Genomic DNA, 54,881 nt, shown 5'->3' with positions numbered 1-54,881 from the left:
TCCATGCCGACGAGGAACTCCACGGTCCCGGCGCCGACGTAGCCGGCCTCCTTCAGGATCGCCTTGGAGGACGAGTACAGCTCGTCCATCTGCGCCTGCGACAGGAACGGGGCGGGGGCTTCCTCGACCAGCTTCTGGTGGCGGCGCTGTAGCGAGCAGTCACGGGTGGAGACGACGACCACGTTGCCGTGCTGGTCGGCCAGGCACTGGGTCTCCACGTGGCGGGGCTTGTCGAGGTAGCGCTCGACGAAGCACTCGCCGCGGCCGAACGCGGCCACCGCCTCACGGACGGCGGACTCGTACAGCTCGGGGACCTCGTCCAGGGTGCGGGCGACCTTCAGGCCGCGTCCGCCGCCGCCGAAGGCCGCCTTGATCGCGATCGGCAGGCCGTGCTCCTCGGCGAACGCGACGACCTCGTCCGCGCCGGAGACCGGGTCGGGGGTGCCCGCGACCAGCGGGGCGCCCGCGCGCTGCGCGATGTGCCGGGCCGCGACCTTGTCGCCCAGGTCACGGATGGCGTGCGGGGGCGGTCCGATCCAGATCAGATCCGCGTCCAGGACCGCCTGGGCGAACTCGGCGTTCTCGGAAAGGAATCCGTAGCCGGGGTGGATGGCGTCCGCGCCCGACTCCCGCGCGGCCTTGAGGACCTTGTCGATGTCCAGATAGCTGGTGCCGGGGGTGTCACCACCCAGGGCGAACGCCTCATCAGCGGCACGGACGTGCAGAGCGTCCCGGTCCGGGTCCGCGTAGACGGCCACGCTCGCGATCCCCGCGTCCCGGCAGGCCCGGGCCACACGGACAGCGATTTCGCCACGATTGGCGATGAGCACCTTGCGCACGATTGAGGCTCCCTCCTTGAAACAAGCCGATTTTAGGGACTGCCGACACGGCACTTCGACCCGTCCCCAATGGTGAGCTTGCCCACACGGAGCGTGATTCGAGGCTCGCCCGACCCGCGAAAGCCCTTGTAGTACCGCGCTACGCAGGACTCATGGGGGAAACCCTAGCTCTCCCATGTGGTCAAGGTCTCTGTAAGGGCGTGCTGCGGGCCACTCCGTTTCTTTGTGGAGTCCCTACTAATGGCCCAATGATTCTTTGCTCGCGGCAGACCCCTTGTCGCGAGGTTTACCCGTTAGTAGCGTTCTGGTGTCTCGAACGTACTTGGGGTAACAGCTGTCCCGTGCGGCAGCGGTCGAAAGTGGGTGGGGACCGGTGTCAGTACGCAGGCCGGTGGCGTGGACCGTGACGATCGTGCTCTTCCTGGAGGCGGTCGGCGTCGCGGCGCTGAACTGGTTCCTGGGGATCGTGGTCGACCGGCAGGACATGTCCCTGGCCGGTCTCGATCCGGACGCGATGTCCGTGTCGTCGAAGATCGGCGGAGTGGTCTTCGGGCTCTACTTCGCACTGTGCGGGCTGGTCGCCCTGCTGGTGGCGCTCCGCGACCGCGCGCCGGCCGGGCTCGGCAGGGTCCTGCTGATCAGCGCGGCCGTGGTGCACGGGCTGCTCGGGGCCTTCACCTGGGGACTGGTGGGCCCCGGCGCCTTCGTCTTCATGATCGTCGTACTCGGTCTCATCGTGCTGCTGCTGATGACCTACGACGCCCACGAGCGGCCCGCGCCCGCGGCGCGCCCCGAGGACGGCGCGGGCGACGACGGTACGCCGGTCAGCCCGCCGCCGGCGCCCACAACTCCGTGATGCCGGTGCCCAGCTCGGCGAGCAGCCGCCGCAGCAGGGGCAGGCTGAGGCCGATCACGTTGCCGTGGTCCCCGTCGATGCCGTCGATGAACGGGGCCGAGCGGCCGTCCAGGGTGAACGCCCCGGCGACGTACAGCGGCTCTCCGGAGGCCACGTAGGCCGCGATCTCCTCGTCGGTCGGCTCGCCGAAGCGGACGACGGTGGATGCGGTGGCCGAGACGTGGCGGCCGGACGCGGTGTCCCAGACGCAGTGGCCGGTCTGAAGGGTGCCCGCCCGGCCGCGCATCGCCTTCCAGCGGGCGGTCGCCTCCTCGGCGTCCGCCGGCTTGCCGAGGGCTTGGCCGTCCAGGTCGAGCACCGAGTCGCAGCCGATCACCAGGGCACCGTGCACCTCGGGCTTGGCGGCCACGACGGAGGCCTTGGCCTCGGCCAGGGCGAGGGCCAGTTCGGCGGGGGTGGGAGCGGTGACGGCGTCCTCGTCGACCCCGCTCACGAGCACCTCGGGGGCCAGGCCGGCCTGGCGGAGCAGACCCAGCCGGGCCGGGGACTGGGAGGCGAGGACGAGTCGCCTGCGGCGCTGAGCAGTCATGCGGTCAGGTTAGCCACAAGGGTGGGGCCGGTTCATCCCAGCCCGAGCACGATCATCGCCAGCACCATGGCCATGGCCAGGAGAACGCTCAGCCGTCGCAGCATGTGCTGCATGGCGCGGAGTTCTTCGGGCGGCTCGTTCTTGGGGTCGGACCACAGCATGGCACCAGCGTGCGGCTTCGGGAGGGGGCGGCGCTTGAGTACGGGTACCTAGATCGGGGCGCGGGGTTCCGCTGCCGTGCGCGGTTCCTCGCGCCCCTGGGCGTTGGCCCTCAGGCCGGCCAGTAGGTGCGGCCCCATGTCGCCGGGCCCGGCTGGGGCAGCCGGTGGGCGGCGATGCGGGCGGGGTCGGACCACGCGTCCCTGCTGCGTGGCGTGCCCGTGGGCTCGGATTCCGCCGCCGCCGCGCGGGCCCTGACCACCGTCAGGGCCGCGGCCAGTTCCTCCGGGGTCGGGTTGCCCCGTACGACCTTGATCACAGCGGCTCCTTAGAGGGGGATGTTGCCGTGCTTCTTCGGGGGGAGGGATTCGCGCTTGGTGCGCAGTTGGCGCAGGCCGCGGACGATGTGGCGGCGGGTGTCGGACGGCATGATCACCGCGTCGACGTAGCCGCGTTCGGCCGCCGTGTAGGGGTTGAGGAGGGCGTCCTCGTACTCCTGGATCAGGCGGGCGCGGGTGGCCTCGGCGTCGTCACCGGCCTCGGCGATCGTGCGGCGGTGCAGGATGTTGACCGCGCCCTGGGCGCCCATGACGGCGATCTGGGCGGTCGGCCAGGCCAGGTTGAGGTCGGCGCCCAGGTGCTTGGAGCCCATGACGTCGTAGGCGCCGCCGAAGGCCTTGCGGGTGATGACCGTGATGAGGGGGACGGTGGCCTCGGCGTAGGCGTAGATCAGCTTGGCGCCGCGGCGGATGATGCCGTCGTGCTCCTGGTCGACGCCGGGCAGGAAGCCGGGGACGTCCACGAAGGTGATCACGGGGACGTTGAAGGCGTCGCAGGTGCGGACGAAGCGGGCCGCCTTCTCGGACGCGGTGATGTCCAGGCAGCCGGCGAACTGCATCGGCTGGTTGGCGACGATGCCGACCGGGCGGCCCTCGACCCGGCCGAAGCCGGTCAGGATGTTCGGCGCGAACAGGGCCTGGGTCTCGAAGAACTCCGCGTCGTCGAGGACGTGCTCGATGACCGTGTGCATGTCGTACGGCTGGTTCGCCGAGTCCGGGACGATCACGTCCAGCTCTGCGTCCTCGTCCGTGACCGCGAGGTCGGCCTCCTCCGGGAAGGCGGGCGGCTCGGAGAGGTTGTTGGACGGCAGGTACGACAGCAGCTGCTTGACGTACTCGATGGCGTCCTTCTCGTCGCCCGCCATGTGGTGCGCCACGCCCGAGGTGGAGTTGTGGGTGCGGGCGCCGCCCAGCTCCTCGAAGCCGACGTCCTCGCCGGTGACGGTCTTGATGACGTCGGGTCCGGTGATGAACATGTGCGAGGTCTGGTCGACCATGACCGTGAAGTCGGTGATCGCCGGGGAGTAGACCGCGCCGCCGGCACAGGGGCCCACGACCAGGCTGATCTGCGGGATGACGCCGGAGGCGTGGGTGTTGCGACGGAAGATCTCACCGTAGGCGCCGAGGGAGGCGACGCCCTCCTGGATGCGGGCGCCGCCGGAGTCGTTGATGCCGATGACCGGGCAGCCGGTCTTCAGCGCGAAGTCCATGACCTTGACGATCTTCTGGCCGTAGACCTCGCCCAGGGCGCCGCCGAAGACGGTGAAGTCCTGGGAGAACACGGCGACGGGGCGGCCGTCGACGGTGCCGTAGCCGGTGACGACGCCGTCGCCGTAGGGGCGGTTGGCGTCCAGGCCGAAGTTGGTGGAGCGGTGCCGGGCGAACTCGTCCAGCTCGACGAAGGAGCCCTCGTCGAGCAGGAGCTCGATACGCTCACGGGCCGTCAGCTTGCCCTTGGCGTGCTGCTTCTCCACGGCACGTGAGGAACCGGCGTGCGTCGCCTCCTCGATACGGCGTGTCAGATCCGCGAGCTTGCCCGCGGTCGTGTGGATGTCGGGCTGCTGCTCTTCCGGCTCGGACATCGGGATGCGGCTCCCTGCCTGCTCAAAAGGGGGGACGGTTACTCGTTCGTAGAGTAGTAGGGGGTCTTCCGTTCGGCAGTGCGGTCTTTCCCACACCTAGGGTGGGTTGCATGACGCCGCGCGATGCCTCTGGCTCCCCGAACAACCGCTGGTCCGACCTGGACCGGCCGCCCCTCAACGCCACGGCGCTGCGCCGGGCGCTGGTGCGGCAGGGAGGGCTGTGGCGGCAGGTGGACGTGGTGCAGCGGACCGGCTCCACCAACTCCGACCTCGTGGCCCGCGCCGCCGCCGAGGAGCTGGGGGAGGGGGCCGTCCTGGTCGCCGAGGAGCAGACCGCCGCCCGGGGCCGCCTGGACCGGCAGTGGACGGCACCGCCCCGCTCCGGGCTCTTCTTCTCCGTGCTGCTGCGCCCCACCGAGGTGCCGGTGGCCCGCTGGGGCTGGCTGCCGCTGCTGACCGGCGTGGCGGTGGCGACCGGGCTCTCCCGCGTGGCGGGCGTCGACACGGCGCTGAAGTGGCCCAACGACCTGCTGGTGACCGTCGGCGACGAGGAGCGCAAGGCCGGCGGCATCCTCGCCGAGCGGGCCGGCGACGGGGTCGTCGTCGGCGTCGGCGTCAACGTCACTCTCCGGGCCGACGAGCTGCCGGTCCCGCAGGCCGGCTCACTGACGCTGGCCGGCGCCGCGAACACCGACCGGGACCCGCTGCTGCGGGGCGTCCTGCGGTCGCTGGAGGACTGGTACGGGCGGTGGCGGTCGTCGGAGGGCGACCCGGTGGCCTGCGGACTCCAGGAGACGTACGCGGCGGGCTGCGCGACGCTCGGACGCGTGGTCCGGGCCGAGCTGCCGGGTGACCGGTCACTGGTCGGGGAGGCGGTGGCCGTGGACGGCGACGGCCGGCTGGTACTGGCCACGGGCGCGGGGGTGCAGGAGCCGGTGGGGGCGGGGGACATCGTGCATCTGCGGTTGGCGTGAGCGGGGCGTGCATGGCCGGTGCGGGTTCGGGCCTTCGCCGCGCGGGAGCGTGGTGGCTGCGGGGCGAGGGCCGGGGGCGTGGGAGCCCGTGACGGCGGGGGACCGCGTGCGGCCGCGGGTGGCGCGGGTGCGGTTCGGGGCGCAGGCTCGGGCGGGCAGGGTTCGGTGCGGGCTCCGCCCGTGGTGGTACGGAGAGAGAGCGGCGGGGCGTGCGCCGCGTGGGAGAGCGGTGGCGTCCGTGCGGGATGCGGGGCGGGCTCGGAGTGCGGCCGCACGGCAGTGAGCTGGGGCACACCTGACGTAAAGTTGTGGCCGGTCGATATCTGACCGCGGCAGATCGGAAGGGCAGCAGGCTTGAGCGTCGACGACACGGGCTCCGGCGCGGACGGGGACGGCCGGGTGGACCCCGAGCCCGCCCCGGACTCCGCCGACTCCGGCGAGGACCCGCTCGCGCTGCGCCTCGAAGGGCTCATCCTGGGCGCCGAGCGCCGCTACACCCCCTTCCAGGCCGCCCGTAGCGCGGGCGTCTCCATGGAGCTGGCGTCCCGTTTCTGGCGGGCCATGGGCTTCGCGGACATAGGCCAGGCCAGGGCGCTCACCGAGGCCGACGTCCTCGCCCTGCGGCGGCTGGCCGGTCTGGTGGAGGCGGGCCTGCTCAGCGAGGCGATGGCCGTGCAGGTGGCCCGGTCCACCGGGCAGACCACCGCCCGGTTGGCCGAGTGGCAGATCGACTCCTTCCTGGAGGGCCTGACCGAGCCCCCCGAGCCCGGGATGACGCGCACCGAGGTGACGTACCCGATCGTCGAGCTGCTCCTGCCCGAGCTTCAGGAGTTCCTCGTCTACGTCTGGCGCCGCCAGCTCGCCGCGTCGGCGGGCCGGGTCGTGCAGGCCGCCGACGACGAGGAGATGGTGGACCGGCGGCTCGCGGTCGGCTTCGCCGACCTGGTCGGCTTCACCCGGCTGACCCGCCGGATGGAGGAGGAGGAACTCGGCGAGCTGGTCGAGGCCTTCGAGACCACCGCGGCCGACCTGGTCGCCGCGCGCGGCGGGCGGCTGATCAAGACCCTCGGCGACGAGGTGCTCTACGCCGCCGACGACGCCGGAACGGCCGCCGAGATCGCGCTGCTCCTCGTCGAGACGATGGCGAACGACGAGACCATGCCGGAACTGCGCGTCGGCATCGCCTTCGGCACGGTCACCACCCGGATGGGCGATGTCTTCGGTTCGACCGTGAACCTGGCCTCCCGGCTGACCTCGATAGCTCCCCGTGACGCCGTCCTCGTCGACGCCGCGCTCGCGGAGGAGCTGATCCGCACGCAGGACGCGCCGGCCTCGGAGGCGGTCGCGGCCGAGGAGGCCGCCGCCGCGGAGAAGGCGGGCGAGGAGCCGCCGTCGTACCGCTTCGCGCTCCAGCCGATGTGGCAGCGTCCGGTGCGCGGTCTCGGCGTGGTCGAGCCCTGGCTGCTCACCCGCCGGGGCGACGACGGCGACGAGGGTTAGGGCCGGACGGGCCCTGCGGGCCGAGGGGACGTCCCGGCGGCCGTCAGTCGCCGCCGCGCAGGTCCACGCAGAGGCCGATGACCGGCACGCACAGCCCTGGATCGTGGGGTTCCGGGCCGGGTGCCGGGGGTGTGCCGCGGCTCGGTGGCGGCGTCGGTGCGGGGCGCGGGGCGTCGGAGTGCGGGGGCCGAGGGGCGTGGGTGGAGCCCGGCGGCCGTGGCGTCTGCGGCGCGGCCGTGGCGCCGGCGTCGGCGCGGTCTTCGGGCGGGTTCGGAGCGTCGGGGACGGTCGTCGTACCGGAGGACGAGGACGAGGATGAGGTCGCGGGGTGCGGCGTGGACGGGGCCGGTATCGGTCCGCCCGCCGGGGAGCCGCTCAGGCCGCCCATGGCGGACGTCGCCGAGGGGCTCACGTCGGACGGACCGGCGGTGCGCGCGGCGCCGGGCGTCGTCCCCGCCCGGTCCGTCGCGGTCTCCCCGCCCCCGCCCGGGCCCACGCGCGGCGCGGCCTCGGCGCCGTAGCCACCCGCGTCGCCGCCCGGCCCGGGCAGCAGGCGTACGAGGCTCAGGGCGCCGGCCGCGAACGCCAGGCCGCCCGCGGCCAGCAGCACCTTGCGGGGCCGTGGCCGGCGGTGTCGGCCCCGGCGGCCCCAGGGGTGCGCCCGTCCTGTCGGTGTGCCGGTCGTCGTCATGATCCCTCCCCGGTGCCACGGACCCCCGCCGCGCCGTGGCGGGGCGACGCTACGGGGTACCGGCGGTCCCGGTACGACGGTCGGCCGGATGTCACTCGAACGGGTGGACGGCGTGACGTGGGGGCGGGGCGGGTCCGGCCTTCCGTCGCGCGGGCATGCCTGCGATGATCGGACGGTCGGCTGTTAACACGCGTTAACCGGAGGGTGTCATGAGCGAGGAGCGGTTCGGAGATTTCGTCCTGGTGCGGCGGCACGGGGACGGGCATGTCGCGGAACTCGCGCTCGACCGGCCGAAGGCCATGAACGCCGTCTCGACCGCGATGGCCCGCTCCGTCGCCGAGGCGTGCGCGGCGCTCGCCGAGGACCCCGGCGTGCGGGCGGTGGTGCTGACCTCGACCCACGAGCGGGCGTTCTGCGTCGGCGCCGACCTGAAGGAGCGCAACTCCTTCTCCGACGCCGACCTGCTGCGCCAGCGCCCGGTGACGCGGGGCGCGTACACCTCGGTGCTGGAGCTGCCGGTGCCGACGATCGCGGCCGTGCACGGCTTCGCGCTGGGCGGCGGCTTCGAGCTGGCGCTCTCCTGCGACGTGATCGTGGCCGACCCCACGGCGGTCGTGGGACTGCCCGAGGTGTCCGTCGGGGTGATCCCGGGCGGCGGCGGTACCCAGCTGCTGCCGCGCCGGGTGGGGGCGGCACGCGCCGCCGAGCTGGTGTTCACGGCGCGGCGGGTGGAGGCCGCGGAGGCGCGCGAGCTGGGGCTGGTGGACCAGCTGGTGGACGAGGGGCGGGACCGGGAGGAGGCGCTGGAGCTGGCGTCCCGGATGGCCGCGAACTCGCCCGTGGGTCTGCGGGCGGCCAAGCGGGCGCTGCGGCTCGGACACGGACTGGACCTGCGGGCGGGGCTCGAGGTCGAGGACGCGGCGTGGCGCGCGGTGGCGTTCTCGGGTGACCGCGCGGAGGGAGTGGCGGCGTTCAACGAGAAGCGGGCGCCGCGGTGGCCGGGGGAGTAGCGGGCGGGTCGCGTACGCCCCGTTCGCCCTGCTTAAGTCACATTTCGGGCTGAATCTCCTTAGCCTGGAGTGATGGGCGAGGACAGACGGCTGGCGGCGGTGGTGGCACTGGCGCAGGGCATGGCCGCCGCGCACAGCTCGCGCGAGGCGTGGCGGGCGGCGGCGGCCGGTGCGTGTCTGGCGCTGGGCGGCAGCTTCGCCGCGCTGTCCGTGTGGGAGCGGGAGCTGGGGCGGCTGCGGGTCCTGGTGAACGTGGGCAGGCGGGCCGAGGACGAGGAGGAGTTCCCGGAGGACGAGTCCTACCCGGTGCACCAGTTCGCGGAGATCACCGAATTCCTGCACGAGCGCTGGGCCGGCGGCGGTGAGCCCGACGCCTGGGTGGAGACGGCCGAGGGGCCCGCCGCCGGGCGGCCGGGGTACGTCCATCAGCGCGTCGCCGCGCTGCGCCGCCGGGGGCGCGGCTGCTGCGTCGTCGCCCCGATCGTGCTGCACGGCCGCGCCTGGGGCGAGCTGTACGTGGCCCGCCCCGTGGGGGACCCGGTCTTCGCCCGGCCCGACGCCGACTTCGCCACCGTGCTGGCCTCGGTCGTGGCGGCCGGGATCGCGCAGGCCGAGCGCCTCGAGGAGGTCCGGCGCCTCGCGTACACCGACGCGCTCACCGGGCTGGCCAACCGCCGCGCCGTGGACGCGGCGCTGGACGAGGCCGTCGAGCGGCACCGCAGGGACGACGTGGTCGTCAGCCTCGTCGTCTGCGACCTGAACGGCCTCAAGCGGGTGAACGACACGCACGGGCACGCCGTCGGCGACCGGCTCCTGGAGCGGTTCGGGTCGGTGCTGTCGCTGTGCGGGGCGATGCTGCCGGGGGCGCTGGCCGCGCGGCTGGGCGGGGACGAGTTCTGCCTGCTCGCGGTCGGGCCGTCCGCCGACGAGGTGGTCAAGGCCGCCGAGGAGCTGTGCCGCCGGGCGGCCGAGCTGGAGCTGGGCGACGGCGTGGCCTGCGGGGTCGCGTCCACGGAGGACGAGGTCGGGCCGGTGCGCTCCGCCCGCCGGCTGTTCCGGCTCGCCGACGCCGCCCAGTACCGCGCCAAGGCCGAGCGGTCGGCGGGGCCGGTCGTCGCGGGCCGCGAGGGACCGGACGACCCCGTCGTACGGCTCGCCGACGAGCCGTCCCGGGAGGAGGGCGGGGAGCGCCGGCGCTTCCGGGGGCGGCACTCGCCGTAGGGCCGGGTCCGGCGGGGGGAGTCGGTAAGGGGTGCGGCCGGTAAGGGGTGAAACCGCTGCCCGATGGTGACGCATCCCCTCGTGACATCAAGGAATTCACTGCGTACGCTCCTGAATATGGATATGCACACTGTGGTGGTGGGGACGTCCGGGGTGACCGCGTCCGACGTTCTCGCCGTGGCGCGCGCCGGCGCCCGGGTCGAGCTCTCCGACGAGGCGGTGGCCGCCCTGGCCGCGGCCCGCGACATCGTCGACGCGCTGGCCGCCAAGCCGGAACCCGTCTACGGGGTGAGCACCGGCTTCGGCGCCCTGGCGACCCGGCACATCAGCCCGGAACTGCGGGCGCAGCTCCAGCGCAACATCGTCCGCTCGCACGCCGCCGGGATGGGCCCGTGGGTGGAGCGCGAGGTGGTCCGCGCGCTGATGTTCCTGCGGCTGAAGACCGTCTGCTCCGGCCGGACCGGCGTCCGCCCCGAGGTGGCGCGGACCATGGCAGACGTGCTGAACGCCGGGATCACCCCGGTCGTGCACGAGTACGGCTCCCTGGGCTGCTCCGGCGACCTCGCCCCGCTGTCGCACTGCGCGCTGACCCTGATGGGCGAGGGGGACGCCGAGGGCCCCGACGGCACCGTGCGCCCGGCCGGTGAGCTGCTCGCCGAGCACGGGATCACGCCGGTCGAGCTGCGCGAGAAGGAGGGCCTCGCCCTCCTCAACGGCACCGACGGCATGCTCGGCATGCTGGTCATGGCCCTCGCCGACCTCGACACCCTCTACAAGTCCGCCGACGTCACCGCCGCGCTGACCATGGAGGCCCTGCTCGGCACCGACAAGGTGCTCGCCCCCGAACTGCACGCCATCCGCCCGCACCCCGGGCAGGCCGCCAGCGCCGCCAACATGCTCGCCGTGCTCGACGGCTCCGGCCTGACCGGCCACCACCAGGACGACGCCCCCCGCGTCCAGGACGCCTACTCGGTGCGGTGCGCCCCGCAGGTCGCCGGCGCCGGACGAGACACCATGACCCACGCGGCGCTGGTCGCCGAGCGCGAGCTGGCGGCCGCCGTGGACAACCCCGTGGTGCTGCCCGACGGACGGGTGGAGTCCAACGGCAACTTCCACGGCGCCCCGGTCGCCTACGTCCTGGACTTCCTCGCCGTGGCCGTCGCCGACCTCGGGTCCATCGCCGAGCGGCGCACCGACCGGCTGCTCGACAAGAACCGCAGCCACGGCCTGCCGCCCTTCCTCGCCGACGACGCGGGCGTCGACTCCGGGCTGATGATCGCCCAGTACACGCAGGCGGCCCTGGTCGGCGAGTTGAAGCGGCTCGCCGTACCGGCCTCGGCGGACTCGATCCCGTCATCCGCGATGCAGGAGGACCACGTCTCCATGGGCTGGTCGGCGGCGCGCAAGCTGCGCACGGCCGTCGACAACCTGGCCCGCGTGATCGCCGTCGAGCTGTACGCCGCCACCCGCGCGATCCAGCTCCGCGAGGGCCTCACCCCGGCCCCGGCCTCGCGGGCCGTCATCGACGCCGTACGGGCCGCGGGCGTGCAGGGTCCGGGACCCGACCGGTACTTGTCACCGGACCTGGCCGCGGCGGACGCCTTCGTGCGGGCCGGGCACCTGGTCGCGGCGGCGGAGACGGTCACCGGACCGCTGCGCTGACGCCGACGCGCGAGGGGCCCCGTCCGCGGACGGGGCCCCTCGCGCGTGCCCGGCGGCGCCGGAACCTCTCAGAACTCGAGGCGTTCCCGGCGTACCGAGTACCCGACGAAGCCGGCGCCGAGCCCGAGGCACAGGGCGCCGCCGATGACGTACGGCGTGCTGTCGAAGCTGCCGGTGTCGGCCAGGCGGGTGGTGCCCCCGTCGGTGGCCGTGGTGGCCGCCGTGTCCGTGGACGCGGCTCTGGCCTGTGCGGTGACCTGCGGAGACGGGGTCGCGGCCGCGGACTCGAACGCGGGTGTCTCGGGTGTCGCGTTCGCCGACGGGACGAACCACAGGGCGCACAGGAGGCCCCCCGCGGCGGCGGCGGTCAGCAACGGACGGCGAGCGGATGACACGGAATATCGATCCCCTTGTGGCGCTGGCGAATTGGCCGTGTGGGCAGATGTTAGTGAAAGGCGCGGGTCACAGGAAAGTCACGGGAGCGGTCGGCCTTACGCTCCGGACATGACCACTCCAGAGACATCCCGGTTCGTCCGTATTCGCGTCGAGCTTGTCGTCGAGATCGACGACGAGGAGGCCCTCACCGGGGCCGCGCTGCAGAGCCTCGCCGACGACGCGGACCTGCCGGACGCGGAACGCGCCCAGTCCGAGCGTGCTGTGACGGAGGACACCGCCGAGGCCCTGGCCCATCTCGTCGACCCGTTCGACCTGGTCGGCGGGGTGCCGGGGGTCGAGCTCCAGCAGGCCTCCTGGAGCAGTGAGCAGATCGACTACGACCCCGACTCGCCCGAGTGGGACCTGCACGAGGATGATGACGACGAGAACGACCCGGAGGACGACGAACTGAGGGTCGGCTGACGCCGCGTGGGGAAATTCGTGACCCCGGGTGGCAACCACCACCCGGGGTTTCGTCGTCTCACGGTGCGCACTGACCGACCCCGTACCCCCGCCCTGGTGGGTAAACGTGGCGTGACCCACACCCGCGAGCGATGTGGAACGGGACGAACCGGTCGTAGCGTTGAAAGTTATTGACGGGGTATCTCGGGGTTTCGGGAATCGGCAACGATGGAGAAGCGTGTGATGACGGACGGTAAGCGGCGCAAGGGCCTGGCGGCCGCGTCCGCACTGCTCGGCGGTGTGCTGGTGCTCTCTGCATGTTCCAGCGGCGACGCCGACACCTCCGGTGGGGACGGGAAGACCTCGCAGGCCGAGGTGGACGAGGCGGCGGCCAAGAAGACGTCCGAGGCCCAGATCAAGATCACGCCGAAGGGCGGCTCGGACAGCGCCTCCATCAACAACGGCACCGGCGTCACCGTGAGCAAGGGCACGCTCACGGAGGTGAAGATGACCGCCTCCGACGGCACCGCCGTCGAGGGTGAGATATCCGCCGACAAGACCAGCTGGAAGCCCAGCGGTCAGCTGGAGCGGGCCACCAAGTACCAGATCACGGCGACCGCCGAGGACTCCGACGGCCGCGCCGCCCACGAGAACGCGTCGTTCACCACGGTCTCCCCGGAGAACAGCTTCATCGGCACCTTCACGCCGGACGACGGCAAGACCGTCGGCGTCGGGATGCCCGTGTCGATCAACTTCGACAAGGAGATCACCGACAAGGCCGCCGTCCAGAAGGGCATCACGGTCAACAGCAGCAGCGGCCAGGAGGTCGCCTGCCACTGGTTCAGCACCCAGCGCATGGACTGCCGTCCGGAGAAGTACTGGACGGAGAACTCGACCGTCACCCTCAAGCTGGCGCTCGACGGGGTCGAGGGCGCCGACGGCGTCTACGGCGTGCAGCAGAAGACGGTCACCTTCAAGATCGGCCGCAACCAGGTCTCGTACGTCGACGCCAAGACCAAGCAGATGAAGGTCACGCAGGACGGCAAGACGGTCAAGACCATCCCGATCTCCGCCGGTTCGCCCGACAACAAGACCTACGAGGGCCAGATGGTGATCTCCGAGAAGTTCAAGGAGACCCGGATGGACGGCTCGACCGTCGGCTTCACCGACGATGACGGCAAGGGCGAGTACGACATCAAGGACGTGCCCCACGCCATGCGGCTGAGCACCTCCGGCACCTTCATCCACGGCAACTACTGGGGCAAGGGCATCTTCGGCCAGGCCAACACCAGCCACGGCTGCGTGGGCCTGGAGGACGCCAAGGGCGCCAACGACCCCAACACGCCGGGCTCGTGGTTCTTCAACAACTCGATCATCGGTGACGTGGTCGTCGTCCAGAACACCGGCGACAAGACCGTCGCCCCGGACAACGGCCTCAACGGCTGGAACATGGACTGGGCCCAGTGGAAGGCCGGTTCGGCGGTCTGACCCCGGGCCGGTTGGGCCGGACCCCGTCCGACGCGGCGCGGTCCACCACCACTTCACCCAGGCGCCCGCCGCCCCCTCACCGGGGGTGGCGGGCGCCTGGCGTCTCCCCGGGTTCTCATCCTCCTCTTACGCGGGCCTTATCCCTTCATCACGGGCCGTCCCTACCTTTCGGCCATGTTCTTCACCTACCTGAGGCGCGAGCTGCGCCGCCGCAGAAAGGCGGCCCTCGTCGTCGCCTCCGGCCTGGCCCTGGGCATCGCGCTGGTCATCGTCGTCGACTCCGTCTCCTCCGGCATGGGCCGGGCCCAGGACAAGGTCCTGCAATCCCTGTACGGACTGGGCACGGACATGACGGTCACCAAGGCCGCGGAGCCCTCCTCCGGAGCCGGGGCCGGAGCCGAACGCCCCCGCTTCCGCTTCGACGCCCAGGAGGACGGCTCCGAGGAGGAGCAGAGCACCGACCGTGTCATGGTGCAGGGCTTCCAGACGCTGGCCGACTCGACCGTCGGCAAGGTCGCGGGCCAGAGCGGCGTCGCCGACGCGGTGGGCGGGCTGAGCCTCCAAGTCGTGAAGGTCAGCGGAGAGTTCACCCGCGGTCAGTTCCAGCAGGAGGGTGGCTCCGGCGGCCAGGGCGAGGGCCAGGGGCAGGGCGGCGGTCCGGGCGGTGGGCAGTCACCGCAGGGCCGCGTCCAGGGCGGCGGCGCCGACTTCGACGTCAACAGCTACTCCGTCTACGGCACCGACGTCACGCGGCCCGCCCTCGGCCCGCTGACCTCCTCCACCATCACCAGCGGCCGCGCCTTCAAGGAGTCGGAGACCGACGCCGCGGTCGCCGTCGCCGACTCCGCCTACGCCAAGGAGAAGAAGCTCAAGACCGGCAGCACGGTCACCGTGAAGGGCGTGAAGTTCGAGGTCGTCGGCATCGCCACCGCCGACAGCGGTGACGCGGCGGCCAACCTCTACGTACCGCTCCAGCGGGCGCAGACCCTGGGCGACGCCAAGGACAAGGTCACCACGATCTACGTCCAGGCGACCGACTCGCAGAAGATCGACGGCGTCAAGTCCGCCATCCAGAAGAACATCCCGGACACCACCGTCACCACCTCCGCCGACCTCGCCGACACCGTCTCCGGCTCCCTGTCCACGGCCTCCTCCCTCGCCGCCGGCGTCGGCAAGTGGCTGTCGATCGTGGTGCTGGTCGCCGCCTTCCTCGTCGCCGGCCTGCTCACCTCCTCGGCGGTCTCCCGCCGGGTGCGCGAGTTCGGCACGCTCAAGGCACTGGGGTGGCGCTCGGGCCGGGTCACCCGGCAGGTGGTCGGCGAGGCCGTCGTCAACGGCCTGGTCGGCGGCGTCCTCGGCATCGCGCTGGGCGTCGCGGGCGCGTACGCGGTGACGGCCGTCAGCCCGACGCTCCAGGCCCAGCTCGGCGGCGGCACGGGCGGCGGCGGGGGCGCGGGCGGTCCCGGCGGCTTCGGCGGCGGCATGGGCGGCCCCGCCCGGCAGACCGCGGCGAAGACCCTGGACATCGCGCTCACCGCACCCGTCAGCGTCACCACCATCGCCCTCGCGGTCGCCCTCGCCGTGGCGGGCGGCCTGGTCGCCGGTGGCTTCGGCGGCTGGCGCGCCTCCCGGCTGCGCCCCGCGGACGCGCTGCGCCGCGTCGAGTAGCTCCACCTTCCCCGTACTCCAGGAGTCCCACCATGTACGAACTCACCGGCGTCACCAAGCGCTACACCCGCGGCAAGGCCGCCGTGACCGCCCTCGACGGCGTCGACCTGACCATCGCCGACGGCGACCGCCTGGTCATCCAGGGCCCCACCGGCGGCGGCAAGTCCACCCTGCTCCAGATGCTGGGCGCCCTCGACCGGCCCAGCTCGGGCCGGATCGTCCTCGACGGCACCGACCTCGCCACCCTCCCCGAGGCCAGGCTGACCCGGGTGCGCAGCGAGAGCATCGGCTTCGTCTTCCAGTCGTTCAACCTGATCCCGACCCTCACCGCGCAGGAGAACGTCGAGACCGCGCTGGTCCCGCTCGGAGTCAAGGCCAAGGAGCGGCGCGAGCAGGCCGCCGAGGCGCTGGCCTCCGTCGGCCTCGGCGAGCGGCTCGCCCACCTCCCCGGCGAGATGTCCGGCGGCCAGCAGCAGCGCGTCGCCATCGCCCGCGCACTGGTGAAGCAGCCGAAGGTGCTGCTCGCCGACGAACCCACCGGCAACCTCGACGAGTCGACGCGCGACGAGATCATGGACGTACTCGACCGCATGTGGAAGGAGCTGGGCCTGACCTTCGTGATGGTCACCCACGACTCGGCGATCGCGAAGAAGGCCCCGCGGGTGGCGACGATCCGCAAGGGCCGGATCACCGTGCGGGAGAACGCCTCGGCGTGACGGGAGGGGCGTACGGCGGGCGGTTCGGCGCGGTGGTCACGTCCGGACCGACGCCGCCGCGTCCGTCCCCCAGCTGGCCAGCAGCCGCAGCGCGTCCGCCGAGGGTGAGCCCGGTTCGGCGTGGTACGTGACGAAGGCCTGCTCGTCGTCGTCGACCAGGCGGAAGGTCTCGAAGGACAGGGTGAGGTCACCGACCAGCGGGTGCCGCATCCGCTTGACGCCGTAGCTCTTCTCCTTGACGTCGTGCGTGGCCCACAGACGGCGGAACTCCTCGCTCTTCACGGAGAGTTCCCCGACGAGCGCGGACAGCCGCGGGTCGTCCGGGTGCCGGCCCGCGTCCATGCGCAGGAAGCTGACCATGTCGTACGCCTTCTGGTCCCAGTCCACGAACAGCTCGCGGTACTCGGGGTTCAGGAAGACCAGCCGCGCCCAGTTCCGCTCCTGGGCCGGCAGCTTGCCCCAGTCGCCGAAGAGGGCGGCGGCCATCCGGTTCCAGGCGAGGATCTCGGAGCGGCGGCCCGACACGTACGCCGGTACCGCCTCGATCGACTCGAGGAGCTGGAGCAGCGCCACCCGCACCGGGGCCTGCTGCGCACGCGCCGCCGTCGACGCCCGCCTGCGCTGCTGCTTCGGCTTCGCGAGGTGCGTCAGGTGGGCCTGCTCGGCATCGGTCAGCCGCAGCGCCCGGGCGATCGAGTCCAGGACCTCCGACGACACGTTCTGGCCGTTGCCCTGCTCGAGACGGGTGTAGTACGCCACCGACACCCCGGCCAGCTGCGCCAGCTCCTCCCGCCGCAGGCCGGGGACCCGGCGGTGCCGCCCGAACGACTCCAGGCCCACGTCCTCCGGCTTCAGCCGGGCCCGCCGGGTGCGCAGGAACTCGCTCAGTTCGGCTCGCCGGTCAAGCTGTCCATCCATGGTCTCCAGTATCGCCCGACGTATTCCCGGTCGTACGTCCATGAGCCTGTCCCCGTCAGTGGTACGCACGCTGGACGTACGCAAAAGCGTGGTCTGGGTGACTTCGAGGGCCGCAGGCAGGGTGGAGGCATCACCAGACGAAGACGAGAGAATCCCGGAGAACCCGGCATGACCACTGTCGCCGCCTACGCAGCACCCGCCGCCAAGGCTCCGCTGGAGCGCACCACCATTGAGCGGCGCGAGGTGCGGGAACACGACGTCCTGATCGACATCAAGTTCGCCGGCATCTGTCACTCCGACATCCACCAGGTCCAGGAGGGCTGGGGCGAGGCCATCTTCCCGATGGTCCCCGGCCACGAGATCGCGGGCGTCGTCTCCGAGGTCGGCCCCGGCGTCACCAAGTTCGCCGTCGGCGACCGGGTGGGCGTCGGCTGCATGGTCGACTCCTGCCGCGAGTGCGAGAACTGCAAGGCCGGCCGCGAGCAGTACTGCACGGGCGGCAACGTGATGACGTACAACGGCGTCGGCAAGGACGGCGAGGTCACCTACGGCGGCTACTCGCAGAAGGTCGTCGTCGACGAGAACTTCGTCCTCGGCATCCCCGAGGGCATCTCCCTGGACGAGGCCGCGCCCCTGCTGTGCGCCGGCATCACCACGTACTCGCCGCTCAGGCGCTGGAACGCGGGCCCCGGCAAGAAGGTCGCCGTCGTCGGCCTGGGCGGTCTCGGCCACATGGCCGTCAAGCTCGCGCACGCCATGGGCGCCGAGGTGACCGTGCTGTCGCAGTCGCTGCGCAAGAAGGACGACGGCCTGAAGCTGGGCGCCGACCACTACTACGCCACCAGCGACCCGGCCACCTTCGAGGAACTGGCGGGCAGCTTCGACCTGATCGTCTCCACGGTCTCCGCCCCGCTCGACCTCGGCGCCTACCTGGGCCTGCTGAAGACGGAGGGCACGCTGGCCAACGTCGGCGCGCCCGAGGAGCCGGTCTCCCTCAACCTGTTCGCGCTGCTCGGCGGCGGCAAGTCCCTCTCCGGGTCCATGATCGGCGGCATCGCCGAGACGCAGGAGATGCTGGACTTCTGCGCGGCGCACGGCATCGGCGCGGAGATCGAGCTGATCGCCGCGTCCGAGGTCAACGAGGCGTACGAGCGGGTGCAGTCGAGTGACGTGCGGTACCGGTTCGTGATCGACACGGCGACCATCTGACCGGTCAGCCGATGCATTGACAGGGCCGGGGAAGATTTCTTCCCCGGCCCTGTCACATCTCCGTCCCGCCCCGGGTCATAGCGCCACGACACCCAAGGCAGACCCCGGGAGCAGAAATGACGTACCCCTCAGCCCCTTCCCCCTCCACCCCCGCGAACCCCACCACCCCCATCCTGGTCACAGGCGGTACCGGCACCCTCGGCGGGCACGTCGTCCCGCTGCTGCGGGCGGCCGGGCACCAGGTGCGGATTTTCACCCGACGACCCCCCTCCGCCGCGGACGACGGCGTCGAGTACGTCACCGGCGACCTCCTGACCGGTGAGGGCGTCGACGCCGCGGTCGGCGGTGTGCACACCGTCCTGCACCTGGCGGGCGGCCCGAAGGGCGACGACGAGGCGACCCGCACCCTGGTGCGCGCCGCCGCGCGGGCCGGCGTACGGCACCTCGTGTACATCTCGGTCGTGGGCGCCGACGCCGTGCCGCTGGCCTGGCTGCGCACCAAGCTGGAGTCGGAGCGGGCGATCGCCGAGTCGGGCATCGGCTGGACGGTGCTGCGGGCGGCCCAGTTCCACGAGCTGACCCTGACGATGATCGAGAAGATGGTCCGGCTGCCGGTCCTCCCGGCCCCGGGCGGAATGCGCCTCCAGCCCGTCGCCGCCCGCGAGGTCGCCGAACGCCTGGCGGAACTGACCCTGGCGGAGCCGTCCGGCCGGGTCCCCGACATGACCGGCCCCGAGGTCCACGACCTGGCCGCGCTGGCGGGTGTCTACCGCGAGGTCCACGGCCGCCGTCGGCGCCCGAGGCTGCCGGTGCGCATTCCCGGCAAGGCGGGGCGCGCGTACCGCTCCGGCGCCAACCTCACCTTGGCGGGGGCCTTGGTAGGCAAGCTGACCTGGGCGGAGTTCCTGGCGGAACGGGCGGAACCGGCGGGCCGCGGCCGGTGACGTCTCCCCGGCGCCGCTCGCCCCGCCGGTCAGCGGCGCCGCAGCGAGGGATCGAGGAGTGCGGGCGTGGCGTCGAACTTCTCGTGCGCCGCCAGGTCCGTGCCGGGGGCGACGATCTCGTCGATCGCGTCGAGAACGTCGCCGGAGAGCACGGTGTCCGCGGCGGCGAGCTGCGCGCGCAGGTGGTCCAGGGTCCGGGGACCGACGAGCGCGGCGGTGACGGCCGGATGGGCGGTCACGAAACCGAGCGCGAGCTGGATCATGGTGAGTCCGGCCTCGTCGGCGACCGCGGCCAGCTTCTCGACGGCGTCGATGCGGGCCCGGTTGGCGGGCAGCGAGGTGTCGAACCGCTCCGGCAGGACCGACGAACGGTGCGTGGTGATCTCCTGTCCCGCCCGGACCGCCCCCGACAGCCACCCCGAGGCCAGCGGGCTCCACACCAGCACGCCGAGCCCGTACCGTTCGGTCACGGGCAGCACGTGGCTCTCGGCCCCGCGCTGGAGGACGGAGTAGCTGGGCTGCTCGGTGACGTAGCGGCCCAGGTGGTGCTCGCGGGCGGCCCACTGCGCCTCGACGATGCGGTGCGCGGGGAAGGTCGAGGAGCCGAAGTAGCGGATCTTCCCCGCGCGCTGGAGGTCGGTGAGGGCGGACAGCGTCTCCTCGTCGCTGGTGTCCGGGTCCCAGCGGTGGATCTGGTAGAGGTCGACGTGGTCGACGCCGAGCCGGCGCAGGCTGTTGTCCAGCTCGGTGACCAGCCAGCGGCGCGAGGCGCCCCTGTGGTTGGGTTCGTCGCTCATCGGCATGTACGCCTTCGTGGCCAGCACGATGTCCTCGCGGCGGCCCGCGATGGCCTTGCCGACCATCTCCTCGGACTCGCCGCGGCCGTACCAGTCGGCGGTGTCGATGAGGTTGATCCCGGCCTCCAGGGCGGCGTCGACGAGCGCGGTGGCCTCCTCCTGGGTGGTGCGTCCGATGGCGCCGAAGTTCATGGCGCCGAGCGCGAGCGAACTGACCTGCACACCGGTGCGGCCCAAGGTGCGGTACTGCATGACGAATTCCTCCGGACGGGGGGATCGGGGCATGACTTGGTAGCGGGTCCGCTGCTCTGGCATCATGAGAGCCAAGTGGAACCCTGTCCCGTTTAACGATACGGAACGGTGTCCCGTTTAGCAACGCCGTTCGGCGTCGGCGGAGGGAATGGCACGGTGAAGGACGGCCAAGAGGTCACGAGGGACGGCTCGGACGCCGCGGGGCACGCGGCCCGACCCAAGCGCGCGGACGCCCGGCGCAACGAGAAAACGCTGCTCGACGCGGCCGCCGCGGTGTTCGTGAGGTCGGGCGTGGAGGCCCCCGTCCGCGACATCGCGGCCGAGGCCGGCGTCGGAACGGCCACGATCTACCGCCACTTCCCGACCCGGGCCGACCTCATCATCGGCGTCTACCGGCACCAGGTGGAGGCGTGTGCCGAGGCGGGCCCCGCCCTGCTGGCGAGCGCCCCGACCCCGTACGTCGCGCTCGCGCGCTGGATCGACCTCTTCGTCGACTTCCTGGTCACCAAGCACGGCCTGGCCGGGGTCCTCCAGTCCGACAACACGGGCTTCGAGGCCCTGCACACGTACTTCCTCGACCGCCTGGTCCCGGTGTGCACCGACCTCCTGGCCGCCGCGACCACCGCCGGGGAGATCCACTCCGACGTACGCGCCATCGCCCTCATGCGAGGCGTCGGCAACCTCTGCATCGGCGCGGAGAACGACCCGCGCTACGACGCGCGGCAGCTGGTGGGGCTGCTGATCGGGGGGTTGCGGGGGCGGGACTGAGACGGGGGCTTCGCACACCGATTGCGTGGCAGCCCGTCGACGCAGCGGCGCCGCCAGGGTGTAGCTCCCGCCGCGGGGCCGGGCGGTCCCGACGGACGCCGGGCCCTCCACAGCTCGTCGAGTGTGCCGGTGGGCGGCGTCGTCACGGCCGGAAGCCGCCCAGCGCATCGGCCGCGGCGGGGTACGGACGCTCCTCGGGCAGCAGACGTCGCGCCGTGTCGAGGTCGCCGTCCCGCACGTGCGCGTGGACCTCGTGGGCGAGTGGCGTCACGTCGCGAATGGCGACCGTCCACTCGTCGGCGTAACGACGCGCGGCCTCGCCGGACAGGCCGAGTTGCAGGGAGCGGTACGGCAGCGCCTCCAGACGCAGGTCGCGCTCGGGGTCCCACTGGATGCGGGTGGGGGAACGCTTCAACCGGCGCTGCCAGTCGGCCCGGTCGGCGTGCACCCCGGGTACGTAACTCGACAGGCACGCGTTGCGCAGCGCCCACTCGAATCCCTCGCGGCCGATCTCGACGGCCAGCACCGTCTCCTGCCCCGACTTCGTGGCCCACCCGCAGCGGTACATCATCCACAGGAACGACGGCTTGATCCACGTCAAGCCGCCTTCACAGTCCTTTCTGCAACCGGCGCACACAGGGCGTCCAGCGATGGGGAAGCGACCGTTTAGATCCTGCGTCCTGGCATCGTCCTGGTTACCCTCCAGTCACCTTGACCTGCGGGGATGGGCCGACGGTGCTTCCTTTGGCAAGTGGATATGCGAGACGGTGATTGCTGGCTACAGTCGTCTAGTTACAACTGGTTGTGGGGACAACCAAAGTGCCTTGGGGAGGGCCTGCAGCACATGAGTCGTCGCTCTACTGGTTTTGTCGGCGTCTGGGCTGAAATGCAACGGCAGCAGCAGCGTCAGCTGGAAGCCGAAGCCAGACGGCGGAGACAGCAAGAACAGCAAGCGCGGGCCTACCACCGGCGAGCTGCCCAGAGCCACCGTGAGTACCGGCAGGCAGAAGCTCTACGGCGTACGGAGGAGCTGGATGCACAGGTTGCATCGTTGCAGGGTCTTCTTGCCACGGGTTGCCAGGCTCCGCCCTTCAGGGCTGCCTCTCTCATGCGAACCGAAGAGGTCCAGCCCTTCGCTCCAGGGCCACTGGCACAGCCAGTGCCCATGCCGGATTTCAATCACTACCAAACGCAGAGCGGCTGGACTGCGAGTAGCCGGGCACGGGCACAGGCCGAAGCTCGCGCACGCTTCGAGCGGGACTGGCAGGCCGCCCAAGCCGCGGAGGCTCACCGACAGCAGCAGTTGTCGTCGTATCAGCGGGAGTACCAGCAGTGGGCCGATACTCAGCTGGCTGATGTACGGCGACACAACGCCGGCGTCGTTGCGATAGCTGACGGCGTAGGGCGTCAAGATCCTGATTCCGTGGTCGAGTACTTCTCAGCTGCTCTCTACGCCTCGACGGCATGGCCGGAGGGTTTCCCGCGCCAGGTCGCAGCAGCCTACGACCCGGCAGCCCGACAGTTGGTACTCGATTGGGAGCTGCCCGCCTACAGCATCGTGCCGGAGGTCAAGGCCGTTCGGTACATGTCCGGGGTCGACCAGGACAAGGAGACTCCCCGCCCAGTAGGCCAGCGCCGTGCTCTGTACAGGGAGGTTCTCGCGCAGTGCATGCTCCTCGTTCTGCACGAGCTGTTCGCCGCAGATGAGCTGGGTGCGCTTGAGTCAGTGACCTTGAACGGATTCGTCGATGGGCATGACCCTACGACGGGCCGACCGGGCCATATATTCCTCGCGACCGTCATGGCCTCACGCTCTTCGTTCCGTGACTTGCACCTGGCGCAGGTAGACGCAAGTAGTTGCCTGGCTGATGCACTGCGTGGGCAGGTCTCGGCTCGACCGGAACAACTCACACCAGTACGGCCGAGTAGGCGGCCGCAGGATGCCGGGAACCGTGTTGTCGCTCACGGCAGCGACGAGGAACCGGACTTGTTTGCCATGGACCCGATCGCCTTCGAGGATCTCGTTGCCGATCTCTTCCGGGCCATGGGGATGCAAGCGGTGACCACCCAGCGTTCCAACGACGGTGGTGTGGACGTCGACGCACTGGATCCGACACCCATCCGAGGCGGCAAGATCGTCGTGCAGGTGAAGCGTTATCGCAACACGGTGCCGCCCACCGCTGTGCGCGACTTGTACGGAACCGTGCAGGATGCCGGCGCCAACAAGGGTGTCCTCGTGACGACTTCAGGGTTCGGCCCCGGCTCACATACCTTCGCCAACGGCAAGCCGCTGGAACTCATCTCAGGCCCCGAACTCGTCGACCTGCTGCATCGTCATGGGCTGCGTGGGCGGCTTGGTGACGGTGGTCGTCCAATCCCGGCACAGCCGACGCCCTCGGTGCCGGACACTCGGCTGCCAGAGGATTACAACGTTTTGGGCATGTCGTGGACCGGAAGCGTTGCCTTGGACGTGTGCGCTCTCGTCTGCCGTGGCAACCGGGTCCTCAGTGACGATCACTTCGTCTTCTTCAACAACCCGCAGACGCCAGACGGATCAGTGCGTGCTCTCCCCGCCACTGCACCTGACAAGGCCGCGATCTGTGTCTCCTTCGACGGGTTGCCCGATGAGGCCGACCGGTTCGTGCTCGTGGCGGCCATCGACCCAGAGGTCAACCCGGACGCCGACCTCTACGGTTTCACGGACGCCTGCATCCGCCTGCTCGACCCGGGGCTGGCTGAGCTCGGACGACTTGAAGTCTCCGACGGCCGACCGCGCGAAGCCGCCTTGGTACTCGGCTCCTTCCGCCGAAGGTCGAACGGAGACTGGGACTTCGTCCTGGGCGGCAAGGGCTACACGGGCGGCCTGGAGGAACTCGTTCAGGATTTCGGCATTGAGGTGGAGTAGCCCACTCCGCATCCCGCTGCTGCGCTGATTGAGAGCTGTGAACGCGGCTTGATGACCCACGTCAAGCCGCCTTCGCAAATCTCTTGGACCCTGCTGGCAGGAGGCTCCTGGCATGAGTGAAGCCAGCACCGGACCGTAGAAGAAGATGTCCCCATGGTTGATCACGCTCGCGGTATATCGCCCATGTCACTCGTGGACGAGGAGCAGGCATACACGCTCTGCGGTGACACGGCGGCCACGGAGAGCTATACCTTCGGGAGCGCCACTGTTGGCATCGGCGACGCCGGGACACTGATCATTGTGGCAGCTGGGGATGCCCTCGACAGAAGCTGCGTCTGGAACGCTGATGAGGTCCGCCTTCTCGGCCCTGCTCCGACTCCGGTGGGGCAACGGCTCCTGGAAGAGCCCTGGGAGCGAGGCTCAGCTGAAGCACAGTTGCCTCTTCACCTGGCGGTGCGCAACTCGGAGGGTCTCGTCTATCTCGGCACCGGATCCGTGACTCAGGCCGGAACGGTCGTTCGACCGGGTAGCGGCGTACACGTACTCTCCGACTGCTCACTTCGGCTTCATTCGCCCCTGACCAAGCTCGACTTGGCCCTCGTGCGTCCCGATCTCCCTTCATCGGGCCTTCCGAGCCTTGAGTGGCTCCGGCATGTGGACGGTCAGCGAGCCAGTGCGCTCGAACAGTTCGTCACCGGCTGGTACCTCGTTGAGTCCGAGACGGACGAGACACCGTCGGATTCGGAGCCTCCCTCGGATCTGCCCGACGGTTTGAGGAGGTTCTACCGGCTGGCACAGCACCGCCCACGCTGCCTGGGAGCGCAGAACCGACTCTTTCCCCCTTCCAAGCTTCATACCGACGCCACCGGGGAGATGCTCGTCTTCGGCGAAGAGAGTCAGGGAGGCTTCTTCTGGTCGCTGCTGTGGACGCTCGACGGCCTCGAAGCGGATCCGACCGTCTGGTTCAGCGAGGACGACGAACCGGCGATCGCCGAGCAGGAACCACTCAGTGGCTTCCTCATCCAGTTCGCGCTCTTCGAGGCATCCATGGGCGCCGACTACGTGGCGCTGTCCTCTCGGCTCACCGCCGAGCAGGTCGACCGGCTCGTCGAGGCACTCCTTCTTGTGCCGTTGCGCCCGTTCTGGCCTGCGGCTCCCACACGCTTCTACGTGGCTCCGGGCCTCGTACTGCATGTCACAGACGAAGGAATCGGCGACGGGTTCAGCGCCCGGGCCGGCGCCACCCACCGCAGCGCTCTCGCCCCCTTGGCCGACCTGGTCGAGTGGGACCGGTTCGACGGCTGAAATCGCGAGACACACGGGCTTCGCCGACAGACTCGACCGGCAGCCAGCCACTGCTCCCAGTGTCGGTTCACCCATGGCACATCAACCTTGACGCCGTGGGTGACGACGAAGCTCCGGGCCCGCTTCGTCAGGCCATCAGGTGCACGATCGCAACAGGACTCCACCCGGCTGACGCTACCGCTACGCGGTGCCGACCGGCTCAGTCCTGTTGAGCGGTCACCCGAGTCCACAGTGAGAGGTCACTGCTCGTCGCGACGGCGATCGTCCGCCCGGAAGGCGAGAAACCGACCGCCCGGATCTCGGAGTACGAGGCGTGGAAGATGTGCCACCACCGCTCCCCGTGCGAACCGGCGTGGGGCAGGCCCCCGTCGCGGGACAGCAGAACCCGGTCGTTGGGCCAAGCTGGGGTGACGACCTCCAAGGTCCAACCGTCCTCGGTGGTGCGGTGAAGTCCTCCGCCGAAGAGCCCGGCGATGTGTACGCGGCTGCCGGCGATCGGGCCCAGTCCGGGGCAGGTCAGGTCGGCGACACCGTCGGGGGTGCTGCCCTCTGGGGCGGGGTCGCGGTCCCTTGCGATCTTCTCGCCGGTGACGGCGTCGAAGAGACCGTGACCGTCGTGAGAGACGACCATGACCAGGTCTCGATCGCTTGCGGGGTGCGATGCGAAGCCGATGCCGAGCAGTCCGCCGACAGGGACGCCGTACGCGTACTCGAAGACGGGGCGCCATGGCGCGGGCGGGGGAGCGACTGGGGCGGCGAGCAATCGGTCGCGCAGCGCCCGCTGATAGGCGGAGAGCACCGGCTCACTGACGGCTTGCCCGGCTGGAGGCGCCTCCTTGTTCTGATTCGTCACGTCTTCATGATCTCGTGCCAAGCAGCTACCTCGCCAAGCAGGTCGGTTGAGAAGATCACGGCATGACAGCCTCTGGCGAACACCCTCCTGAGAGCTGGGCCTTCCTCGGTGTCGGAGACCCGTTCCAGGTCCTCCACGACGAGCAGCGCGGCCTCCTGGTGGTGGCAGGCACGCCGGCACACGGCAGAGCAACGCTGGTCGCGGTCTACGACAGCCGCTCCTTCACCCGGCGCGCGCTCGTTCGCTCACGCTTCCCCGTGCACGCACTGGCCTTCCACCCTCGGCGCCCACTGCTCGCAGTAGGTACTGTCGAGTCCCAGCTGATGCTTGACGATTCGGCGTCAGGTGATGCTTGACGTCTGGCCTAGACATCGTGGCTTACTGGCTGCCATGACGGACCGTTTCCCCGAGATCACCTCCGTGGAGGAGTTCATCCGGCTGCGGGAGAGCGAGGAGCCGGCGGAGTACAACCGCTCGGCGTGGGCAGCCATGCCGCTGTCAGTCTGGTGGGACCTGGTGCGCAACCGTCCCGACATGCGTGTCTGGGCTGCCCATAACAGGACGGCGCCGTCGGAGATCCTGGCCGAGCTGATCAAGGATCCGGATTGGCGGGTCCGAGACCGGGTGGCCAGCAAACGCAACTGCCCGCCTGAGCTGCTGGAACGGCTGGTCGACGATCCGCATGACGCCGTGCGGAGGCTCGTAGCAAACCATCCGCACTCGCCGTGGCCGGCGGTTGCGGGCTTGGTTGATGACCCGTGGCCGGTCATTGCGCAGGAAGCCCGCGCCCGACTGGCCAACTGGCCGTCCAAGCAGCCGTCGGGTGATGCTTGACGTCTTCCCTAGACGATCTTCCGGCGGTTGTGTTCGCCGGACTTGCGGACCACCACCTCCTTCCTGGTGACACGCGGGACGGTGGTGATCAGATCCTGGCCGTGGAAGACCCGGATCGATGTCTCGTCCAAGTGGACGGTGACGACCTGGTGGGCATAGCCGCGGCCGAGCTGGACGCGCTGTCCGGCGACCATGAAGCCGCCGACGCTGCTGACCGTCCGCTCGGCGATTTGCTGGCCGGGCGGAGGCAGCAGCGGTGGCGGCCCGGCCGGACGGCCCCCTTGCAGGCGACCGCAGGCCGAGGGCGGCAGCGGGCTGGGCAGCGTGGCCTGCAGGACACGCTGCTCGTCCAGGACCTGCAAAACCTTCCCGTCGAGCCGGAGGGTGACCCGCTGTCCCGCGAACGGCCAGCCGACCAGGACCTTGTCACCGCCCAGCCCGACATAGCCGACCGCGTTCACGGTCCGGTCCACCTCCACCACCCCCTTCGCATCCTGCACCGGTCCGGGATCGTCCGCCCAGGGCCCGGCGGGTCGGGCGTCCCCGCCTGCCAGCAGGGCCTTGAGGTCCCGGCCGGACAGCTTCGAGGGCAGCGTCTTGTGCCGGCCGCCGCCGATCAGGACGTGCAGCCGGTTCACGTCGACCCGCAGGGTCACCGTGATGCCGGCCAGGGCCGGGCCGAACCAGATCTGCTGCCCTCGCAGGCTCAGGTTCCCCGAGGCGGGCACCACCCGCTCCACCTCGATCGCACCGATCTCCCCCTCCGCCATCGGCCAGGCCGCCGCGACAGGCTCGGGTGGAGGCTCCGGGACATCAGGTGGGGGGACGGGGTCGAGGCGGGCGGGCAGGACCACCGGCAGGGCGTCCTGCTCGGACCGCGGGCGAGGAACGAAGCGGCTGGCCGGAACGGCCATGTCCAGGGCTTGGTGCGGCCGCATCCGGTTGTGGTCCTCCAGCCAGGCATCCACCACCGCCTGCGCGGTAGCCAGGTCGACGAACGGATCACGCCGGTCGAGGAGTTCGCGCCGCAGAGTCTGGTGGAAGCGTTCGATCTTCCCCGTGGTCGTCGGGGACTGCGGCTTCGTCAGCCGGTGAGCGATGCCGTTCTCCCGGCAGATCCGGTCGAACATCGTCTCTCCGGGTTTGCCGGGACTGAAGCGGGCGGTGAACTGCTTGCCGTTGTCCGTCAGCACCTCGCCGGGCACTCCGAACCGCACCAGTGCCTCGCCGAAGGCCAGACACACCGCTCGGGCCGTGGCCCGCTGCACCACTTTCGCGATCACCATGAACCGGGAGTGATCGTCGATCCCGGTGACCATCTTGCACTCGCTGCCGTCCGCCAGCAGGATGCCGCCGACGATGTCCATCTGCCACAGGTCCATCGCCGCCGACCGCTCCCACCTGCGGTAATCCGACCGGCGACGCTTACGCACCCCGGGCTCAATGAGTCCGTTGCGGACCAGGACCCGGTAGACGGTCGCCCGGGACGGCAACGGCGTGGTGCCCCTGCGTCCCAGCTCGTGCACCAGCCTGCGCGGACCCCAGCCCGGATGCCGGCGCCGCAATTCACACACCAGAGCCTCCACCTCCGGCGCTGTCCGGTGCGGACACGAGTCCGGCCGGTGCGACCGGTCCGTCAGACCCGGCAAACCCGACTGCTTGTACTTGCGCACCCAGGAGTGCACCGACTGCCTCGACACCCCATACCGGGCGGCGACTTGAGTGACCGGGACCCCCGCCGCGACCTCCATCACCGCGTGATACCGCTGCTCGACCACGCTCAACTCCACCAGCACGGCCCCGGCCCTCCCTGCACGCGGATACGACGCGCACAGCCAAGCCGAGGCAAGCGGTGTCAAGCATCAGGTGACGCCACAGCGTCAAGCATCAACCGAGACAAGACAGCTCGCAGTAGGTACCGGTAAGTACGACGGTGGCTACTTCTTCGAGGGAGAGTTGCTACTTCTGCACCTGAAATCGGGCGCAGTGGCTTCTCTCATCGAGAACGAGTTCGGCCGTCAAGTTCTGGGACTGGAGCTGCTCGACGAGCGGACGCTGCGTGTCCTCATGGCACCGCCGGACGACTGGCAGGACGCAGCTGCCCACGAGTACGGGCACGTAGCCGCTGTGGACCGCGCTGACTGGGCCGCGGTCCCCGCCCGTTCACTCAGTGGTCGGGAACTGGCGGGCCCAAGGGTCCACGCACCCCGTCCCACGCCTCACGAGGCAGCGCAGCGAGCGCTCGCCACGCTGCGCTCTCTCTGGCAAGCCCAACGAGAGGACTCCTCGCGTGGCGTAGGACGCCCCCTACGGGGCTTGTGAACGCGGCTTGATGAGCCATGTCAAGCCGCGTTCACAGACCTCTATCACTGCTGATCGCCACGCATCCTTCCTTGATGCAGGCCCCACTCATCTGCGGGTGACAGCGCACTGGGTAACCGGCCTCCTCCGGGAACGGCTGAGTCAGCTGGTGGTGTGCTCCGGGTCTGCTGCTTGGACTTCGGCGAACGTGCCGTAGTCAGTGGAGCGGTTGAGCAGGGTGAAGTCCATGTCGCCAGCGGTGAACCGGCTGGTGTAGTAATGCCCAGTTGCTGTCCGGGGGTTAAGGCCCGCGACGGAGATCCGGCAGGCTCCTTCGTGTCGAGGGCTGCGGTGCTGGTGCTCCGCGCGGGGCGTGTTGTCGTAGAGGAACCCGATCTCTGCGGTACCGGAGTTCTCGGGGGAGTCAATGGTGGCGTTACTCGACCGGGATGTGCTCTCCTTAGTGCGGAGCGTGGCGTACAGGCTCCAGAAGGTCTGCTCGACCGTCATGTAGGTGATGATTGGACCCCGGTCTCCCCCCTCGGGTATTCGGCTGGCCGGACTTGGGGAGAGCATCACGCGCCAGGTGCCGGCAACCCATGGGCGACCGGTGAAACGGTGAATGACGGGCCAGCGCCAGGCCCACTTGTCGAAGACGATGACGCCGTACCCGACAGCGGCCGGAATGTAGGCGAACAGGTACCGGAACTGCGACGGGTACAGGCCCAGCAGGATCAGGATGACCGTGTACAGGGTGGCCGCGATGGTGGCACCGGTGCGTATGGTGGTGGCGGTACTCATCGTCAGTCCTCGTAGCCGAGGTAGTGCCAGGCGCCTTCGATCAGTTCTCGTGCGTCCTTCTCGCTCCACTTCTGACCTTCGCCGAACAACTTCTTCATCCCGTTCGGCTCCCACATACGCTGAGGACCGAAGAAGGACGTGATCTGCCGATAGACCTCCTGCAAGCTCGCGCGGACCGCGTCATCGAAGTCGCCGGCAAGGAGGACGTGGTCCGGCACGTTGTAGATCAGGCACTCGGAAAAGTACGACGGCAAGGCCTTGATCACGCCCTCGGCAGCGAGGTCGTTCTCCACGTTCTTCAGGACCCGCACCACGAACTTGTACCGCAGGTTGGTGTTGGTGTTCTTGGTGCGGCCGTTGGTCAACTGGAGTTCGGGCCAGTTGATGACCTTCTTGCCGTTGCGCCCGTAGACGACGCTCCCCACGTACTCGCCCCCGGGCGCCGCGAAGTCGTACTTCACCCACTTGAAGCACGGCACGACGTCGATGCTGGGACGGCTGCCGACGACCTCAGGGACGTAGAAGGCGAGGTTGTGGTCCGCGTCCACCCACCCGAAGTGGTTGGTGAGTGCTGCGTGGACCTCCTCACGGAGCTTGGCCTTGGTCCACGGCCCTCGGTACCCAGCGGGTTGACCAAACCACCATTCCGCCATGCCGTCGGTGTGGAAGGGGTCGTTGAGCTTCACCATGATGTCCACGTCGCTGTCGCCGCGCACGTTGGTCTTGTTGGGGTAAGAACCCTTCGCCGCGACCGTGATGTCGAGCCCACGGAAGGGTCCGTGCGCATTGACGGCCCCCTTCACCATGCGCTCGGCCCGCTCTAGCCGAAGTCGCTCTGAAGGGCCAGGCGGATTCTTCCACTTATTGATCAGGGCCATCCGCTGAGTTACCGACAACTGCCTTGCCACGAGCCCCTCCCTACCTCCCGACCTACACCGCGAACAGCGTACGGGCGGGGACTGACAAACCGATCTAAGGCAGACTCACCCGCCCGAAGCTCCCCGGTGGCTCAGGGATGACGAGGTACAACCCAGCTCAGCGGTCTGCTATGAGGCCTCGCTGGCGACCGGCTTCGACCTAGCCACCACTACCTCCGACACGACGCTCCGACATCCGGCACCGCTGCGTCTCAGGCGTCACTGGCCTGTCGTGAACCAGGACGGGCCGACGCGCAGGAGTCTGTGAAAGCGGCTTGATGACCCACGTCATCCTGTCCCGCTTCCAAGCACCCGGGAACCGTCCCTCTCGGGCGGCGGGCAGGCCGATCTCCGGTGGGTACGCCTGATAGACGGTGACGGTGGACGTCCCGTAGGCCGCCCGTATCTCGCGTTCCGGTGCTTGCATGCCGTACAGCGTGCGGCCGGACCTCATGATCGGCCAGCGATTTACGGTGGCCGGTCGACGCAGGGGGTGGGAGGCCGTCCGGTGGGCCTGGAATCGCTGGGTGCCCTCGGGTGTTGCACGGGAAGGGCAAGGGTGGCCGGTGTGTGTGCCGGGTGGCCCGAGTGATCTAGATGACTGGTATTGGAGGGCCACCATGGCTGCGCAGACACAGAGGGCCGTGCTCGCGGGCGGATGCTTCTGGGGGATGGAGGAGCTGATCCGCCGGCTTCCCGGCGTCACCGCGACCCGGGTCGGTTACACCGGGGGAGACGTGCCGAACGCGACGTATCGCAACCACGGCACCCACGCCGAGGCCATCGAGATCCTCTACGACCCGGAGCAGACCGACTACCGCGCGCTGCTGGAGTTCTTCTTCCAGATCCACGACCCGAGCACCAAGAACCGACAGGGCAACGACATCGGTCTCAGCTACCGCTCGGCGATCTACTACGTCGACGACGAGCAGAAGCGGATCGCCGAGGACACGATCGCGGACGTGGACGCCTCCGGCCTGTGGCCCGGCAAGGTCGTCACCGAGGTGGAGCCGGTCGGGCCCTTCTGGGAGGCCGAGCCGGAGCACCAGGACTACCTCCAGCGGTACCCGGAGGGGTACACCTGCCACTTCCCGCGGCCGGGCTGGAAGCTGCCGGTGCGCGCCGACGGATGAGCCGTTGACCGGCGGTCGAGTGGTTGACAGCCCGGCACTCCAGTCAGGAGGCCGGGCTGTCGGCTGTCACTGGGGGAGCGTCGCCGGGCTGCCGCCGTTCGCCTCGTAGCCCGCCACCGCGAGCGCGCGGTAGACCGCGAACTCCGCCGCCGGGTCGCTGGACAGGGTCCAGGGCAGGGCGCCGACGTGGCCGTCGATCACTATCAGCTGGTTCATGGCCTCGGCCCAGCGCTCGCCGCGGACCAGGAAGAAGACCAGCAGGTGACGGACGTGCGCCTGCATCGGGTCGTCCGGGCGGGCCGAGTGCACCGCGTGCAGGGCGCCGTGGACGGCCTTGGTGACGACCTCGCTCTGGTAGAAGCCGCTGACAAGGTTGACCTCGGGCATGTGCTCGAAGACCGCGAAGAGCGGCATCGCCGCGAGGAGGGAACCGCGCGGGGCGCGGGCCGCGGCCGCCTCCGCGAAGGAGTACGCCAGGTCGCGCGAGCCGTGCCACTTCTCGCACCAGTAGTGCAGGGCCGCCAGGTGCGCGCCCATGTGGTTCGGGGCGCGGTCCAGGATCTTCAGCCAGAGCTGTTCGAAGTCCTCGCGCGGATAGCCGAGGCCACGGGCCACCGACAGCTCGACGATGTACGGGATCGGGTCCCCGGGGGCCAGCAGCGCCGCCTCCGAGCAGGCCGACTTCGCCTCCTCCATGATGATCCGGAAGTCGTCCGTGCCCGGCGTCGCCGTCCGCCAGGCCTGCTGCACCAGGAACTCGGCGTGCACCGCCGCCCCGCCCGCGTCCTTCGGCGCCTCGGCCCGCCACACCCGCAGCCACTGCCCGCCCGGTGTGTCCCCGACACCGCCGGGCCGCTGCCGCAGCTCCAGCGACGCGGCACCCGCGAAGGCCTGCACCCGCTGCCAGCGCCGCTCGCTCGCCGCCTCCGTGCCCGCGAGGAGCTGCTGCGCCCCCCGGTAGTCCTGCGTGCGCTGCACCAGGTCCAGGACTTCCAGCAGGTCCTGGTCGGGTCCTGGCATGCGGATGTCCAGCTCCTCCTCCAGGGCGAAGCCGTAGTTCGCGGGGTCCGCGGCGTCCGGGTGGCCGGGGGACACCAGACCGACCGCGCCTCGCCGGCGCCGCAGAACGGGGAGCAGCACCACGCACAGCATGGCCAGTGCCATCAGGACCCAGAGAATCTCCATGTCTCAAGCGAACCAGACGCCGCCGACAATTGGCCAACCTGCCCCCTGCCCTGTGGAAAACGCGCGAAGCCCGTCGCGCCGCTACCCTCGGTGCCCATGAGCGACAGGCACATCAGTCAGCACTTCGAGACGCTCGCGATTCACGCGGGCAACACCGCCGATCCCCTGACGGGCGCGGTCGTCCCGCCGATCTATCAGGTGTCGACGTACAAGCAGGACGGCGTCGGCGGACTGCGCGGCGGCTACGAGTACAGCCGCAGCGCCAACCCGACCCGCACGGCCCTGGAGGAGAACCTCGCGGCCCTGGAGGGCGGCCGCCGCGGTCTCGCGTTCGCGTCCGGACTGGCGGCCGAGGACTGCCTGTTGCGCGCGCTGCTGCGGCCCGGCGACCACGTGGTGATCCCGAACGACGCGTACGGCGGCACGTTCCGGCTCTTCGCCAAGGTCGCCACCCGGTGGGGCGTGGAATGGTCCGTGGCCGACACGAGCGACCCCGCCGCCGTGCGGGCCGCGATCACCCCGAAGACCAAGGCCGTGTGGGTGGAGACGCCCTCCAACCCGCTGCTCGGGATCACCGACATCGCGGCCGTCGCCCAGGTCGCCCGCGACGCCGGCGCCCGGCTCGTCGTCGACAACACCTTCGCCACGCCGTATCTCCAGCAGCCGCTGGCGCTCGGCGCGGACGTCGTCGTGCACTCGCTGACCAAGTACATGGGCGGCCACTCGGACGTCGTCGGCGGCGCGCTGATCGTGAACGACCAGGAGCTGGGCGAGGAACTGGCGTTCCACCAGAACGCGATGGGCGCGGTCGCCGGGCCCTTCGACTCCTGGCTGGTGCTGCGCGGCACCAAGACCCTCGCCGTGCGCATGGACCGGCACAGCGAGAACGCGGTCAAGGTCGCCGACATGCTCTCCCGGCACGCGCGCGTGACGAGCGTCCTGTACCCGGGCCTCCCGGAGCACCCGGGGCACGAGATCGCCGCCAAGCAGATGAAGGCCTTCGGCGGCATGGTCTCGTTCCGCGTCGAGGGCGGCGAGCAGGCGGCCGTCGAGGTCTGCAACCGCGCGAAGGTGTTCACGCTCGGCGAGTCCCTGGGCGGTGTCGAGTCGCTGATCGAGCACCCCGGGCGGATGACGCACGCCTCCGCCGCGGGCTCGGCCCTTGAGGTGCCCGGCGACCTGGTGCGGCTGTCGGTCGGCATCGAGAACGTCGACGACCTGCTGGCGGACCTCCAGCAGGCCCTGGGCTAGCCCCTGGTCCGGGGGTTCACCAGCCCTCCCAGCCCGTCACGGGTGGGGTCGTCTCCGACGGCGGCTCCACCCACGGCTGCACGGTCAGCGCCCACACGGTGAACGCCACGACCGCGGCGCACAGCAGCAGCCACATCGCGCGGCGGGCGGCGGACCGGCGCCGCAGCATGCGGCCGCCGCGGCGCACGGCGTCCGCGTACAGCTCCGGCGGCACGCGCGGCGGCGACTGCTCCATGATCCGCCGGGCGGCGGCCTCCCGCCGCGCGCGGTTCACCGCCCCCTCCTGACGCTCCACACGCACGTACCGGTGCCGGTCCCGCCGGACGCGTGGCACCCGCCAGGCCCGCGCGATGCCGCTCCCGGCCCACCGGATGGGTCGGCCGCGCTCGATCCGCCGGTCGTGCCAGATCCGCCGGACGTGCCCGATCCGCCGGTCGCGCCGGACCCGCGGGAAGAGGCGGACGCACCCGGTCCACCCGCCCCGTTGCACCACCCCGCCCCGCCGGGCCTCCAGGCCGCCCCCGCTGTTCCCGCCCCGCCACCGCCCCTCACGGCGTGACCGCCTTCGTCTTCGCCCCCACCGGGCGGGCCGGCGTGGGGGGCGGACGCAGCAGGGTGGCCGTCGCCCGGTCGCAGATGGTGCGTACGCGCTCCACGGGCAGGCCGAGCAGCGCGGCCGCCTGTTCCTCGGCGACACCCTCGTACAGCCGGAGGACCAGGATCAGGCGTTCCTGAGGGGTGAGCGCGCCCAGCGGGCCCACGGGTCGCCGCCGGGGGCGGACTAGGCCGCCGTGCCGGTGCCAGGCACCGCGGGCGAAGCGGGCCGCCAGATACTGCCGGGCCCGGTCGTACGGGTCCTCGCCGTGCAGCCGGTCCCAGGACGCGTACGTGTGGGCGAGGGACAGCGACAGCAGCCGCCGCGCGCGCGGGTTGGCGTCCGGCGCCTCCGCCGTGAGCAGGGTGGCGGCATGCAGCAGCCGCCCCGCCGCGCCCGCGACGAACGCCTCGAACTCCCGGGCCCGGCGGGCATTGTGAGACACATGCCGTTCTCGCACCGCGCCTCCCGCCCAGACGGCGACGACCCCTGAGGTCTCATATCAGGCCAGGGGTGCCCCGTCGGTCAAGAGTTCGGTCCGAACCGCGCGGTAAAGCCGTGGAAGGCGCCTCAGGAGCCCGACGGCGAGTCCTGCCCCGCCACGCCCGAAGGGACCATACGGGCGGACAGGGCGCCGTTGAAGCGCGCGAGGAGCGCGCAGAACGCCTCGCGCTCCTCCGGCGCCCAGTCGTGGGTCAGCTCGGCCATCAGCTGACGCCGGGAGGAGCGGACCTCCTCCAGCCGCGACTCGCCGCGCGGGGACAGCTGGAGCACCACCGCGCGTCCGTCCTCCGGGTGCGACGTCCTCTTGACCAGGCCCGTGTCCACGAGCGGAGCCACCTGACGGGTGACCGTGGAGGAGTCGATCCCCATGCTCGCGGCCAGTGCCTTCACGCCCATCGGGCCCTCTTTGTCGAGGCGGTTGAGCAGCAGGTAGGCGGCGCGGTCCATGGAGTTGCGGACCTGCCCGACCCCGCCGAGCCGGGTCTGTTCGGCACGACGGGCGAAGAGCGCCACCTCGTGCTGGAGCGTCTCGAGAAGACCGGGGTCACCGGCGGTCGTCATGTCCATCGACATTTCAGGTGTTGTGGGCATGGCCGGGGGCTCACTTCGTGGAGGGCTGCTAATTGGGGGACAGGGTACGCGGCCGGGGGGCAGGGCGTACCGGCGCTGCGCAAAGCGGGTCTCGGAGGTTGGTCACAACGGCCCCCGGCCCCCGTGAACTGCGATGCTGGAGGCATGAGCTACAGCACGGCCGCCCTCGTCGGACCCGTCACCCTCGACGACGTGCGCGGAGCGCAGAAGATGCTCTCGGGTGTGGCGCGGGTGACGGCGATGGAGGGCAGCAGGCACCTGTCCCAGCTGGTCGGCTCGCCGGTGCACCTCAAGTGCGAGAACCTCCAGCGGACGGGCTCGTTCAAGCTGCGCGGCGCCTACGTCCGGATCGCCGGGCTGCTCCCCGAGCAGCGGGCCGCCGGGGTGGTCGCGGCGAGCGCCGGCAACCACGCGCAGGGCGTGGCCCTGGCGTCGTCGCTGCTCGGCGTGCGTTCGACGGTGTTCATGCCGAAGGGCGCCCCGCTGCCGAAGATCAGCGCGACCCGGGACTACGGAGCCGAGGTACGGCTGCACGGCCAGGTGGTCGACGAGACGCTGGCCTCGGCGCAGGAGTACGCGGAGCGGACCGGCGCGGTGTTCATCCACCCCTTCGACCACCCCGACGTCATCGCGGGCCAGGGGACGGTCGGGCTGGAGATCCTGGAGCAGTGCCCCGAGGTGCGGACCGTCGTGGTCGGGATCGGCGGGGGCGGACTGGTGGCCGGCATCGCGGTCGCCGTGAAGGCGCTGCGGCCGGACGTACGGATCGTGGGCGTGCAGGCGGAGGGCGCGGCGGCGTATCCGCCCTCGCTGGCCGCCGGGCGCCCGGTGGCGGTCGACCACCCGGTGACGATGGCCGACGGCATCAAGGTGGGGCGTCCGGGCGACGTGCCGTTCGGCATCGTCGGCGAGCTGGTGGACGAGGTCCGCACGGTCTCGGAGGACGAGCTGTCCACGGCTCTGCTGCTCTGCCTGGAGCGGGCCAAGCTCGTCGTGGAGCCGGCCGGGGCGAGTCCGGTCGCGGCGCTGCTCAGCGATCCCGGCTCGTTCGAGGGCCCCGTCGTGGCGGTGCTGTCCGGGGGCAACGTGGACCCCGTGCTGATGCAGGGCGTGCTGCGGCACGGCATGGCCGCGCAGGGCCGCTACCTGGCGGTCCGGCTGCGGTTGACCGACCGTCCCGGCGCCCTGGCCACGCTTCTCGGGGTGTTGTCAGTGGTCGACGCTAACGTCCTCGATGTGAGCCACCTACGGACCGATCCACGGCTCGGGCTCACGGAGGCGGAGGTCGAGCTGCACCTGGAGACGAAGGGCCCGGAGCACTGCGCCGAGGTCGGCAGGGCGCTGCGGGAGGCCGGCTACCCCGTCATCGGCTGAGGCGGATTCCGGAACCTGGGGATCCGAGGATCCCGGAACCGGGGGGATCCGAGGATCCGGGAACCGGGGATCCGGAAAGGTCGGCCACCACTTCGTCACTCGTTCGTGTAAGCAGATTGTGAGACGCGATACATCGCGTTACGGTGTGTCTCGTAATTCGCTCGCTGAGCGCGGCGAAATCCACAAACCTAGGCTTTCCGAAGCATCCCCGACGACGTGGAGACTCATATGCCAGGCGCCATCTATGCCGAAGGCCTGGTCAAGACTTTCGGTGACGTAAGGGCTCTGGACGGCGTCGACCTGGACGTTCCCGAGGGCACGGTCCTGGGCCTGCTCGGGCCGAACGGCGCGGGCAAGACCACCGCCGTCCGCTGCCTCACGACGCTGCTGCGCCCCGACAGCGGCAGGGCGGTCGTCGCGGGCATCGACGTGCTCAAGCGGCCCAACGACGTCCGGCGTTCCATCGGCCTCTCCGGCCAGTTCGCCGCGGTCGACGAGTACCTGACCGGCCGGGAGAACCTCCAGATGGTCGGCCAGCTCTACCAGATGCGGTCCAAGGCCGCGAAGGCAAGGGCCGTCGAGCTGCTGGAGCAGTTCCACCTCACGGACGCCGCCGACCGTCCCACGAAGACCTACTCCGGAGGCATGCGCCGCCGGCTCGACCTGGCGGCGGCCCTGGTGGTCTCCCCGCCCGTCATGTTCATGGACGAGCCGACCACCGGCCTCGACCCGCGCAACCGCCAGGAGCTGTGGGAGGTCATCAAGCAGCTGGTCTCCGGCGGTACGACCCTGCTGCTGACCACGCAGTATCTGGAGGAGGCCGACCACCTCGCGCACGACATCGCGGTGGTCGACCACGGCCGCGTCATCGCCCGCGGCACCTCCGACCAGCTCAAGGCCCGCACCGGCGGCGAGCGCGTCGAGGTGGTCGTCCACGAGCGCGACCACATGGGGACGGCCGCCGAGGTGCTCGCCGGATTCGGCAAGGGCTCGACCACCGTCGAGGAGCACACCCGCAAGCTCACCGTCCCCGTCACCGGCGGCGCGAAGCTGCTCGCCGAGGTCATCCGCGAACTCGACGTCCGGGGTATCGAGATCGACGACATCGGCCTGCGCCGCCCCACCCTCGACGATGTCTTCCTCTCCCTCACCGGCCACGTGGCCGAGGCCGAGGGCGAGGGCGACGACCAGGACCCGACGGCCGACGCCGGACACAAGGACAAGAAGGAGGCCGCCAAGTGAGCGCCGCCACCGAAGCCGCGCCGGCCGGGGCAAGCACCAACCCCGTCGGGGCGTCCATCAGGGACTCCCTGGTCATCGCCCGGAGAAACCTGATCCGGATGACCCGGATCCCGGAGATGGTCCTGTTCGGGGTCATCCAGCCGGTGATGTTCGTGGTCCTCTTCACGTACGTCTTCGGCGGCTCCCTGCAAATCGGGAACACCACCGACGCGGGCGTCTACAAGGACTTCCTGATGGCCGGCATCTTCGCGCAGACCGTCACCTTCGCCACGGCCGGATCGGCCGCGGGCATCGCCGACGACATGCAGAAGGGACTGGTCGACCGCTTCCGCTCGCTGCCGATGGCCCGCGGCGCGGTGCTCACCGGCCGCACCGTCGCCGACCTGGTGCAGACGGCGATCACCCTGCTCGTCCTCGCGATCGTCGCGCTGATCGTGGGCTGGCGCACCGGCTCAGCCGAGCCGACCAACGCCGGGCGGATCCTCGCGGGCTTCGGCCTGCTCCTGCTCCTCGGATACGCCTTCACCTGGATCGGCGCGCTGATCGGGCTCTCCGTACGCACCCCGGAGGCGGCGACCTCGGGAGGGATCATCTGGCTGTTCCCGGTGACGTTCGTGTCGAACGCCTTCGTGGACTCCAGCCAGATGACCCCCTGGCTCCGGCACATCGCCGAGTGGAACCCGTTCAGCGCCACCGTGCAGGCCTGCCGCGAGCTGTTCGGCAACCCCGGCGTCGTGCAGTCGGACGCCTGGCCCATGCAGCATCCCGTCTGGGCGTCGGTGATGTGGTCCGTCCTGATCATCGCGGTCTTCCGGACCCTGTCGGTGCGCAAGTACCGCTCGGCCGCCTCATGACGAGGAGCCCCCGGCGTCACCAGGACACCGGGGGCTCTTCCACGACAGGAGGCCGGGCACACCGGCCGGGACTTCGCCGGACGGATCAGCCGTCGTACGGCTCGGCCTTGAGGATCTTCACGGAGGCCGGCTTGCCGTTGGGCAGCTCGTACTGCGCGTCCTCGCCGACCTTGTGGCCGAGGACGCCCGAGCCCAGCGGGGACTGCGGCGAGTAGGTCTCGATGTCCGAGCTCGCGTACTCGCGCGAAGCGAGCAGGAAGGTCAGCGTGTCGTCCTCGTCACCGTCGAACGCGATCGTGACGACCATGCCGGGGGCCACCGCGCCGTTCGCGGCCGGGGCCTCGCCCACCTTGGCGCTCTCGAGCAGCTGGGTCAGCTGGCGCACGCGGAGCTCCTGCTTGCCCTGCTCCTCCTTCGCCGCGTGGTACCCGCCGTTCTCACGGAGGTCACCCTCCTCACGGGCCGCGGCGATCTTGGCAGAGATCTCGGTGCGCGCGGGACCAGTAAGGTATTCAAGCTCCTCCTTGAGCTTGTTGTACGCCTCCTGGGTCAGCCAGGTGACGTTCTCGCTGGTCTGGGTCACGGGTGCTCCTCGTTGGTACTGGGAATACAAATCAACGCCCTACCCAGAAGGATGTTCCTTCACGGAAGGGCGAAACCACGAGCCTAACAATTCAGTGGGCAAAGGGGGAGGACATAAGCCGCCAGATTCCTGTCATCGCAGGTGGGAGCCCATGGATTCGCGCTGACGTTCGCCGTCGGGTCACTCCGGGTGGCAGCCGAGCAGTTCGGCCGTCGTGCCCGCGGCCTTCGTCCGCAACGTGACGACCTTGTCGATGCGCGTGCTGTCCCCGTCGAAGCGGAAGTCGGCCCGGCCGACCTCGTCGCCGTCCTCCGCCTGGGAGCGCACCGTGCAGTAGCCGGTGACACCGGCGTCCTTGCGGACCTCCAGGTGCACCTGCACCGAGTCCTCGGCGAGCTCGAAGCCGATCAGCTCGCCACTGATCTTGTTCTGACCGACGTAGTGGTAGCCGAACCAGCCGATCACGGCGAGCAGGACGGCACCGAGCACGGCGCCGACGACCTTGAGCGTGCGGTCGGCCTGTTCGTCCGACGAACGGCCGTAGCGGCCCTCGGGCCTTCGCGTCGTGGCCGTGCTCATGATCGTCCTCTCGGCAGGAGCCGGTCTTCCCGGGCCCCGGAATTATTCGGCTCCCGATTCGGTCACTATAGAAGCCTCCGATTGCGCCGATGCACACGGGCGCCGACTGACCCGAGGATTGAGTCTTGACTGACCAGCTGCGACTGATGGCCGTCCACGCCCACCCCGACGACGAGTCGAGCAAGGGCGCGGCCACCATGGCGAAGTACGTGTCCGAGGGGGTGGACGTGCTGGTGGTGACCTGCACGGGCGGGGAACGCGGCTCCATCCTCAACCCCAAGCTCCAGGGCGACCCGTACATCGAGGAGAACATCCACGAGGTGCGCCGGAAGGAGATGGACGAGGCCCGGGAGATCCTGGGCGTCAAGCAGCAGTGGCTCGGCTTCGTCGACTCCGGCCTGCCCGAGGGCGACCCGCTGCCGCCGCTGCCGGACGGCTGCTTCGCCCTGGAGGACGTCGACAAGGCGGCCGGTGAGCTGGTGCGGAAGATCCGCGCCTTCCGGCCGCAGGTGATCACCACCTACGACGAGAACGGCGGGTACCCGCACCCCGACCACATCATGACCCACAAGATCACGATGGTGGCGTTCGAGGGCGCGGCCGACACCGAGAAGTACCCGGAGGCCGAGTACGGCACGGCGTACCAGCCGGTGAAGGTGTACTACAACCAGGGCTTCAACCGCCCCCGCACCGAGGCCCTGCACCACGCGCTGCTGGACCGCGGACTGGAGTCGCCCTACGGGGACTGGCTCAAGCGGTGGTCGGAGTTCGAGCGCAAGGAGCGCACGCTCACCACGCACGTGCCCTGCGCGGACTTCTTCGAGATCCGTGACAAGGCGCTGATCGCCCACGCCACGCAGATCGACCCCGACGGGGGCTGGTTCCGGGTGCCGATGGAGCTCCAGAGGGAGGTCTGGCCCACGGAGGAGTACGAGCTGGCGAAGTCCCTCGTCGATACCTCCCTCCCCGAGGACGACCTCTTCGCGGGCGTCCGGGACAATGCCTGACATGAGTGCAAGCGCAAGCCTGGCAATGACGCACCTCGTCACCCTCGCCGAACTCGACGAGGACAAGGTCACCCCCGGTGTCCTCGGCTTCATCGTCTTCGCGGTGATGGCCCTGGCGGTGTGGGCCCTGATGAAGTCCATGACCCGTCACATGGGCAAGGTCGACTTCAAGGAGGCCCCGGACCCCGAGACCCGGGCCGCCGGCGGCGAGCAGGCGAAGCCCGGGCAGGGCTAGCGACGGCCGGGGGCGGCACCCCCGGTCACGAGCGGGCCGTCACCGCCACCCCCATGACCTCCCGGGCCTGGCGGTTCGGGACCATGCCCAGGCGCCAGGCCTGCCAGCCGGACTCCAGCTGGACGCCGCGTTCCAGGAGCAGCTGGTAGGCGTCGACGTACTCGTCGAGCTTCGTGTCCCGCGCCGGGTGCCCGGCCCGGGACAGCTGGGCCAGCTCCTCCTGCGCCACCGCCGTGCCGACCTCCACCCCGCCCGGGGCCGCGTACGGCAGCAGCGTGCAGCGCAGGAAGCGGGCCCAGTCCTCGCCGCGCCGGTCGCCGTACGCGGCGAACAGGGCGGCCGCCTCGTCGCACAGGCCCAGTGCCTGCGGCGTACGGGCGTTGCCCGCGTCCACCACCGCCAGCTCCAGGCAGGTCCACGCCTCGCCGTGGCCGACGCCGATGCGCTGGAAGTCGGCGCGCGCGTCCACCAGGAGCTGCCGGGCGAAGCCGGAGTTGCGCAGCGAGCCGGTCTGCGCCGCGCGCTGGTCGCGGGTGACCCGAGCCGAGTGGTGCCGGGCGCAGGCCAGGCCGTACACGTCCCGCATCCGGGAGAACATGGTGCGTGAGCGTTCCAGCTCACGCACCGACTGGTCCAGGTCGCCCGTCTCCTCCAGCGCCTGGCCCACGTAGTAGACCGTCCACGCCTCGCCGCGGGCGTCCTCGTTGTCCCGGTGCCGGGCCGCCGCGCGCCGCAGCTCGTCGACCGCCTCGGAGGCCTCCCCGTCCACCAGCCGGGCCCGCGCCAGCTGGGTCAGCGCCCAGGCCTCGCCGCGGGCGTCCTGGGTCCGGCCGTACAGCTCCAGGGCCGCCCGCAGGTCCGACTCCGCGCGCGGTACGTCGCCCATGCGCAGGTGCAGCTGCCCGAGCTGGAAGTGGGCCCACGCCTGGCCGTGCAGCGACTCGCCCGCCCGGTGCAGCACCAGCGACTCGGTGAGCAGGTCCATGGCCTCCGCCAGCCGGGCCCGGTCGCGCTGCACCGCCGCCAGCGCGTGCAGCGTCCACGCCCGGTCCGTGTCCAGCTCGGGCGCGGCCTGGAGGTCGAGCGCCTCCCGCAGCTTCGCCGCCGCGTCGGTCAGGTTGCCCTGGTGGTGCAGCGTGATGCCCAGCGAGCACAGGGCACGCGCGGCGCCCGCGTCGTGGTGGGCCTCCCGGTACAGGTCGACCACGGAGGTCAGGGTGGTGCGGGCCTTGTCCAGCTCACCGAGCTGCCGGGCCGCGATGCCGGTGCGCCACTGCACCGAACGCACCAGCAGCCCCTGATCCACGGACTGCGCCAGCTCGCTGATCTCACCCAGCCGGTAGAGGTCGCCGCGCAGCAGGCAGTAGTCGCACAGCGCGCCCAGCAGGTTCAGCACCGCGCCCTGGTCGACGCCCTCCGCGTGCCTGAGCGCCGCCGTGATGAAGCTCGACTCGTCGTCCAGCCAGCGCAGCGCCTCGTCCAGGGACGTGAAGCCGTACTGCCCGAACTGGTTCGAGCGGGTCGACATGTTGCCGTCGACCAGCCGCAGCACCGAGTCGGCCAGCTCGCCGTAGTTGGCGATCAGCCGTTCCTGCGCCGCCGTCCGCTCGCCGGGCTCCTCCTCGTCGGCGAGCCGGGCGCGGGCGAAGGCGCGGACGACGTCGTGCAGCCGGTAGCGGCTGCCCCGGACGTGGTCGAGCAGGCCCGCCCGGGACAGCGCCGTCAGCTGCTTGGTCGCCTCGGTCTCGTCCGTGGCCAGCAGCGCGGCGGCGGCCGCGGCCCCCATCGAGGTGCGGCCCGCGAGCGCCAGCCGGCGCAGCAGCCGCCGGGCCGGCTCCGGCTGGTCGGTGTAGCGCAGCCACAGCGCGCGCTCGACCGGCTCCACCGGCCCGTACGCGCCCAGGTCGGCCGCCAGCGCGCGCGGCGAGCGCGGGCCGAGTGAGGACCCGGCGACCCGCAGCGCCAGCGGCAGCCCGCCGCACAGCTCCCGGATCCGGTCGCTGGAGTCGGCGTCGTACGGACCCGAGGCGTCCTGTGCGGCGGCGCCCAGCAGTTCCTCGGCGCCCGCCGCGTCCAGCGCCTCGACCGGCAGCGCGTACACGTGCGCGGGCAGGTCGGGCGGCAGGGCCAGCGGCTTCCGCGAGGTGACCAGCACCAGGCTGTCGGACCGCTCCGGCACCAGGGTGCGCACCTGCTCGGGGTCCGCGGCGTCGTCCAGGACCACGGTGACCGGTACGCCCGTCAGATGCTGGTGGTACAGCTCGCTCAGCCGCTTGACCTGCTGGTCGGCGGAGGAACGCTCGCGGAAGAGCAGTTGCTCGCGCGGCGCCCCGAGCCGGTTGAGCAGATGCAGCAGGGCGTCCCGGGTGCTGAGCGGCGCCTCGCCCCCCGCCGCGGTGCCGTCGCCGCGCAGGTCGACCAGGCAGGCCCCGCGGAAGTAGTCGCGCAGGTCGTGGACGGCGCGCACCGCGAGCGTCGTACGGCCGCTGCCGGGCGCCCCGTGCAGCACCACCACCGTCGGTTTCGTCTCGGTGCTCGCGCGGGCCGCCTGCACCCACTGCCGCAGCTGGGCCATCTCGCGCCGGCGGCCGGCGAACGCCTCGCCCGGCTCGGGCAGTTGACCGAACGACTGCTCAAGCGCGCTGCGTCCCCGGGCCGCCGCGCTCTTGTCCGCGCCCCGCAGTTTCGGGCCGGTCTTGGCCGGAGCGGTGGACGCGGCGAGCATCCGCTGCTGGTCCAGGAAGGGCCGGATGCCGCGCACCTCCAGGGCGGTGAGCCACTGAAGCCGCAACTGCTCGGGCCCGCCGGGCTGGCTGACGGCACCGGCACGGTGGTGGGCGGCCGGCAGGTGGGACCCGACCACCTTCAGCACGGTCGCCGCGGCGCCGACGACGCCGACGGCCACGCCCGCGCCCACCGCGGTGCCGGTGCCGGTGCCGAGCGCCACGTCGGCCACCACCGTGGCGACCGCCGCGACGGCGGCGACCAGCAGGGGAGTGCCGGAGCCCTCACGGGCGTACCGCTGCCGGAACGTGAGCTGGCCGGCCGCCGCCTCGTCGAGGGCCCGGGTGTAGGCGTCGTACTCCTCGGCGGACGTGCCCGCCATCGCGTCCAGTGCCGCGCGGGCCCGGGAGAGCAGCACGTTCCCGTCCGTGCGTCCGCCCGAGCGGCGCACCTCCTCCTCCACGGCCCGCCTCAGCAGCCCCTCGGCCTCTGCACGGTGACTGTCCCGCATGTCGCGCCCCCTCCGGCGGCATCCGCGTCCTCCCGGGTGCCCCGGTGGTGAACCCAGGAGCCCCAGGGGCCCTCCCGGCCCCATCCCCGGGTCCTTCCCCGGTTGTGCGTGGGTCAAGTGTGCTGCGTTGGGGAGAGCCTGGGGAGGGGGCGGTCCGGGAGCGGGCCGCCGCCCGGGTGCCGGGCGGCGGCCCCTGAGCGGATCAGGTGCCGGTGACGTTGTAGAGGAAGAGCCGCTCGCCGTACTCGTGGTGCAGCCAGATGCGGCGGTTGTCCTCCGCCCTGCGCAGGCGGAGGTTGTCGAAGTGGAAGTCCTGTCCGGTGTTCGAGCGGATGCTGATCTGCGCGCGTTCCAGGCACCAGTACTGGACGCTGCCGGAGCCGGCGAAGCGGATGTAGGCGGGCGCCAGGTCCAGGTCCTCGGTGTCGAGCTGGGGCTTGCGGGGATCGTTGTACTCGGCGTTGCGGACGGTGACGTCGGTGAAGCCCGTCTCGCCGCCGTCGTTCGCGGAGCTGCCCTCCTCGCCGAGGATGAAGCAGGTCTTGGCGCCGACGGCGAAGTCGTCGCCGCTGCCGGAGTCGAGGCAGAACTCGCGGCCGGCGATGCCGAGATAGATCCAGCTGCTGGTCTCCGCCCCGCCCACGTCGGCGGTCTCGATGCGGGCCCGGATCTGGGTGATGTCACTCATGCGTACTGCTCTTCCTGTTCGGGGGCGGGGTGCCGCCCCGGTCGTTGAGGACGGGGTGTGTCCTCGTCGGACGCCCGGTTGTGGAGGGCGTTCCGTACGGACGGTATCGCCGCAATCGCGAGGAGTAATCGGATGGCTGCGGGGCGTGATGATGTGCGGTGCCGGTGAGGTCGTACGACCGTCGTGCGCCTCCCGAGCCGTACGCGGGCGCGCGAACGGCGTTCTCGGGACGGGTCCCTGAACGCGCCGCGGTGCGCTTCCTCGTTCGAGTGAAGCGGCCCCCGTGCACCGCATCGCACCTCGCTCGGGAGGGCAGCCGGGACAGAGGTGAACCCCGCTACGACGCGGGTGGTCCTGGTCCCGGACCGGGGTCTGGCCAGAACCGCACAAGGAGCAGCGATGGCGAACGATCGGACGGTCAACGCGTTTCTGAGTCTCCGGCTCCCCCCGCTCCTGGTCGACGCCCTCGTCGCCCTTCAGGAGACGCAGCGGGAACGGGTCGATCCGCAGGACCGGGACCGGATGCACGTCACCCTGGGCTTCCTGCACGACGCCGACGCCGGCCGGCTGGCCGACGCGGCCGCGCTGTTGAGCGACGGCGACTGGGCCGCCCCGCGCGTCCGGCTGACCGGCGAGGTGCGTCACGGAAGCTGGCGGCTCCAGAAGGACCCCGCGTACCGCTACGACGCCCGCACCGTCCAGCGTCAGGAACAGGTGCGGCTGGGGATCGAGCACACGCAGGAGCTGGCCACGCTGTACGCCGGCACCGTGCGGCGTCTGGGCATCGAGGAGGGCGACTTCTGGCCGCATCTCACCTTGGGGCTCGCGAAGTACGACTTCCCGACGGAGGAGGCCGAGGCCATGGACCTGCCGTCCGTGACGGGAGCGGCCTCCGGTGTCGAACTGCAGCAGGAGATGTCCGTCACCGAGTTCAGGGTCCTCGTCGACAAGCCCCTGGTGTGAACGGCCGGGCGTACGCCCGGGCCGGCAGCGGCATGACCGGCCCTTCGGTCACCTCGTCCCGCGTCGGGAGCCGTCAGACGCGGACGTATCGCAGGAACCGCCCGGCACCGTCGTCCGCGCGGCGCAGACCGCAGCGCCGGAACAACGCGTCGGCCTGTGAGCGGGGCTGGAGGCGGAAGGGCGACCGCTGGTGAGCCAGCACCCGCTCGTCCTTCAGTACGCGGTAGTCCTTGGTGAAGCGGCCCCCGCCGTGGTCGTCGACCTTCTGGGCGTAGCGGAGTCCGTCCGGCAGGGGGCGGGTGTAGGCGCGGTGGGGTTCCTGCACGGCCAGGAGCAGCGTGCCGGAGGGGCGGAGCGCACGGGTCACGTTGGCGAGTGCTCTGAGGTTGTCGTCGTCTTCGGTGAGGTGACTGCCCAGCCAGGTGTCGTGTCCGTCGTGGACTCCGTACCACACGCCGCCGACGGAGTAGGCGGCGTCGAAGAGGGCGGGCAGGGGTTCCTCGTCGAGGATGTCTCTCTGGACCAGGTGAACCCGGTCGCCGAGTCGCGCGCGGGCCCGGTCGAGCATGCTCTCGGTGTGGTCGAGGCCCGTGATGCGTAATCCCGCGGGGCTCATGGCGAGGAGGCGCTCGCAGACCAGTCCGGTGCCGACCCCCAGCTCCAGGACGTCCCTGCCCTCGCCGATGTGGTCCAGCAGGGCTCGGGCGTAGGCGTCGTAGTCGTAGTACCCCGAGGTCATGATGGCGTCGTAGTAGGCGGCGAGCGCGGCGTAGGAGTTGGACATGTACGCGAGCGTATGGACGCCCGGAGGTGCACGCCCAGAGGGCCTCTGACGTGTGATCAGGCATGCGGAGCGCCACCGTCCGCCGCCAGGCGCGTGAGCCACTCACGCAGCAGGCGCTGCTCGGCCTCGGTCAGGACGTCCGCGTCGTCGGGGAGGGCGGCGCGCAGCGCGCGGGCCGCCGCGGCGGAGCCGGACTCCGCGGCGGGGACCGTCGGTTCGGCGTGTGTGACGGCCGCGACCATGGACTCGCGCAGGACGGTCAACAGTGCCGGGTTGCGGCGGCCCGCGGGGGTGGAGTGCCAGGTGGTGACCGCGCCCTGGCCGGTCGCCTGGATGATCTGGGCCGCCAGTTCCTCGTCGACCCGCAGCCAGCCCCCGGCCGCCAGCCGGCGCACCCGCCCGTGGAGGATCTCCAGGCCCGCGCGGTGCGCCGTGTCCGATCCCCGGCCCGAGGCCCGGTTCATCACCGCGAACAGTTCGGGGCGGGAGACCCCGAACTCGACCACCATGTCCCAGCCGCGGCGCAGCTCCTCCACCGGGTCCTGCGGGTCGGGGTCGAGCTGTGCGCGCTTCCTCTCCAGGAACTGCGCGTAGCCGTGCTCGGCGACGGCCTCGAGGAGCCCTTCCTTGTCGCCGAAGAGGCGGTAGATCGCCGGTGGCTGCATTCCGGCCGCGGCGGCGACCGCGCGGGTGCTCACCGCGTCGGGTCCGCCGTTCTCCAGCAGCTCGACGGCCGCCTCGACGATGCGGCGGCGAGGGCTGCCGGCCGAGTCACGCGTAACCATGAACCGATGGTACCGATGATCTGATTCCATTGGAATTTCCAGTGGTAACATCAAAGTGATTCCATTGGAAACGCGGGTCGGGAGAACCTCATGATCATCGTGACCGGAGCGACCGGAAAGCTCGGCCGCCGCACCGTCGAGCGCCTGCTGGAGCGCGTCCCCGCCGAGCGCGTCGGCGTCAGCGTCCGCGATCCCCGCAAGGCCCGGGACCTCGCCGACCGCGGCGTCCGCGTCCGGCAGGGGAGCTTCGACGACCCCGCCTCGCTGGTGCATGCCTTCGAGGGGGCCGAGCAGCTGCTCCTCGTCTCCCTCGACCGCACGGGCGAGGAGTGCGTCGGCGGCCACCGCACCGCCATCGACGCCGCCGTGAAGGCCGGCGTCGGCCGCGTCCTCTACACCAGCCAGATGGGCGCCGCCCACGACTCCCACTTCCAGGCCTGCCGCGACCACGCCCGGACCGAGGACCTGCTCCGCGCCACCGGTCTGCCCTGGACCGCACTGCGCAACGGCTTCTACGCGGCCAGCGCCCTGCACTTCCTGGAGGCCGCCCGGCACACCGGCGACATCGCCCTCCCCGCCGACGGCCCCGTCGCCTGGACCGGCCACGACGACCTCGCCGAAGCCACGGCGGCGATCCTCCTCGAAGAGGGTCGCTTCGAGGGCCCCACCCCACCGCTCACCGGCCCGGCGGCGCTCGACTTCGACACCGTCGCCGAGATCGCGTCCCGGGCCACCGGGCGGCCCTTCACCCGGACGGTCGTCCCCGACGACGCCTACCGCGAGCAGGCCCTGGCGCACGGCGCCCCGGCCCCGATCGCCGACCTGATGCTGAGCATCTTCACCGCGGCGCGCGACGGCGAGTTCACCGCCGTCGACCCGACGCTGGCCGAACTGACCGGGCGAGAGCCCGCCACCTTCCGCACCCAGCTGGAGCGTGCCTGGGCCGAGTAGCCCCGTGGCTCACGTGGCCGGAGCACGGGTGGCGGACTCGATCAGATGGTCCACGACGTCGGTGATCCGGTGTCGCTCCCGGTAGGCCCGCCGCTGCCGGTCGGCGCCATTCCCACCCATGTCCAGGCGGGTGCGCGCGTCCCTCAGGAGCGTCGACTCCGCCGCGTCCAAGGTGGGCAGGACCGTTTCCCAGAGCCGGTCGAGATGGGAGGCGGTGGTCTCCAGGCGGTTCGTGCGCAGGTCGAGGCTGTGGCCGGCCAGGCCGTCACGGGCCGCACGCCAGCATGCCGCCCGCAGCACCTCCGGCTCGGGACGTTGCGCCCGCTGGTCACGTCCCGGCCCGGACAGCCAGTGGACGGCCAGCCCCCTGACGGCCGCGGCGAGCAGCAGGGTGTCGTGGACGGTGTGGCAGGCGTCGGCGACGCGGATCTCGAGGGTGGGCACGTGGTGGGAGGGGCGGATGTCCCAGTACAGGCCACCGCGGTCCATCACCGATTCGGTGGCCATCAGGCTGCCGACGAGGTCCTCGAAGTGGCTGGGCGACTCGAGGTACGGGGGCGGTCCGGCCACCGGCCAGCGCCACCGGGTCAGGGTGCGCCAGCTGGCGTAGCCGGTGTCCTGGGCCTCCCAGTAGGGCGAGTTGGCGGTCAGGGCGATGAGGGCGGGCAGCCAGCAGCGCAGTTGGTTGCTCAGGCGCAGCGCGGTCGCCAGGTCGGGCACGCCGATGTGCACGTGGCAGGCGCACGCGGTCTGCTCGTGGTCCAGGGCGCGGAAGGTGGCGGAGCTCCGGGCGTAACGAGGGCCCGGGGTCAGGGGCGGCGGGGTGTGCTGGCCCAGGACGGGGGTGCCGCTGGAGACGGCGCGCAGACCGAGCCTTCTCGCCGCCTCCGCCACCGCACGGCGCGCGGCGGACAGCTGATCGCCGAGGTCGGTCAGGCTGGTGTGCGGGTCGGTGCGGATCTCGACCTGGTAGCGCGTGAGTTCGGTGGTGACCCGGTCGCCCAGTTCGGCGCCCGCCAGTGCGACGACCTTGTCGGCCTTCGCACTCAGGTGCCGGGTGACCGGGTCGACCAGCAGATACTCCTCCTCGATCCCGACGGTCAGCGGTACAGGTCCGCGCGCGGCCCGGCGGCGTGCGGCACCGGCGGTCGCCCGGGCGGTGCCCTGTGGCCACTTGTCGCTCTTCATGGTGAACAGCCTGACACGTAGAGTGAGCTGAGACTCCGTTGATCGCCCATCGACCCGTCTGGGGGAGTGCGTGCGGGAGGAAACCCAGGTACTCGTCGTCGGCGGCGGCCCCGCGGGATCCACCGCCGCCTCCTTTCTGGCCCGGCAAGGCATCGCGGTCACCCTGCTCGAGAAGGACCGGTTCCCCCGCTACCACGTCGGCGAGTCCCTTCTCCCCTCCCTGCTGCCGCTGTTGGACGCCATGGGGGCACGCGAGGCCGTCGAACGGCACGGGTTCGTCCGCAAGACCGGGGCCTTCTACGGCTGGGGCGGCCAGCAGTGGTCGCTGGGCTTCGACGAGCCCGGCCGGCCCGCCCCCTACAGCTTTCAGGTCGTCCGTTCGCAGTTCGACGAGCTGCTGCTGCGTCACGCGCAGCGGCAGGGAGCCGACGTCCGCGAGGCCACCTCCGTACGGCGCATCCACCTCACGGACGGCGCGGCGCGGGCGGCCACCTGGACCACCGGCGACGGACAACGCGGCGAGATCGTCTTCCAGCACCTCATCGACGCCTCCGGCCGCGCCGGACTACTGGCCACCCGCCACCTCGGCAGCCGCCGGTTCCACGACGTCTTCCGCAACGTGGCCGCATGGGGCTACTGGCGGGACGCCCCACCCCTTCCCGGCGCACCCCAGGGGGCGATCGGCGTCTTCTCCCTGCCGGACCACGGCTGGTTGTGGGCCATCCCGCTGCACGACGGCACCCTCAGCGTCGGCCTGGTCACCGACAAGCACTCCTTCAAGGAGTCACGACGGCACACCGGTTCCACCGAAGCGGCCTACCACCAGGCCCTCACCCAGTGCCCGCTGCTCGCCCGCGTCCTGCGCGGGGCACGCCTGGTCTCGGGCCTGAAGGTCGAAAGCGACTACTCCTACGTCGCCCAGCGCTTCAGTGGCCCCGGCTACTTCCTCGCCGGTGACGCCGCCTGCTTCCTGGACCCACTGCTGTCGACCGGGGTCCACCTGGCCATGTACAGCGCCACCCTCAGTGCCGCCTGCACCGCCGGACTGCTGCGCCAGGGCGTCGAGTCGGATGCCGCCCACACCTTCTACGACACCGCCTACCGGCACGCCTACGAACGCCTCCTCATCCTGGTCAGCGCCTTCTACCGCATCCACGACGGCCGCAACTCGTACTTCCGCCGGGCACAGACCCTCAGCCACCGCGACCAGGACCGACTGCGGCTGCACGAGTCCTTCCTGAACATCATCACCGGCCTCGACGACCTGCACGACGCACAGCAGGACGCCGCCTCCCTGCTACAGCGGCGACTCGCCCGGCCGCGCACCGGACGGCAGCACGGACTGGGCGGCCACGGCACCAGCGACATGGTGCCCCTGCCCACCACCGCCGACCGCGCCGCGGGAGGCCTCTACCTGACCCTCGACCCCCACCCCCGACTCCTGTCCGCGCCCTGACCGCAACGTGCCGGCCCGCTCGTGGCCGGCACGACCGAACGGTTCCGTCCGCGGAAGTCGATCTCGCGTCCTGGGCCGGACTCCCCGATCATGCGACGATGACGGGTATGAATCGCCTGGCTGATTCCCAGTCGCCCTATCTGCTCCAGCACGCCGACAACCCGGTGGACTGGTGGCCATGGGGAGAGGAGGCGATGGCGGAGGCGAGACGGCGGGACGTGCCGGTGCTGCTGAGCGTCGGCTACTCCGCGTGCCACTGGTGCCACGTGATGGCGCACGAGTCCTTCGAGGACGAGGCCACCGCCACATACCTCAACTCGCACTTCGTGAGCGTCAAGGTCGATCGCGAGGAGCGGCCCGACGTGGACGCCGTCTACATGGAGGCCGTGCAGGCGGCGACCGGGCAGGGCGGCTGGCCCATGACCGTCTTCCTCACGCCGGACGCGGAGCCCTTCTACTTCGGCACCTACTTCCCGCCCGAGCCCCGGCACGGCATGCCGTCCTTCCGTCAGGTGCTCCAGGGCGTCCAGCAGGCCTGGGCGGAGCGGCGGGACGAGGTCACCGAGGTCGCCGGGAAGATCGTGCGCGACCTCGCCGGGCGGGACATCTCCTACGGCGACGCGCAGGCGCCCGGCGAGGAGCAGCTCGGGCAGGCGCTGCTCGGGCTGACCCGGGAGTACGACGAGCAGCGCGGCGGCTTCGGCGGGGCGCCGAAGTTCCCGCCGTCCATGGCCGTCGAGTTCCTGCTGCGCCACCACGCCCGCTCCGGCGCCGAGGGCGCGTTGCAGATGGCGCGGGACACCTGCGAGCGGATGGCCCGCGGCGGCATCTACGACCAGCTGGGCGGCGGCTTCGCCCGCTACTCCGTGGACCGCGAGTGGGTCGTGCCGCACTTCGAGAAGATGCTCTACGACAACGCGCTGCTGTGCCGCGTGTACGCCCACCTCTGGCGTGCCACCGGCTCGGACCTCGCCCGCCGCGTCGCCCTGGAGACCGCGGACTTCATGGTGCGCGAACTGCGCACCGCCGAGGGGGGTTTCGCCTCGGCGCTCGACGCCGACAGCGACGACGGCACGGGCCGGCACGTCGAGGGCGCGTACTACGTGTGGACGCCCGCGCAGCTCACCGAGGTGCTCGGTGCCGAGGACGCCGGACTCGCCGCCCAGTACTTCGGCGTGACCGAGGAGGGCACCTTCGAGCACGGCGCGTCCGTGCTGCAACTGCCGCAGCAGGAGGGCGTCTTTGACGCCGCGCGGATCGCCTCGGTGCGGGAGCGGCTGCTGGCCGCGCGGGACGGCCGGTCCGCCCCCGGCCGGGACGACAAGGTGGTCGCCGCCTGGAACGGCCTCGCGATCGCCGCGCTCGCGGAGACCGGCGCCTACTTCGAGCGCCCCGACCTGGTGGAGGCCGCCGTCGCCGCCGCCGACCTGCTGGTCCGGCTGCACCTCGACGAGCAGGTCAGGCTCACCCGCACCAGCAAGGACGGCCGGGCCGGTGCCAACGCCGGGGTGCTGGAGGACTACGCCGACGTGGCGGAGGGCTTCCTCGCGCTGGCCTCGGTCACCGGGGAGGGCGTCTGGCTGGACTTCGCCGGGTTCCTGCTCGACCACGTCCTCACCCGCTTCACCGACGCCTCCGGCTCGCTGTACGACACGGCGTCCGACGCGGAGCACCTGATCCGCCGCCCGCAGGACCCCACCGACAACGCGACGCCGTCGGGCTGGAGCGCAGCCGCGAACGCCCTGCTCTCCTACGCCGCCCACACCGGTTCCGAGCCGCACCGCACCGCCGCCGAGCACGCCCTCGGCGTGGTGAAGGCGCTCGGCCCGCGGGTCCCGCGCTTCATCGGCTGGGGCCTGGCCGCAGCCGAGGCGCTGCTCGACGGGCCGCGCGAGGTCGCCGTCGTCGGACCGGACGCCGCCGACGCCGCCGCGCGCGGACTGCACCGGACGGCGCTGCTGGGGACGGCGCCGGGAGCGGTCGTCGCCTTCGGCGCGGAGGGCAGTGACGAGTTCCCGCTGCTGGCCGACCGGCCGCTGGTCGGCGGGGCGGCGGCCGCGTACGTCTGCCGGAACTTCACCTGTGACGCGCCGACGACCGATCCGGAGCGGCTGCGGGCCGCGTTGAACGGCTGAGGCGGCTCGTACGGGGGTAGACGAAGGGTGGCGGGCGGACGCGTCCGGGCCCGCGGCGGGGCGGGCCGATCCGCCCGGCGTCGCGTCCGCCATGAACCTTTCGGCTCCGGCCGCCGTCTTCGGCATCGGTGCGGACCGCATCGAGATCCGCCGAACCCAGCCCTCCGGAGCCGCCCGATGAGCCACGAGTCCACCGTCCCCGGCGCGTTGGGCCGTCCGGCCGTACGTCCCTCCGAGCCGCCCGCGGTGCCGCCCGAGCCGGCCGCCGTCACCATCGTCGTACCGACCTTCAACGAGTCGGGGAACATACGGCAGCTGCTGCGGCGGACGGCCGAGTCGGTGCCGGCCCGGCTGCCCTGCGAGGTCGTCTTCGTGGACGACTCCACCGACGACACCCCGGACGTGATCCGCGCGGCGGCGCCGGACTGCCCCTTCCCGGTCACCGTGCTGCACCGGGACGAGCCGGCCGGCGGGCTGGGCGGCGCCGTCGTCGAGGGCATGCGGGCGGCCGGGGCGGACTGGATCGTCGTCATGGACGGCGACTGCCAGCACCCGCCCTCGCTCGTGCCGGAACTGGTCGCCACCGGCGAGCGGACGAAGGCCGGGCTCGTCGTCGCCTCCCGCTACA

53 protein-coding genes and 1 pseudogene (2 of these 54 only partly in view) are annotated in these 54,881 nt (G+C 71.2%); 28 read left to right on the top strand and 26 right to left on the bottom strand.

Annotated elements, in window-relative coordinates:
• Nucleotides 1-839: the 5' portion of an acetyl/propionyl/methylcrotonyl-CoA carboxylase subunit alpha gene (locus ACZ67M_RS13915; protein WP_361352480.1), read on the bottom strand. It extends 934 nt beyond the left edge of the window; only the first 839 of its 1,773 coding nucleotides appear in the window; it begins with the start codon at nt 837-839; its stop codon lies off the left edge, out of view.
• Nucleotides 840-1,212: 373 nt separating this feature from the next.
• On the opposite strand from ACZ67M_RS13915, the gene ACZ67M_RS13910 reads away from it, so the two are divergent.
• On the top strand, nt 1,213-1,695 hold the full coding sequence (locus ACZ67M_RS13910; protein ID WP_361352477.1) for a hypothetical protein: 483 nt from the start codon (nt 1,213-1,215) through the stop codon (nt 1,693-1,695).
• On the opposite strand, the gene ACZ67M_RS13905 is transcribed toward ACZ67M_RS13910, so the two are convergent.
• The 4 genes from ACZ67M_RS13905 to ACZ67M_RS13890 form a co-directional block, all read right to left on the bottom strand.
• Nucleotides 1,664-2,284, bottom strand: a complete 621-nt coding sequence (locus tag ACZ67M_RS13905; RefSeq protein ID WP_361352474.1) for a nucleoside triphosphate pyrophosphatase — start codon at nt 2,282-2,284, stop codon at nt 1,664-1,666. The genes ACZ67M_RS13910 and ACZ67M_RS13905 overlap by 32 nt on opposite strands.
• Nucleotides 2,285-2,316: 32 nt before the next feature.
• A complete protein-coding gene (mmpB, locus tag ACZ67M_RS13900; RefSeq protein WP_392010205.1) occupies nt 2,317-2,445 on the bottom strand; it encodes a morphogenic membrane protein MmpB in 129 nt (42 codons plus the stop codon).
• A 110-nt stretch (nt 2,446-2,555) separates the two neighbouring features.
• The gene (locus ACZ67M_RS13895) at nt 2,556-2,762 is read right to left on the bottom strand and encodes an acyl-CoA carboxylase subunit epsilon (protein ID WP_385794791.1); all 207 of its coding nucleotides are present in this window, start codon (nt 2,760-2,762) and stop codon (nt 2,556-2,558) included.
• Between the two features lie 9 nt (nt 2,763-2,771).
• Nucleotides 2,772-4,364 carry an acyl-CoA carboxylase subunit beta gene (locus ACZ67M_RS13890; protein ID WP_122615931.1) on the bottom strand — a complete coding sequence of 531 codons (1,593 nt, stop codon included), beginning with the start codon at nt 4,362-4,364 and terminating at the stop codon, nt 2,772-2,774.
• Nucleotides 4,365-4,474: 110 nt separating this feature from the next.
• Between ACZ67M_RS13890 and ACZ67M_RS13885 the strand changes: the two genes are divergently transcribed.
• Together ACZ67M_RS13885 and ACZ67M_RS13880 are read left to right on the top strand one after the other, a co-directional pair.
• Nucleotides 4,475-5,338 (top strand): biotin--[acetyl-CoA-carboxylase] ligase, encoded by an 864-nt coding sequence (locus tag ACZ67M_RS13885; RefSeq protein WP_469850994.1) that lies wholly within the window; start codon nt 4,475-4,477, stop codon nt 5,336-5,338.
• Nucleotides 5,339-5,692: 354 nt separating this feature from the next.
• A complete protein-coding gene (locus ACZ67M_RS13880) occupies nt 5,693-6,838 on the top strand; it encodes an adenylate/guanylate cyclase domain-containing protein (RefSeq protein WP_361352462.1) in 1,146 nt (381 codons plus the stop codon).
• 43 nt (nt 6,839-6,881) lie between these two features.
• Here the strand turns inward: ACZ67M_RS13880 and ACZ67M_RS13875 are convergent, their stop codons facing one another.
• A complete protein-coding gene (locus tag ACZ67M_RS13875) occupies nt 6,882-7,529 on the bottom strand; it encodes a hypothetical protein (protein WP_469850993.1) in 648 nt (215 codons plus the stop codon).
• Between the two features lie 209 nt (nt 7,530-7,738).
• Between ACZ67M_RS13875 and ACZ67M_RS13870 the strand changes: the two genes are divergently transcribed.
• The 3 genes from ACZ67M_RS13870 (at nt 7,739) to hutH (ending at nt 11,422) form a co-directional block, all read left to right on the top strand.
• Nucleotides 7,739-8,539 carry an enoyl-CoA hydratase/isomerase family protein gene (locus tag ACZ67M_RS13870; protein WP_361352456.1) on the top strand — a complete coding sequence of 267 codons (801 nt, stop codon included), beginning with the start codon at nt 7,739-7,741 and terminating at the stop codon, nt 8,537-8,539.
• A gap of 72 nt (nt 8,540-8,611) precedes the next feature.
• Nucleotides 8,612-9,760 carry a GGDEF domain-containing protein gene (locus tag ACZ67M_RS13865; protein ID WP_361352453.1) on the top strand — a complete coding sequence of 383 codons (1,149 nt, stop codon included), beginning with the start codon at nt 8,612-8,614 and terminating at the stop codon, nt 9,758-9,760.
• Between the two features lie 123 nt (nt 9,761-9,883).
• A complete protein-coding gene (gene hutH / locus ACZ67M_RS13860) occupies nt 9,884-11,422 on the top strand; it encodes a histidine ammonia-lyase (RefSeq protein ID WP_469851345.1) in 1,539 nt (512 codons plus the stop codon).
• Nucleotides 11,423-11,490: 68 nt separating this feature from the next.
• Here the strand turns inward: hutH and ACZ67M_RS13855 are convergent, their stop codons facing one another.
• Complete coding sequence (locus ACZ67M_RS13855; protein ID WP_346346136.1) at nt 11,491-11,817, bottom strand: LPXTG cell wall anchor domain-containing protein; 327 nt, start codon at nt 11,815-11,817, stop codon at nt 11,491-11,493.
• Nucleotides 11,818-11,926: 109 nt separating this feature from the next.
• Between ACZ67M_RS13855 and ACZ67M_RS13850 the strand changes: the two genes are divergently transcribed.
• The 4 genes from ACZ67M_RS13850 to ACZ67M_RS13835 all read left to right on the top strand — a co-directional run bounded on the left by ACZ67M_RS13850 (nt 11,927) and on the right by ACZ67M_RS13835 (nt 16,131).
• The gene (locus ACZ67M_RS13850) at nt 11,927-12,280 is read left to right on the top strand and encodes a hypothetical protein (RefSeq protein ID WP_361352449.1); all 354 of its coding nucleotides are present in this window, start codon (nt 11,927-11,929) and stop codon (nt 12,278-12,280) included.
• A gap of 222 nt (nt 12,281-12,502) precedes the next feature.
• Nucleotides 12,503-13,747, top strand: coding sequence for a L,D-transpeptidase (locus tag ACZ67M_RS13845; RefSeq protein ID WP_361352446.1), 1,245 nt, complete (start codon nt 12,503-12,505; stop codon nt 13,745-13,747).
• A gap of 174 nt (nt 13,748-13,921) precedes the next feature.
• Nucleotides 13,922-15,415, top strand: coding sequence for an ABC transporter permease (locus ACZ67M_RS13840; RefSeq protein ID WP_469850989.1), 1,494 nt, complete (start codon nt 13,922-13,924; stop codon nt 15,413-15,415).
• A 32-nt stretch (nt 15,416-15,447) separates the two neighbouring features.
• Entirely contained in the window at nt 15,448-16,131 is a 684-nt protein-coding gene (locus tag ACZ67M_RS13835; RefSeq protein ID WP_467319598.1) for an ABC transporter ATP-binding protein, read from the top strand.
• 36 nt (nt 16,132-16,167) lie between these two features.
• Here ACZ67M_RS13835 and ACZ67M_RS13830 read toward each other — a convergent pair whose 3' ends face one another.
• Nucleotides 16,168-17,049: a helix-turn-helix domain-containing protein gene (locus ACZ67M_RS13830; RefSeq protein WP_467319596.1), complete on the bottom strand. Its 882-nt coding sequence runs from the start codon at nt 17,047-17,049 to the stop codon at nt 16,168-16,170.
• A 168-nt stretch (nt 17,050-17,217) separates the two neighbouring features.
• Between ACZ67M_RS13830 and ACZ67M_RS13825 the strand changes: the two genes are divergently transcribed.
• Nucleotides 17,218-18,258, top strand: a complete 1,041-nt coding sequence (locus tag ACZ67M_RS13825; protein WP_469850987.1) for an NAD(P)-dependent alcohol dehydrogenase — start codon at nt 17,218-17,220, stop codon at nt 18,256-18,258.
• A gap of 116 nt (nt 18,259-18,374) precedes the next feature.
• Nucleotides 18,375-19,202, top strand: coding sequence for an SDR family oxidoreductase (locus ACZ67M_RS13820; protein ID WP_469850986.1), 828 nt, complete (start codon nt 18,375-18,377; stop codon nt 19,200-19,202).
• Between the two features lie 29 nt (nt 19,203-19,231).
• On the opposite strand, the gene ACZ67M_RS13815 is transcribed toward ACZ67M_RS13820, so the two are convergent.
• Entirely contained in the window at nt 19,232-20,251 is a 1,020-nt protein-coding gene (locus tag ACZ67M_RS13815; RefSeq protein WP_469850984.1) for an aldo/keto reductase, read from the bottom strand.
• 156 nt (nt 20,252-20,407) lie between these two features.
• On the opposite strand from ACZ67M_RS13815, the gene ACZ67M_RS13810 reads away from it, so the two are divergent.
• Nucleotides 20,408-21,019 (top strand): TetR/AcrR family transcriptional regulator, encoded by a 612-nt coding sequence (locus tag ACZ67M_RS13810; RefSeq protein WP_385801795.1) that lies wholly within the window; start codon nt 20,408-20,410, stop codon nt 21,017-21,019.
• A gap of 142 nt (nt 21,020-21,161) precedes the next feature.
• Here the strand turns inward: ACZ67M_RS13810 and ACZ67M_RS13805 are convergent, their stop codons facing one another.
• Nucleotides 21,162-21,671, bottom strand: coding sequence for a DUF4291 domain-containing protein (locus ACZ67M_RS13805; RefSeq protein WP_469851343.1), 510 nt, complete (start codon nt 21,669-21,671; stop codon nt 21,162-21,164).
• Between the two features lie 192 nt (nt 21,672-21,863).
• Between ACZ67M_RS13805 and ACZ67M_RS13800 the strand changes: the two genes are divergently transcribed.
• Together ACZ67M_RS13800 and ACZ67M_RS13795 are read left to right on the top strand one after the other, a co-directional pair.
• On the top strand, nt 21,864-23,924 hold the full coding sequence (locus tag ACZ67M_RS13800; protein ID WP_469850982.1) for a restriction endonuclease: 2,061 nt from the start codon (nt 21,864-21,866) through the stop codon (nt 23,922-23,924).
• A 192-nt stretch (nt 23,925-24,116) separates the two neighbouring features.
• Nucleotides 24,117-25,229: a hypothetical protein gene (locus tag ACZ67M_RS13795; protein WP_469850981.1), complete on the top strand. Its 1,113-nt coding sequence runs from the start codon at nt 24,117-24,119 to the stop codon at nt 25,227-25,229.
• Nucleotides 25,230-25,428: 199 nt separating this feature from the next.
• Here ACZ67M_RS13795 and ACZ67M_RS13790 read toward each other — a convergent pair whose 3' ends face one another.
• Nucleotides 25,429-26,082: a hypothetical protein gene (locus tag ACZ67M_RS13790; RefSeq protein WP_469850979.1), complete on the bottom strand. Its 654-nt coding sequence runs from the start codon at nt 26,080-26,082 to the stop codon at nt 25,429-25,431.
• Nucleotides 26,083-26,472: 390 nt separating this feature from the next.
• Here ACZ67M_RS13790 and ACZ67M_RS13785 point away from each other — a divergent pair, with 390 nt between their 5' ends.
• Nucleotides 26,473-26,916, top strand: a complete 444-nt coding sequence (locus ACZ67M_RS13785) for a hypothetical protein (RefSeq protein WP_469850978.1) — start codon at nt 26,473-26,475, stop codon at nt 26,914-26,916.
• A gap of 8 nt (nt 26,917-26,924) precedes the next feature.
• Here ACZ67M_RS13785 and ACZ67M_RS13780 read toward each other — a convergent pair whose 3' ends face one another.
• From ACZ67M_RS13780 to ACZ67M_RS13765, 4 genes and pseudogenes are all read right to left on the bottom strand, one after another.
• Complete coding sequence (locus ACZ67M_RS13780) at nt 26,925-28,700, bottom strand: IS481 family transposase (protein ID WP_469851342.1); 1,776 nt, start codon at nt 28,698-28,700, stop codon at nt 26,925-26,927.
• Between the two features lie 679 nt (nt 28,701-29,379).
• Nucleotides 29,380-30,018 carry a Cap15 family cyclic dinucleotide receptor domain-containing protein gene (locus ACZ67M_RS13775; protein ID WP_469850976.1) on the bottom strand — a complete coding sequence of 213 codons (639 nt, stop codon included), beginning with the start codon at nt 30,016-30,018 and terminating at the stop codon, nt 29,380-29,382.
• A 2-nt stretch (nt 30,019-30,020) separates the two neighbouring features.
• Nucleotides 30,021-30,926 (bottom strand): nucleotidyltransferase domain-containing protein, encoded by a 906-nt coding sequence (locus ACZ67M_RS13770; protein WP_469850975.1) that lies wholly within the window; start codon nt 30,924-30,926, stop codon nt 30,021-30,023.
• 280 nt (nt 30,927-31,206) lie between these two features.
• Nucleotides 31,207-31,362: pseudogene (locus ACZ67M_RS13765) on the bottom strand (DUF4291 family protein); the annotation flags it as partial.
• A gap of 193 nt (nt 31,363-31,555) precedes the next feature.
• On the opposite strand from ACZ67M_RS13765, the gene msrA reads away from it, so the two are divergent.
• Nucleotides 31,556-32,068 carry a peptide-methionine (S)-S-oxide reductase MsrA gene (gene msrA, locus ACZ67M_RS13760; RefSeq protein WP_361352419.1) on the top strand — a complete coding sequence of 171 codons (513 nt, stop codon included), beginning with the start codon at nt 31,556-31,558 and terminating at the stop codon, nt 32,066-32,068.
• A 66-nt stretch (nt 32,069-32,134) separates the two neighbouring features.
• On the opposite strand, the gene ACZ67M_RS13755 is transcribed toward msrA, so the two are convergent.
• Nucleotides 32,135-33,253 carry a hypothetical protein gene (locus ACZ67M_RS13755; RefSeq protein WP_361352416.1) on the bottom strand — a complete coding sequence of 373 codons (1,119 nt, stop codon included), beginning with the start codon at nt 33,251-33,253 and terminating at the stop codon, nt 32,135-32,137.
• 96 nt (nt 33,254-33,349) lie between these two features.
• Here ACZ67M_RS13755 and ACZ67M_RS13750 point away from each other — a divergent pair, with 96 nt between their 5' ends.
• Nucleotides 33,350-34,504 carry a cystathionine gamma-synthase gene (locus ACZ67M_RS13750; protein WP_361352414.1) on the top strand — a complete coding sequence of 385 codons (1,155 nt, stop codon included), beginning with the start codon at nt 33,350-33,352 and terminating at the stop codon, nt 34,502-34,504.
• Nucleotides 34,505-34,520: 16 nt separating this feature from the next.
• Here ACZ67M_RS13750 and ACZ67M_RS13745 read toward each other — a convergent pair whose 3' ends face one another.
• From ACZ67M_RS13745 to ACZ67M_RS13735, 3 genes are all read right to left on the bottom strand, one after another.
• The gene (locus tag ACZ67M_RS13745; RefSeq protein ID WP_361352411.1) at nt 34,521-34,778 is read right to left on the bottom strand and encodes a hypothetical protein; all 258 of its coding nucleotides are present in this window, start codon (nt 34,776-34,778) and stop codon (nt 34,521-34,523) included.
• Nucleotides 34,779-35,052: 274 nt separating this feature from the next.
• Entirely contained in the window at nt 35,053-35,559 is a 507-nt protein-coding gene (locus ACZ67M_RS13740) for a sigma factor-like helix-turn-helix DNA-binding protein (protein WP_469850974.1), read from the bottom strand.
• A 110-nt stretch (nt 35,560-35,669) separates the two neighbouring features.
• Nucleotides 35,670-36,176, bottom strand: a complete 507-nt coding sequence (locus ACZ67M_RS13735; protein ID WP_469850972.1) for a MarR family winged helix-turn-helix transcriptional regulator — start codon at nt 36,174-36,176, stop codon at nt 35,670-35,672.
• Between the two features lie 162 nt (nt 36,177-36,338).
• On the opposite strand from ACZ67M_RS13735, the gene ilvA reads away from it, so the two are divergent.
• The 3 genes from ilvA to ACZ67M_RS13720 all read left to right on the top strand — a co-directional run bounded on the left by ilvA (nt 36,339) and on the right by ACZ67M_RS13720 (nt 39,664).
• Nucleotides 36,339-37,568 (top strand): threonine ammonia-lyase, encoded by a 1,230-nt coding sequence (ilvA, locus tag ACZ67M_RS13730; RefSeq protein WP_361352407.1) that lies wholly within the window; start codon nt 36,339-36,341, stop codon nt 37,566-37,568.
• Nucleotides 37,569-37,796: 228 nt separating this feature from the next.
• Entirely contained in the window at nt 37,797-38,810 is a 1,014-nt protein-coding gene (locus ACZ67M_RS13725; protein WP_469850970.1) for an ATP-binding cassette domain-containing protein, read from the top strand.
• The gene (locus ACZ67M_RS13720) at nt 38,807-39,664 is read left to right on the top strand and encodes an ABC transporter permease (RefSeq protein ID WP_161330630.1); all 858 of its coding nucleotides are present in this window, start codon (nt 38,807-38,809) and stop codon (nt 39,662-39,664) included. Before ACZ67M_RS13725 ends, ACZ67M_RS13720 begins: the two co-directional genes overlap by 4 nt.
• An 85-nt stretch (nt 39,665-39,749) precedes the next feature.
• On the opposite strand, the gene greA is transcribed toward ACZ67M_RS13720, so the two are convergent.
• Nucleotides 39,750-40,247, bottom strand: coding sequence for a transcription elongation factor GreA (gene greA / locus ACZ67M_RS13715; protein ID WP_122615957.1), 498 nt, complete (start codon nt 40,245-40,247; stop codon nt 39,750-39,752).
• 180 nt (nt 40,248-40,427) lie between these two features.
• Entirely contained in the window at nt 40,428-40,826 is a 399-nt protein-coding gene (locus ACZ67M_RS13710) for a DUF4307 domain-containing protein (protein WP_361352401.1), read from the bottom strand.
• A 125-nt stretch (nt 40,827-40,951) separates the two neighbouring features.
• Between ACZ67M_RS13710 and mca the strand changes: the two genes are divergently transcribed.
• Both mca and ACZ67M_RS13700 read left to right on the top strand, forming a co-directional pair.
• Nucleotides 40,952-41,833, top strand: coding sequence for a mycothiol conjugate amidase Mca (mca, locus tag ACZ67M_RS13705; protein ID WP_469850968.1), 882 nt, complete (start codon nt 40,952-40,954; stop codon nt 41,831-41,833).
• The gene (locus ACZ67M_RS13700; protein WP_079163648.1) at nt 41,826-42,068 is read left to right on the top strand and encodes a hypothetical protein; all 243 of its coding nucleotides are present in this window, start codon (nt 41,826-41,828) and stop codon (nt 42,066-42,068) included. Before mca ends, ACZ67M_RS13700 begins: the two co-directional genes overlap by 8 nt.
• 25 nt (nt 42,069-42,093) lie before the next feature.
• Here ACZ67M_RS13700 and ACZ67M_RS13695 read toward each other — a convergent pair whose 3' ends face one another.
• A complete protein-coding gene (locus ACZ67M_RS13695; protein WP_385801809.1) occupies nt 42,094-45,303 on the bottom strand; it encodes a tetratricopeptide repeat protein in 3,210 nt (1,069 codons plus the stop codon).
• 202 nt (nt 45,304-45,505) lie between these two features.
• Nucleotides 45,506-45,991 carry a hypothetical protein gene (locus ACZ67M_RS13690; protein ID WP_469850966.1) on the bottom strand — a complete coding sequence of 162 codons (486 nt, stop codon included), beginning with the start codon at nt 45,989-45,991 and terminating at the stop codon, nt 45,506-45,508.
• Nucleotides 45,992-46,390: 399 nt separating this feature from the next.
• Here ACZ67M_RS13690 and ACZ67M_RS13685 point away from each other — a divergent pair, with 399 nt between their 5' ends.
• Nucleotides 46,391-46,954, top strand: coding sequence for a 2'-5' RNA ligase family protein (locus ACZ67M_RS13685; RefSeq protein WP_469850965.1), 564 nt, complete (start codon nt 46,391-46,393; stop codon nt 46,952-46,954).
• A 73-nt stretch (nt 46,955-47,027) separates the two neighbouring features.
• Here the strand turns inward: ACZ67M_RS13685 and ACZ67M_RS13680 are convergent, their stop codons facing one another.
• Complete coding sequence (locus tag ACZ67M_RS13680) at nt 47,028-47,738, bottom strand: class I SAM-dependent methyltransferase (RefSeq protein WP_385801815.1); 711 nt, start codon at nt 47,736-47,738, stop codon at nt 47,028-47,030.
• Between the two features lie 56 nt (nt 47,739-47,794).
• The gene (locus ACZ67M_RS13675) at nt 47,795-48,523 is read right to left on the bottom strand and encodes a TetR/AcrR family transcriptional regulator (RefSeq protein ID WP_469850963.1); all 729 of its coding nucleotides are present in this window, start codon (nt 48,521-48,523) and stop codon (nt 47,795-47,797) included.
• 90 nt (nt 48,524-48,613) lie between these two features.
• On the opposite strand from ACZ67M_RS13675, the gene ACZ67M_RS13670 reads away from it, so the two are divergent.
• Nucleotides 48,614-49,474 carry an SDR family oxidoreductase gene (locus tag ACZ67M_RS13670; RefSeq protein WP_392010254.1) on the top strand — a complete coding sequence of 287 codons (861 nt, stop codon included), beginning with the start codon at nt 48,614-48,616 and terminating at the stop codon, nt 49,472-49,474.
• Nucleotides 49,475-49,483: 9 nt separating this feature from the next.
• Here the strand turns inward: ACZ67M_RS13670 and ACZ67M_RS13665 are convergent, their stop codons facing one another.
• Entirely contained in the window at nt 49,484-50,662 is a 1,179-nt protein-coding gene (locus tag ACZ67M_RS13665) for a carboxylate-amine ligase (protein ID WP_361352372.1), read from the bottom strand.
• Nucleotides 50,663-50,732: 70 nt separating this feature from the next.
• Between ACZ67M_RS13665 and ACZ67M_RS13660 the strand changes: the two genes are divergently transcribed.
• The 3 genes from ACZ67M_RS13660 to ACZ67M_RS13650 all read left to right on the top strand — a co-directional run.
• On the top strand, nt 50,733-52,118 hold the full coding sequence (locus ACZ67M_RS13660; protein ID WP_469850962.1) for an NAD(P)/FAD-dependent oxidoreductase: 1,386 nt from the start codon (nt 50,733-50,735) through the stop codon (nt 52,116-52,118).
• 107 nt (nt 52,119-52,225) lie between these two features.
• Nucleotides 52,226-54,253: a thioredoxin domain-containing protein gene (locus tag ACZ67M_RS13655; protein ID WP_469850961.1), complete on the top strand. Its 2,028-nt coding sequence runs from the start codon at nt 52,226-52,228 to the stop codon at nt 54,251-54,253.
• 177 nt (nt 54,254-54,430) lie between these two features.
• On the top strand, nt 54,431-54,881 hold the start of the coding sequence (locus ACZ67M_RS13650; RefSeq protein ID WP_469850959.1) for a glycosyltransferase. Its footprint extends 743 nt past the window's final position; the window shows 451 of its 1,194 coding nt (coding positions 1-451); its start codon is at nt 54,431-54,433; the stop codon falls past the right edge of the window.

It is taken from the genome of Streptomyces sp. NPDC107500, from assembly GCF_055582785.1.
The sequence above is the reverse complement of the archived record's forward strand: the minus strand, read 5'-3'. Positions and strand labels throughout refer to the sequence as shown.

Excerpts from the sequence above, each read along its gene's own strand:
- ACZ67M_RS13785 (WP_469850978.1), top strand. The coding sequence starts at position 26,473 with ATGACGGACCGTTTCCCCGAGATCACCTCCGTGGAGGAGTTCATCCGG.
- msrA (WP_361352419.1), top strand. The coding sequence starts at position 31,556 with ATGGCTGCGCAGACACAGAGGGCCGTGCTCGCGGGCGGATGCTTCTGG.
- ACZ67M_RS13865 (WP_361352453.1), top strand. The coding sequence starts at position 8,612 with ATGGGCGAGGACAGACGGCTGGCGGCGGTGGTGGCACTGGCGCAGGGC.
- ACZ67M_RS13820 (WP_469850986.1), top strand. The coding sequence starts at position 18,375 with ATGACGTACCCCTCAGCCCCTTCCCCCTCCACCCCCGCGAACCCCACC.
- ACZ67M_RS13685 (WP_469850965.1), top strand. The coding sequence starts at position 46,391 with ATGGCGAACGATCGGACGGTCAACGCGTTTCTGAGTCTCCGGCTCCCC.
- ACZ67M_RS13680 (WP_385801815.1), bottom strand. The coding sequence starts at position 47,738 with ATGTCCAACTCCTACGCCGCGCTCGCCGCCTACTACGACGCCATCATG.
- ACZ67M_RS13815 (WP_469850984.1), bottom strand. The coding sequence starts at position 20,251 with ATGCAGTACCGCACCTTGGGCCGCACCGGTGTGCAGGTCAGTTCGCTC.
- ACZ67M_RS13830 (WP_467319596.1), bottom strand. The coding sequence starts at position 17,049 with ATGGATGGACAGCTTGACCGGCGAGCCGAACTGAGCGAGTTCCTGCGC.
- ACZ67M_RS13875 (WP_469850993.1), bottom strand. The coding sequence starts at position 7,529 with ATGACGACGACCGGCACACCGACAGGACGGGCGCACCCCTGGGGCCGC.
- ACZ67M_RS13850 (WP_361352449.1), top strand. The coding sequence starts at position 11,927 with ATGACCACTCCAGAGACATCCCGGTTCGTCCGTATTCGCGTCGAGCTT.
- ACZ67M_RS13755 (WP_361352416.1), bottom strand. The coding sequence starts at position 33,253 with ATGGAGATTCTCTGGGTCCTGATGGCACTGGCCATGCTGTGCGTGGTG.
- ACZ67M_RS13655 (WP_469850961.1), top strand. The coding sequence starts at position 52,226 with ATGAATCGCCTGGCTGATTCCCAGTCGCCCTATCTGCTCCAGCACGCC.
- ACZ67M_RS13670 (WP_392010254.1), top strand. The coding sequence starts at position 48,614 with ATGATCATCGTGACCGGAGCGACCGGAAAGCTCGGCCGCCGCACCGTC.
- ACZ67M_RS13710 (WP_361352401.1), bottom strand. The coding sequence starts at position 40,826 with ATGAGCACGGCCACGACGCGAAGGCCCGAGGGCCGCTACGGCCGTTCG.
- ACZ67M_RS13905 (WP_361352474.1), bottom strand. The coding sequence starts at position 2,284 with ATGACTGCTCAGCGCCGCAGGCGACTCGTCCTCGCCTCCCAGTCCCCG.
- ACZ67M_RS13840 (WP_469850989.1), top strand. The coding sequence starts at position 13,922 with ATGTTCTTCACCTACCTGAGGCGCGAGCTGCGCCGCCGCAGAAAGGCG.
- ACZ67M_RS13690 (WP_469850966.1), bottom strand. The coding sequence starts at position 45,991 with ATGAGTGACATCACCCAGATCCGGGCCCGCATCGAGACCGCCGACGTG.
- ACZ67M_RS13800 (WP_469850982.1), top strand. The coding sequence starts at position 21,864 with ATGAGTCGTCGCTCTACTGGTTTTGTCGGCGTCTGGGCTGAAATGCAA.
- hutH (WP_469851345.1), top strand. The coding sequence starts at position 9,884 with ATGCACACTGTGGTGGTGGGGACGTCCGGGGTGACCGCGTCCGACGTT.
- ACZ67M_RS13675 (WP_469850963.1), bottom strand. The coding sequence starts at position 48,523 with ATGGTTACGCGTGACTCGGCCGGCAGCCCTCGCCGCCGCATCGTCGAG.
- ACZ67M_RS13695 (WP_385801809.1), bottom strand. The coding sequence starts at position 45,303 with ATGCGGGACAGTCACCGTGCAGAGGCCGAGGGGCTGCTGAGGCGGGCC.
- mmpB (WP_392010205.1), bottom strand. The coding sequence starts at position 2,445 with ATGCTGTGGTCCGACCCCAAGAACGAGCCGCCCGAAGAACTCCGCGCC.
- ACZ67M_RS13700 (WP_079163648.1), top strand. The coding sequence starts at position 41,826 with ATGCCTGACATGAGTGCAAGCGCAAGCCTGGCAATGACGCACCTCGTC.
- ACZ67M_RS13870 (WP_361352456.1), top strand. The coding sequence starts at position 7,739 with ATGAGCGAGGAGCGGTTCGGAGATTTCGTCCTGGTGCGGCGGCACGGG.
- ACZ67M_RS13665 (WP_361352372.1), bottom strand. The coding sequence starts at position 50,662 with ATGAAGAGCGACAAGTGGCCACAGGGCACCGCCCGGGCGACCGCCGGT.
- ilvA (WP_361352407.1), top strand. The coding sequence starts at position 36,339 with ATGAGCTACAGCACGGCCGCCCTCGTCGGACCCGTCACCCTCGACGAC.
- ACZ67M_RS13725 (WP_469850970.1), top strand. The coding sequence starts at position 37,797 with ATGCCAGGCGCCATCTATGCCGAAGGCCTGGTCAAGACTTTCGGTGAC.
- ACZ67M_RS13885 (WP_469850994.1), top strand. The coding sequence starts at position 4,475 with ATGACGCCGCGCGATGCCTCTGGCTCCCCGAACAACCGCTGGTCCGAC.
- ACZ67M_RS13835 (WP_467319598.1), top strand. The coding sequence starts at position 15,448 with ATGTACGAACTCACCGGCGTCACCAAGCGCTACACCCGCGGCAAGGCC.
- ACZ67M_RS13845 (WP_361352446.1), top strand. The coding sequence starts at position 12,503 with ATGACGGACGGTAAGCGGCGCAAGGGCCTGGCGGCCGCGTCCGCACTG.
- ACZ67M_RS13750 (WP_361352414.1), top strand. The coding sequence starts at position 33,350 with ATGAGCGACAGGCACATCAGTCAGCACTTCGAGACGCTCGCGATTCAC.
- ACZ67M_RS13825 (WP_469850987.1), top strand. The coding sequence starts at position 17,218 with ATGACCACTGTCGCCGCCTACGCAGCACCCGCCGCCAAGGCTCCGCTG.
- ACZ67M_RS13890 (WP_122615931.1), bottom strand. The coding sequence starts at position 4,364 with ATGTCCGAGCCGGAAGAGCAGCAGCCCGACATCCACACGACCGCGGGC.
- ACZ67M_RS13735 (WP_469850972.1), bottom strand. The coding sequence starts at position 36,176 with ATGTCGATGGACATGACGACCGCCGGTGACCCCGGTCTTCTCGAGACG.
- ACZ67M_RS13775 (WP_469850976.1), bottom strand. The coding sequence starts at position 30,018 with ATGAGTACCGCCACCACCATACGCACCGGTGCCACCATCGCGGCCACC.